The organism is Thalassobacillus sp. C254, from assembly GCF_001310615.1.
The window spans coordinates 1-48,825 of sequence record NZ_BAXQ01000029.1 but is presented as its reverse complement, the minus strand read 5'-3'; the positions used below and the strand labels follow the sequence as shown (position 1 = coordinate 48,825).

General features: G+C 40.9%; 43 protein-coding genes and 9 pseudogenes. 32 read left to right on the top strand and 20 right to left on the bottom strand.

What is annotated here, in order from left to right; genetic code table 11:
• Positions 1-209, bottom strand: a pseudogene (locus JCM19033_RS26630) (IS5/IS1182 family transposase); the annotation flags it as partial.
• A gap of 123 nt (positions 210-332) precedes the next feature.
• On the opposite strand from JCM19033_RS26630, the gene JCM19033_RS26625 reads away from it, so the two are divergent.
• Positions 333-458 carry a hypothetical protein gene (locus JCM19033_RS26625; RefSeq protein WP_269758403.1) on the top strand — a complete coding sequence of 42 codons (126 nt, stop codon included), beginning with the start codon at positions 333-335 and terminating at the stop codon, positions 456-458.
• Positions 459-621: 163 nt separating this feature from the next.
• On the opposite strand, the gene JCM19033_RS19130 is transcribed toward JCM19033_RS26625, so the two are convergent.
• Complete coding sequence (locus JCM19033_RS19130; RefSeq protein WP_054637500.1) at positions 622-1,926, bottom strand: globin-coupled sensor protein; 1,305 nt, start codon at positions 1,924-1,926, stop codon at positions 622-624.
• Positions 1,927-2,195: 269 nt separating this feature from the next.
• On the opposite strand from JCM19033_RS19130, the gene JCM19033_RS27710 reads away from it, so the two are divergent.
• The 3 genes from JCM19033_RS27710 to JCM19033_RS19120 all read left to right on the top strand — a co-directional run bounded on the left by JCM19033_RS27710 (position 2,196) and on the right by JCM19033_RS19120 (position 3,331).
• Positions 2,196-2,390, top strand: coding sequence for a universal stress protein (locus JCM19033_RS27710; RefSeq protein WP_306301404.1), 195 nt, complete (start codon positions 2,196-2,198; stop codon positions 2,388-2,390).
• On the top strand, positions 2,387-2,611 hold the full coding sequence (locus JCM19033_RS27705) for a universal stress protein (protein ID WP_306301403.1): 225 nt from the start codon (positions 2,387-2,389) through the stop codon (positions 2,609-2,611). Before JCM19033_RS27710 ends, JCM19033_RS27705 begins: the two co-directional genes overlap by 4 nt.
• Positions 2,612-2,680: 69 nt before the next feature.
• Entirely contained in the window at positions 2,681-3,331 is a 651-nt protein-coding gene (locus JCM19033_RS19120; protein ID WP_374701271.1) for a cyclase family protein, read from the top strand.
• Positions 3,332-3,353: 22 nt separating this feature from the next.
• Here JCM19033_RS19120 and JCM19033_RS19115 read toward each other — a convergent pair whose 3' ends face one another.
• Positions 3,354-3,944 carry a molybdenum cofactor guanylyltransferase gene (locus JCM19033_RS19115; protein WP_054637499.1) on the bottom strand — a complete coding sequence of 197 codons (591 nt, stop codon included), beginning with the start codon at positions 3,942-3,944 and terminating at the stop codon, positions 3,354-3,356.
• A 527-nt stretch (positions 3,945-4,471) separates the two neighbouring features.
• Here JCM19033_RS19115 and moaA point away from each other — a divergent pair.
• From moaA to moaD, 5 genes and pseudogenes are all read left to right on the top strand, one after another.
• Positions 4,472-5,424: pseudogene (gene moaA, locus JCM19033_RS19110) on the top strand (GTP 3',8-cyclase MoaA).
• A gap of 35 nt (positions 5,425-5,459) precedes the next feature.
• Positions 5,460-6,749 carry a gephyrin-like molybdotransferase Glp gene (glp, locus tag JCM19033_RS19105; protein WP_083465593.1) on the top strand — a complete coding sequence of 430 codons (1,290 nt, stop codon included), beginning with the start codon at positions 5,460-5,462 and terminating at the stop codon, positions 6,747-6,749.
• Positions 6,713-7,072: pseudogene (gene mobB / locus JCM19033_RS26620) on the top strand (molybdopterin-guanine dinucleotide biosynthesis protein B); the annotation flags it as partial. The gene glp and the pseudogene mobB, both read left to right, overlap by 37 nt.
• A 153-nt stretch (positions 7,073-7,225) precedes the next feature.
• Positions 7,226-7,699 carry a molybdenum cofactor biosynthesis protein MoaE gene (locus JCM19033_RS26615; RefSeq protein WP_054637503.1) on the top strand — a complete coding sequence of 158 codons (474 nt, stop codon included), beginning with the start codon at positions 7,226-7,228 and terminating at the stop codon, positions 7,697-7,699.
• Positions 7,692-7,922, top strand: coding sequence for a molybdopterin converting factor subunit 1 (moaD, locus tag JCM19033_RS19095; RefSeq protein WP_054637498.1), 231 nt, complete (start codon positions 7,692-7,694; stop codon positions 7,920-7,922). Before JCM19033_RS26615 ends, moaD begins: the two co-directional genes overlap by 8 nt.
• 45 nt (positions 7,923-7,967) lie before the next feature.
• Here moaD and JCM19033_RS19090 read toward each other — a convergent pair whose 3' ends face one another.
• Positions 7,968-8,198 (bottom strand): hypothetical protein, encoded by a 231-nt coding sequence (locus JCM19033_RS19090; protein ID WP_054637497.1) that lies wholly within the window; start codon positions 8,196-8,198, stop codon positions 7,968-7,970.
• A gap of 31 nt (positions 8,199-8,229) precedes the next feature.
• Complete coding sequence (fdhD, locus tag JCM19033_RS19085) at positions 8,230-9,021, bottom strand: formate dehydrogenase accessory sulfurtransferase FdhD (RefSeq protein WP_054637496.1); 792 nt, start codon at positions 9,019-9,021, stop codon at positions 8,230-8,232.
• Between the two features lie 446 nt (positions 9,022-9,467).
• Here fdhD and JCM19033_RS19080 point away from each other — a divergent pair.
• The 3 genes and pseudogenes from JCM19033_RS19080 to JCM19033_RS19070 all read left to right on the top strand — a co-directional run bounded on the left by JCM19033_RS19080 (position 9,468) and on the right by JCM19033_RS19070 (position 13,630).
• Positions 9,468-10,711 (top strand): annotated as a pseudogene (locus tag JCM19033_RS19080) (OFA family MFS transporter).
• 60 nt (positions 10,712-10,771) lie between these two features.
• Positions 10,772-11,131, top strand: coding sequence for a DUF2294 domain-containing protein (locus JCM19033_RS19075; protein ID WP_054637502.1), 360 nt, complete (start codon positions 10,772-10,774; stop codon positions 11,129-11,131).
• A 141-nt stretch (positions 11,132-11,272) separates the two neighbouring features.
• A complete protein-coding gene (locus JCM19033_RS19070; protein WP_054637495.1) occupies positions 11,273-13,630 on the top strand; it encodes an FdhF/YdeP family oxidoreductase in 2,358 nt (785 codons plus the stop codon).
• Positions 13,631-13,693: 63 nt separating this feature from the next.
• Here the strand turns inward: JCM19033_RS19070 and JCM19033_RS19065 are convergent, their stop codons facing one another.
• The 4 genes and pseudogenes from JCM19033_RS19065 to JCM19033_RS19050 form a co-directional block, all read right to left on the bottom strand.
• Positions 13,694-14,824, bottom strand: a complete 1,131-nt coding sequence (locus tag JCM19033_RS19065) for an endospore germination permease (protein ID WP_054637494.1) — start codon at positions 14,822-14,824, stop codon at positions 13,694-13,696.
• A 39-nt stretch (positions 14,825-14,863) separates the two neighbouring features.
• On the bottom strand, positions 14,864-16,057 hold the full coding sequence (locus JCM19033_RS19060) for a Ger(x)C family spore germination protein (protein ID WP_054637493.1): 1,194 nt from the start codon (positions 16,055-16,057) through the stop codon (positions 14,864-14,866).
• A 22-nt stretch (positions 16,058-16,079) separates the two neighbouring features.
• Positions 16,080-17,659: pseudogene (locus JCM19033_RS19055) on the bottom strand (spore germination protein).
• A gap of 121 nt (positions 17,660-17,780) precedes the next feature.
• The gene (locus JCM19033_RS19050) at positions 17,781-18,230 is read right to left on the bottom strand and encodes an Lrp/AsnC family transcriptional regulator (protein ID WP_054637492.1); all 450 of its coding nucleotides are present in this window, start codon (positions 18,228-18,230) and stop codon (positions 17,781-17,783) included.
• A 308-nt stretch (positions 18,231-18,538) separates the two neighbouring features.
• Between JCM19033_RS19050 and JCM19033_RS19045 the strand changes: the two genes are divergently transcribed.
• A complete protein-coding gene (locus tag JCM19033_RS19045) occupies positions 18,539-19,114 on the top strand; it encodes a chromate transporter (protein WP_054637491.1) in 576 nt (191 codons plus the stop codon).
• Complete coding sequence (locus tag JCM19033_RS19040) at positions 19,111-19,647, top strand: chromate transporter (RefSeq protein ID WP_054637490.1); 537 nt, start codon at positions 19,111-19,113, stop codon at positions 19,645-19,647. Before JCM19033_RS19045 ends, JCM19033_RS19040 begins: the two co-directional genes overlap by 4 nt.
• Positions 19,648-19,825: 178 nt before the next feature.
• Here JCM19033_RS19040 and JCM19033_RS19035 read toward each other — a convergent pair whose 3' ends face one another.
• Positions 19,826-20,398 (bottom strand): phosphatase PAP2 family protein, encoded by a 573-nt coding sequence (locus JCM19033_RS19035; protein WP_157049974.1) that lies wholly within the window; start codon positions 20,396-20,398, stop codon positions 19,826-19,828.
• Positions 20,399-20,565: 167 nt separating this feature from the next.
• Between JCM19033_RS19035 and JCM19033_RS19030 the strand changes: the two genes are divergently transcribed.
• Positions 20,566-22,116: a BCCT family transporter gene (locus JCM19033_RS19030; protein WP_054637488.1), complete on the top strand. Its 1,551-nt coding sequence runs from the start codon at positions 20,566-20,568 to the stop codon at positions 22,114-22,116.
• Between the two features lie 65 nt (positions 22,117-22,181).
• On the opposite strand, the pseudogene JCM19033_RS19025 reads toward JCM19033_RS19030, so the two are convergent.
• A pseudogene (locus tag JCM19033_RS19025) lies at positions 22,182-23,385 on the bottom strand (nitrate/nitrite transporter).
• Positions 23,386-23,424: 39 nt separating this feature from the next.
• Here JCM19033_RS19025 and JCM19033_RS26610 point away from each other — a divergent pair.
• Entirely contained in the window at positions 23,425-23,547 is a 123-nt protein-coding gene (locus JCM19033_RS26610; RefSeq protein ID WP_269758402.1) for a hypothetical protein, read from the top strand.
• 244 nt (positions 23,548-23,791) lie between these two features.
• On the opposite strand, the gene JCM19033_RS19020 is transcribed toward JCM19033_RS26610, so the two are convergent.
• From JCM19033_RS19020 to JCM19033_RS19010, 5 genes are all read right to left on the bottom strand, one after another.
• Entirely contained in the window at positions 23,792-24,967 is a 1,176-nt protein-coding gene (locus JCM19033_RS19020; RefSeq protein WP_054637487.1) for an iron-containing alcohol dehydrogenase, read from the bottom strand.
• Between the two features lie 14 nt (positions 24,968-24,981).
• On the bottom strand, positions 24,982-25,551 hold the full coding sequence (locus JCM19033_RS26605; RefSeq protein WP_269758401.1) for a hypothetical protein: 570 nt from the start codon (positions 25,549-25,551) through the stop codon (positions 24,982-24,984).
• On the bottom strand, positions 25,452-26,489 hold the full coding sequence (locus tag JCM19033_RS19015; RefSeq protein WP_269758400.1) for a sodium:solute symporter: 1,038 nt from the start codon (positions 26,487-26,489) through the stop codon (positions 25,452-25,454). Before JCM19033_RS19015 ends, JCM19033_RS26605 begins: the two co-directional genes overlap by 100 nt.
• 140 nt (positions 26,490-26,629) lie before the next feature.
• Positions 26,630-26,818, bottom strand: a complete 189-nt coding sequence (locus JCM19033_RS23790) for a hypothetical protein (RefSeq protein WP_198153576.1) — start codon at positions 26,816-26,818, stop codon at positions 26,630-26,632.
• A 28-nt stretch (positions 26,819-26,846) separates the two neighbouring features.
• A complete protein-coding gene (locus JCM19033_RS19010; protein ID WP_054637486.1) occupies positions 26,847-27,203 on the bottom strand; it encodes a hypothetical protein in 357 nt (118 codons plus the stop codon).
• Positions 27,204-27,798: 595 nt separating this feature from the next.
• Here JCM19033_RS19010 and JCM19033_RS19005 point away from each other — a divergent pair.
• From JCM19033_RS19005 to JCM19033_RS18995, 3 genes and pseudogenes are all read left to right on the top strand, one after another.
• A pseudogene (locus tag JCM19033_RS19005) lies at positions 27,799-28,626 on the top strand (sulfite exporter TauE/SafE family protein).
• Between the two features lie 23 nt (positions 28,627-28,649).
• Positions 28,650-29,789 carry a Zn-dependent hydrolase gene (locus JCM19033_RS19000; protein WP_269758399.1) on the top strand — a complete coding sequence of 380 codons (1,140 nt, stop codon included), beginning with the start codon at positions 28,650-28,652 and terminating at the stop codon, positions 29,787-29,789.
• A gap of 455 nt (positions 29,790-30,244) precedes the next feature.
• Positions 30,245-31,141, top strand: coding sequence for an AEC family transporter (locus JCM19033_RS18995; protein ID WP_054637485.1), 897 nt, complete (start codon positions 30,245-30,247; stop codon positions 31,139-31,141).
• 147 nt (positions 31,142-31,288) lie between these two features.
• Here the strand turns inward: JCM19033_RS18995 and JCM19033_RS18990 are convergent, their stop codons facing one another.
• Positions 31,289-31,489, bottom strand: a complete 201-nt coding sequence (locus JCM19033_RS18990; RefSeq protein WP_054637484.1) for a cold-shock protein — start codon at positions 31,487-31,489, stop codon at positions 31,289-31,291.
• Positions 31,490-31,741: 252 nt separating this feature from the next.
• Here JCM19033_RS18990 and JCM19033_RS18985 point away from each other — a divergent pair, with 252 nt between their 5' ends.
• From JCM19033_RS18985 to JCM19033_RS18960, 7 genes are all read left to right on the top strand, one after another.
• Positions 31,742-33,196, top strand: a complete 1,455-nt coding sequence (locus JCM19033_RS18985; RefSeq protein WP_269758398.1) for a sensor histidine kinase — start codon at positions 31,742-31,744, stop codon at positions 33,194-33,196.
• Positions 33,196-33,393 (top strand): hypothetical protein, encoded by a 198-nt coding sequence (locus JCM19033_RS26600; protein ID WP_269758397.1) that lies wholly within the window; start codon positions 33,196-33,198, stop codon positions 33,391-33,393. The genes JCM19033_RS18985 and JCM19033_RS26600 overlap by 1 nt, the downstream gene beginning before the upstream one ends.
• A complete protein-coding gene (locus tag JCM19033_RS18980) occupies positions 33,390-34,094 on the top strand; it encodes a response regulator (RefSeq protein WP_054637483.1) in 705 nt (234 codons plus the stop codon). The genes JCM19033_RS26600 and JCM19033_RS18980 overlap by 4 nt, the downstream gene beginning before the upstream one ends.
• Positions 34,095-34,207: 113 nt before the next feature.
• Positions 34,208-35,281, top strand: coding sequence for a tripartite tricarboxylate transporter substrate binding protein (locus JCM19033_RS18975; protein ID WP_054637482.1), 1,074 nt, complete (start codon positions 34,208-34,210; stop codon positions 35,279-35,281).
• 173 nt (positions 35,282-35,454) lie between these two features.
• Positions 35,455-36,024: a tripartite tricarboxylate transporter TctB family protein gene (locus JCM19033_RS18970; RefSeq protein WP_054637481.1), complete on the top strand. Its 570-nt coding sequence runs from the start codon at positions 35,455-35,457 to the stop codon at positions 36,022-36,024.
• A gap of 39 nt (positions 36,025-36,063) precedes the next feature.
• The gene (locus JCM19033_RS18965; protein WP_157049976.1) at positions 36,064-37,548 is read left to right on the top strand and encodes a tripartite tricarboxylate transporter permease; all 1,485 of its coding nucleotides are present in this window, start codon (positions 36,064-36,066) and stop codon (positions 37,546-37,548) included.
• A 55-nt stretch (positions 37,549-37,603) separates the two neighbouring features.
• Positions 37,604-38,629 (top strand): AbrB family transcriptional regulator, encoded by a 1,026-nt coding sequence (locus JCM19033_RS18960; protein WP_054637479.1) that lies wholly within the window; start codon positions 37,604-37,606, stop codon positions 38,627-38,629.
• 39 nt (positions 38,630-38,668) lie between these two features.
• On the opposite strand, the gene JCM19033_RS18955 is transcribed toward JCM19033_RS18960, so the two are convergent.
• The gene (locus tag JCM19033_RS18955; RefSeq protein WP_054637478.1) at positions 38,669-40,108 is read right to left on the bottom strand and encodes a carbon starvation protein A; all 1,440 of its coding nucleotides are present in this window, start codon (positions 40,106-40,108) and stop codon (positions 38,669-38,671) included.
• 201 nt (positions 40,109-40,309) lie between these two features.
• Here JCM19033_RS18955 and JCM19033_RS18950 point away from each other — a divergent pair, with 201 nt between their 5' ends.
• Positions 40,310-40,699 carry a DUF4064 domain-containing protein gene (locus JCM19033_RS18950; RefSeq protein ID WP_054637477.1) on the top strand — a complete coding sequence of 130 codons (390 nt, stop codon included), beginning with the start codon at positions 40,310-40,312 and terminating at the stop codon, positions 40,697-40,699.
• Between the two features lie 460 nt (positions 40,700-41,159).
• On the opposite strand, the gene JCM19033_RS18940 is transcribed toward JCM19033_RS18950, so the two are convergent.
• The gene (locus JCM19033_RS18940; RefSeq protein WP_054637475.1) at positions 41,160-41,852 is read right to left on the bottom strand and encodes an SIMPL domain-containing protein; all 693 of its coding nucleotides are present in this window, start codon (positions 41,850-41,852) and stop codon (positions 41,160-41,162) included.
• A 202-nt stretch (positions 41,853-42,054) separates the two neighbouring features.
• Between JCM19033_RS18940 and JCM19033_RS18935 the strand changes: the two are divergent.
• Together JCM19033_RS18935 and JCM19033_RS18930 are read left to right on the top strand one after the other, a co-directional pair.
• Positions 42,055-44,257: pseudogene (locus tag JCM19033_RS18935) on the top strand (DNA topoisomerase III).
• Between the two features lie 23 nt (positions 44,258-44,280).
• Positions 44,281-45,426 carry a DEAD/DEAH box helicase gene (locus JCM19033_RS18930; RefSeq protein WP_157049972.1) on the top strand — a complete coding sequence of 382 codons (1,146 nt, stop codon included), beginning with the start codon at positions 44,281-44,283 and terminating at the stop codon, positions 45,424-45,426.
• 50 nt (positions 45,427-45,476) lie between these two features.
• Here the strand turns inward: JCM19033_RS18930 and sda are convergent, their stop codons facing one another.
• On the bottom strand, positions 45,477-45,647 hold the full coding sequence (sda, locus tag JCM19033_RS18925) for a sporulation histidine kinase inhibitor Sda (protein ID WP_198153575.1): 171 nt from the start codon (positions 45,645-45,647) through the stop codon (positions 45,477-45,479).
• Between the two features lie 315 nt (positions 45,648-45,962).
• Here sda and JCM19033_RS18920 point away from each other — a divergent pair.
• From JCM19033_RS18920 to JCM19033_RS18915, 3 genes and pseudogenes are all read left to right on the top strand, one after another.
• A pseudogene (locus JCM19033_RS18920) lies at positions 45,963-47,064 on the top strand (fatty acid desaturase).
• Positions 47,065-47,358: 294 nt separating this feature from the next.
• Complete coding sequence (locus JCM19033_RS27700) at positions 47,359-47,628, top strand: DEAD/DEAH box helicase (protein WP_306301402.1); 270 nt, start codon at positions 47,359-47,361, stop codon at positions 47,626-47,628.
• Complete coding sequence (locus JCM19033_RS18915) at positions 47,529-48,809, top strand: DEAD/DEAH box helicase (RefSeq protein ID WP_306301405.1); 1,281 nt, start codon at positions 47,529-47,531, stop codon at positions 48,807-48,809. Before JCM19033_RS27700 ends, JCM19033_RS18915 begins: the two co-directional genes overlap by 100 nt.
• The last annotated feature ends 16 nt before the right edge of the window (positions 48,810-48,825 follow it).

The window sequence follows — 48,825 nt, the reverse complement described above, 5'->3', positions numbered from 1 at the left end:
GATTTTCTGGTCAAAGATCCAGTTACTTACGTTGAATGGGTTGTTCTTATATGCTTTTTCTTCTCTTTGCGATACATGTCGTATGTGATGAGTGGGGTTCGCTGACGATTGTTAAACACGTCTTCATAATTCTGTTCACTTCCATAACCCGCATCAGCCACGATATAAGATGGCAAAGAGAAAAAATCTTCCTCATTTGTGTTCAAAAAAGAGTTTATAAGAAAGGTCCATCGGCAAAACAACTTGATTCATGTAATAATCTTTAAAACATAAGGATACCTCTGATTCTGTTATTTTGTGGTGATTTAACTTTATCAGAAGGTATCCTTTTTGTGTACATATACGTCGGTGGTTCAAACATCACGAGACGCCTGCGGGAAAAGCAAGAGCTGAAGATCCGCCGGGGCGATTTTTCACGGCTAGCTGAAGCCTTGCCCGCGGCAAAGAAGACACCGTGAAGCGAATGAAATGAAGCTTGAACGGATGTCGCACTTGTGCCTTTAGGTGCAAGCGAGTGTATTTTTGAACAATCAACTATTTAAAATACTTCCTATAGCAAAAGCCCTCACCGACGGTGAGGGTCCTTCTATTTAGCGGAGTTTTGTCCCAGACTCTTTGTAATTATTCCTGTTGTTTGCTTGTTAAATAAGACAATTCTTCAGCGGACAAAGACAGATGGTTTATCGCTTTCCCCACTTCATCTATTCCCTGAAGGAAAGAATGAAGTTCTTTGTCAATAAGATGACTCTGTTCTTTACTATGCTTCATTTCGAAAACAAACTCTTCAAAGAGGGTATTAATATCTCTCATTTTGCTTGAACTGTTGGCAATAAGGCTATTTACTTCCGTAACAAACGTAGAAACATTATCAATTTGAGCCTCGGTTTTAACAATTAAGTCGTCAACACTGGAAGCTTTTGTTTTTGTTTCATTAGCCAGCTTTCTCACTTCCTTTGCTACGACAGCAAAGCCTTTTCCGTGTTCACCTGCTCTCGCAGACTCTATAGAGGCATTTAATGCTAAGACATTTGTATGATCTGCTATTTGAGTAACCATGCTTACTATACTTCCAATTTGTTTGGATACAGCTTTCAGTTGGTTGATCTTCTCAATGATCCTAGTCATACTGTCATCAATTTTAATCATAGATTCTTGGTGAACTGTTAAATCATCTTTCCCGGATACTGATTTTTCTTCCACGATCGCTGCCGCTTTCGCCCCGCTCATTGATAGCTTGGAAATATACTGTGATTTTGAAAGAATTTCTTCAAGAGAGGCCGTCGTTTCTTCTGAAACAGCAGCCAGTGACTCCGTCATTTTCCTAATTTCCTCATGAAGACGGTTTTTCTCTTTTTCTTGTTCGTCTCTTAATTCATCATGCTGTTTCTGATAAGCATCCAAAACGAGCTGCTGTTCAATATTGAGTATTTTTGTCGTGGCTTTGATTGCTTTATTATAATCTTCTCTGTTCTCTATGGTTTCATCAAACAGGGAAATCAATGATAATAATAAGTCTTGAAAAGCACACATGTACCACTTTGGCTGAAGGCCAATATGCAAATGAACTTGAGCAATTTTACTTCTCTTGTCAAAGAAAGCTTGATCAATCACACCGGTAAACATCTCCTCTATATGAATCGTAAGGGTTTGGCTTAACCGGTCTATCGAACTGTTGTCATTGATAATTTTAGTAAGAGAGCTTTCCTTCTCTAAGTTTTTGTAGAACTGAGCCACAATTTTTTCAATATTTTCCTTCACAAGAGGACGCAGCTTCTGCAGAACCAGGAGATCTTCCACTTGTAAATCAATCATGGATAGTTGCCTGCTAACCTCTCTGTTTTCACTCCAAAGAACAATTTCCCCCTCATTTTCTTCCAAACGAAACAAAGCTGTATCTTCTTTACTCTTTCTCTTTTTAAGCAACAACCTTTTCACCCCTCTGCAGACCAAAAAAAGCCTGCTTATCTCACAAGAATTAGATTTATGTACCTATTTATATGATAATTTTACCAGTTAATAAGACCATATGCACCTGTTTATTGTCAGAACTTTGTACCTAACTGTGCCGAAGTACTATAAACATAAAAAGGTGGTTATTCTTATAGTGTTTTATAAATGAAGATCTTGAGATGTTTAACCTCTTTCCAGACATAAGCTAATAGTAAGTTATAAATTTAAGGAAGGTGAAAGCATTAGTGTACAACCATATTTTATTAGCGGCAGACGGGTCAGACCATGCTTTCCGGGCAGGAAAGCAGGCAGCGCAGCTAGCAAAAGCAAGTGGAGGGAAAGTTGATGTAGTTTATGTAGTGGACGGGGAAACGTCGAAAGCAGACAACCTGAATCATTCTTACCAATATGTCCTCGAAAAAAAAGAAGAGAAAAGTTGAAGAGAGTAGAGCTTGTGCTGAAAGAAGAAAAGACATCCTATAATATTGTCTTTTTACACGGAGAACCGGGGCCCGCCATTATAAAACATGCAAACAACAAATCCTATGACTGCCTGGTAATAGGAAGCCGTGGGCTGAATAATCTGCAAAGCCTGGTTCTTGGAAGTGTAAGCCATAAGGTTGCCAAAAGAGTTTCTTGCCCGGTTATGATTGTAAAGTGAGAATCTTGAATTTTACAGTTGAGGAAACGGTGGAAGCCTTATAAGCTTGGAAGAAAGGGGGAAATAAATTTGAAGTATACAACCATTATTGATCTTTCCATGCCTGTAACGACACAAACGCCTATTTACCCTGGCGATCCCAAACCGGAAGTAACTCCATCAGCAACCATTGAAGGAGAAGGCTATAACGTCAGTCACCTGCATATGGGAAGTCATACTGGAACCCACATTGATGCGCCTTACCATTTTCGCAAGGAAGGAAAGAAGCTTGATGAAATTCCCCTTTCTACTTTTGCAGGGGAAGGAGTGGTACTGGATGTTACAGGTAAAGGGGAAGGAGAGTCTATTACATTAAACGACATTCTCCCTTATTCAGCCAGGCTGGCTCCTGACAAGATTGCCTTGATCTATACTGGATGGGATAAATACAGAGAAGATGAGAAGTACTACAGACATCCGTATATAAGTGAAGAAGCAGTGGTGTTTATGCTTGAAAAAGGTGTGCGGGTATTTTTCATTGATGCGCTTAACATTGATGTCCCGGATGGATCTTCGTTTAAGGGCCATGAGTTAATTACTGAGGTTAATGGAATTATCGGGGAAAACTTTGCGAACTTTCACTTGATAGATTTTGAAAATCCATTTGTCATGGCTTTGCCGCTATCCTTTCCAGGCTTGGATGGGTCACCAGTACGAGCAGTAGCCTTAAAGGCAGATTAGCAAAGGAGGGAAAGGACAAATGTCACTTCCCCTCTTTGTTATTTTCCCATTCCTCTGGCCGGTTGATGTTTATAAAAGCTTTTTCTTCAGGTTCAAAAGTGACATAGTGAACATTGATTTCCTGAAAAAGCTCTTTCATGCTTAAGCTTTTGTTTCTATTAATAATTTCTTTTAATGCCGGCAAACAGCTGCGGTGATAGATCCCGTGCAGCGGCTGGAATTTCTCTCCTGATATAGGGATGTAGGCCTGGATAGGAGAGGGTTCCACGATGTGAGTTTTCATCCTTCTGACAAAAGCTGGCGAAACAAAAGGTACATCCGCTGCCAAGAGAAAAACCCAGTCACATTCAGGAAGCTGTTCCCCTAGGACATGATAAAGGGCATAGAGAGGGCCTTTATGCATTTCTTTTTCAATCAGTATTCCGGCCTTTTCCGTCTGAAAAGCTGGGGCAAGGCTTTCATTACTTAAAATAAACACATCGCAAATGCCCGCTTCTGAAAAAGCTTCCACACTATGCTCATAGAATGCCTTTCCATTATAAATTTCAAACATCTTGGGTCTTCCGTAACGGGAAGACTTTCCACCTGCAAGTACTACACCTGCTATATTCATTCTTTCACCAGCTCCTCGGCAAAATGAGGAGGAAGTATTACCTTTTCCATTCCCCATGTAATTTCCGGTTAAGATCGATCAAAAAGGCCACATGTTCTTGTTAATCTTCAGGCGGCATCGTGAAGGAGGATTGCTTGGCCTGCAGATTCTGATTTATTATTTGATACTCAATAAAATGATGATTTGTCATATGGATCACAAGGTGAACAGCTTGACCGCTATTGTCTGATTTGCTATTCATATTGTAAGTTGTAAGTAATGTTCAGTACACAAGCTGAAGAATGATTTCATTGATTACACCATTAGAATGGTGCATATTGTGAAATCACCTTTCTTTTTGTGTTAGAATAAGTCAATAATGCTAGTAACGATTGCCAATCTTAATGTGATTTTAACAGAATTCATAAAGCAGCAAACATTTATTGCAGGATTTTCATCCTTTTAATTAAGCAGGAGGGATAAGCGTGGCAGCCAGAGAAGTCAGTGATCAGTACTATCGTCCGCTGCAAGATTTGCGGATTTCTATAATGGATAAATGTAACTTTCGCTGTTCCTATTGTATGCCTGCAGAAATATTCGGAGAAGACTATGCTTTCCTGCCTGAGGAAGAGCTTCTTTCCTTTGATGAAATTGTCAGACTAACAACGGAATTTACGAAGCTTGGTGTGAAAAAGCTCCGTCTGACAGGAGGAGAACCTTTGCTGCGCAAAAACGTTCCAGCCTGATTGAAAAGTTGTCAGCCATTTCAGGAATAGAAGATATAGCATTAACAACAAACGGCGTTCATTTAGTAAAGCAGGCTCCTGCACTGAAAGAAGCCGGCCTCATGCGTGTGAATGTAAGTCTTGATGCTTTGGACACTGAAATATTTCAGCATATGAATGGAAGAAAAGTAAAGCCATCAGCAGTTTTAAAAGGCATTGATGCAGCTTTGGCTGCGGGGCTGCATGTAAAAGTAAACATGGTGGTAAAAAAGGGAGTTAACGATGGCGAAGTAGTAAAGCTAGCTTCCTATTGTAAAGATAAGGGTATAACCCTTAGGTTTATAGAATTCATGGACGTCGGCACAACAAATGGCTGGGACTTTTCACAAGTGGTTACAAAAAAAGAGCTGATGGAGAAGGTTTCTGCGATCGCGCCTTTAGAAATCTTAGAAAGGGATTATTTAGGCGAGGTTGCTTCAAGGTATAGATATAAAGGATCGAAAGCAGAAGTAGGATTTATCTCTTCTGTTTCAGATACTTTTTGTGGAAATTGTACAAGAGCCAGAATCTCAGCAGATGGAAAACTCTTTACTTGTCTTTTTGCTGAAGAAGGCCATGATCTTAAAGAATATATTCGCTCCGGAGCCAGTAATCGGGAAATCAGTAATTATTTAACTGACATCTGGAAGAAGAGAACTGATAAGTATTCTGAAGAGCGGACGGCAGAGACGGTAAATAACCGAAAGAAAATAGAAATGTCTTATATCGGGGGGTAGCCACTGCCCCTTTTTAGTTAGAGGAGGGAAAGACCGTGGTAGAAAAAAGGAAACCCATACCAGTAGAAGATGCTGTAAACAAAGTAATGGACTTAGCCAAGAAAGGGAAAAAAGAGATGGTTCCGATCGAGGAAGCCCATGGCCGCTATCTGGCAGAGGATTTAATTGCTGACCATGATGTGCCTTCTTTTGACCGCTCTCCTTACGATGGTTTTGCCATTAGTGCAGAAGATACTAAAAATGCAAGCAGTGATCATCCTGTCACTTTTGAAGTTGTCGGTGAGATCGGTGCAGGTTCTTTATTTGAAGATAAGGTGAAGCCTTTTCAAGCTGTACGCATTATGACGGGGGCTCAGCTTCCGAAAGACTGTGATGCCGTTGTTATGCTGGAGCTTGTGAAGGAACATGGAGAGAAGGACAACCCTCTAATCGATATTAAACGTACTTTTCAAAAGGGTGACAATATCTCTTTTCAAGGAGAAGATACGAAAAAAGGAACAGTGTTAGCTGAAAAAGGCTCCTATATTAATCCCGGAGTATCAGCTTTGCTTGCCACTTTTGGCTATAAAGAAGTCCCTGTTGCCGCAAAACCTGTTGTGGGAGTGATTGCCACAGGAAGTGAGCTTCTGGAAGTGGAGGAAGAGCTGGTTCCAGGGAAGATCCGTAACAGCAACGCTTATATGGTTCTCGCCCAAATTGAAAAAGCGGGAGGAGAAGCTGAATATTTTGGGAAGTTTGAAGATGATTTTGAGGCATGTTTGCAGGTAACGAAAGAAGCATTATCCAAAGTGGATATGTTAATTACCACCGGAGGAGTTTCGGTCGGCGATTATGATTACGTGCCTGAAATTTTTAAAGCTCTGGGGGCTGAAGTGCTGTTTAATAAAATAGCGATGCGTCCTGGAAGTGTAACCACTGTAGCCCACACAGATGGTAAATTTATTTATGGTCTCTCTGGAAACCCTTCAGCCTGTTACGTAGGGTTTGAATTATTTGTGCGGCCAGTTCTTCATACCGCTTTTTACCGCAGAGCGCCTCATTTACGAAAAACTAAAGCAGCACTGGGGGCTGACTTTCCAAAGCCTAACCCATTTACTCGCTTCATTAGAGCTAAGATAGAGTACGAGGAAAATAAGCTCCTTGTTTTTCCTTCGGGGCTTGATAAATCGGGTGTTGTTACTTCGCTTGCTGCAGCAGATGCACTAATTGTTCTCCCTGGTGGTACAAGAGGTTATGAGCAGGGAATGATCGTTGACGTTCTGCTTCTAGAAGATTTTCAGGGAAGTGAATGGCCGTGGACCAACATTGTCCAGTCTTACAGATAGTCGGTTACCAAAATAGTGGAAAAACAACCCTGGTCGAAAAGCTGATAGAAGCTGCTTCGGCTGACGGGATGGAGATAGCTACAATAAAGCACCACGGTCATGGAGGAAAGCCTGACACTGAAATAACATCAAAAGACAGCCGTCGGCACCGTCTGGCCGGCGCTTCTTTTACAGTAGTAGAAGGTCAGGGAGTTCTTCAGATGGAGGGTGTCCGTTCGAAGTGGTCCCTTGAAAATCTTATTGAGTTGTACCAGTATTTTCAGCCCGATGTTATTCTGGTTGAAGGGTATAAAGCCGAAGATTATCCAAAAGTTGTCCTAATAAGAGACAGTGAAGATTTATCATTACTTGAAAACGTAACGAACGTTCTATGTGCTGTGGTATGGACACCGGTTGATATTGAGAACGTAAAGACTTTCCCGATTGAAGCACAAGAGCAATATATCAAATATATTCTAGATACAATGAGGATTAACATGGCAGACAAGCTTTTTGAAGTGACGGACAAATCATTTTCCATAGAAGGAGTCATCGATAAGGTAGTCCGGAGAGACTGCGGAGCAATTGCTACTTTTATTGGAACAGTGCGCGAGCTTACCCATGGAAAACGAACCCTTCGGCTTAAATATCAAGCGTACGAATCGATGGCAGTTAAGACGCTTGAAGATATTGGGAAAGAGGTTCAGGAAAAATGGCCCGGTTCAACCATTGCTATTACTCATAGAGTTGGGATGCTCGAAATCACAGATGTGGCAGTGGTGATTGCCGTTTCCACTCCCCATCGGAAAGCGGCTTATGAAGCAAATGAGTACGCTATGGAGAGAATCAAGCAAATAGTACCTATCTGGAAAAAGGAGTATTGGGAGGACGGTACAGAGTGGGTAGGGGATCAGCTTGAGCAGACCCCATATCCGAAAGGCGCACCTGAGAAAGGAGAAAATCATGATTAAGATCCTCTTATTTGCAAGACTGCAGGAGGTTATCGGCAAGGACCAGGTAGAGGTGGAAAAAGCAGGATCAACAGTCAGTCATTTAAAAGAGTGGCTTCAAGAAGAATACGCAGTGGGGCTGGAAAATACAATGACAGCAATTAACGAGCAATATGCCTATGACGATGAAGTTGTCCAAGAAGGAGATACCATCGCATTTATACCTCCAGTAAGCGGAGGATAATAAAACCCCAAGCCTTACCTTAAAGGAGGCTTGGGGTTTTGCATGTTATGCTCTTAGCAAGGAACGAAGCTTGCCATCTCGTTCCTGTCTTTCTTCTTCTGAAGCCAAATCGTATTTTTTCAATAAATGAAAGAGCTCGTTGAGGGAAGGCTGATCAGGATGACTGTTAAGGAAATCCTTGCTCCCTTTGTACAACTCACCTGGAAGAAACTCCTTTTGATCTGAAAGCTTTTTAAAAACATCCTCAACAGAATGATCGATATTACAAGAACCCATAAATATCACCTTTCTTTTTACTATTTACATGCTATTTTAAAACAATCCGGGATGGATGAGAATACACATTAAACGAGCTGCCGCGGATAAATCCAACTGCAGTGATATTTAAGTCTTCCGCCAGTTTTATAGCCAGGTCAGTAGGAGCAGACTTGGATAAAACAATACCAACGCCTATTTTTGCTGCTTTTGTTAATACCTCTGACGAAATTCGGCCGCTGAAAACAAGAATTTTATCGCGAACTGGTATCTTATTTAGCAGGCAGTGGCCGTATAATTTATCAAGAGCATTGTGCCTGCCGATATCAGTACGGCTTACAATCATTTCTTCTTGAGTACAGATAGCTGCATTATGCACTCCGCCTGTCCCCTTGAATACATGGCTGCTCTCCTGCATTTCCCTCATAAGGCTGATGCATTGCTCCGCTGTGATCGTTGTCTCCACTGTAGACGTTTTCGCTGTTTTTACATCATTATGAAAATAAAATTGACGGCTTTTTCCACAACAGGAGCCAATAAAGCGTTTGGAATACATTTGCTGGTTCATGATATTTTGATGATGAAGCTCTACATACGCGAATCCTTTTTCTTCATCAATGGAAAGCTTGTTTATATCATCCCTCAACCTGATAACTCCTTCAGAAGCTAAGAAACCTGCCACCATTTCTTCCAGATTAACTGGTGTGCATACCATGGTAGCAAACTCTTCATTATTGACGTGGATGGTTAAGGGAAACTCCGTGACAATGTCATCCTCAAGATTATGAAAATCCTGGTCCCGGTATTTCACGATAGACCTCTTTAAGCTCATTTCCTGGGGCATAATATTTCACCTCTTTATATAGACCATATGTGGCACCTGACAAGGAACCATATCTCCTGGCTACACTATAAACAGATTCTTCAGGAAGACACAACCCTTATCCTTTTTCTCCTTTATATTACAAAAATGTTACAAACTTGTCAGGTGCCAGGCACCCTTTTTAATAATGTGTATAAAAATTGAACTTTTCTTCGGAAAAACTATTGAAACTGCTTTCAAAAGGCGGTATTATTTATATGAATTCAAGAAATTGTAACAATTAAGATACGAGATAGCGGCCCTGTCATCGATTTTAGTTGCTGCAATTACGGATATAAAAAGCGATTACTGTTGGTATTTCAGAGCAGCGAACCTGCGTGAAACTAACCGTTGCGTTTCTTTTTGGGATTTTTTAATCCTGGGAAGTAATAGCAGCGGTTTTTTATTTGGAGAAGGAGTGGGGAACAATGGGGAAAACAAAAAATCGCTGGCTCATAGCGCTGGCAGCTGTTGGAATTCATATTTCAATTGGTTCAGTGTATGCATGGAGCGTATTTACCAATCCCTTAGCGGAAGAGTACGGATGGAGCTTAAGTGCGATTTCTTTAACCTTTAGTATAGCGATTGCATTTTTAGGACTGTCTGCAGCTTTTATGGGTCACTTCGTTGAGAAGTATGGTCCAAGGGCTTCAGGACTTGTTTCAGCGACATTCTTTGGAATTGGAATTGTTGGTTCAGGATTTGCAGTAACTGTAGAATCTATTGGGCTATTGTATCTTACATACGGAGTATTAGGAGGAATCGGTCTTGGAGTGGGCTATATTACTCCAGTTTCCACACTGGTGAAATGGTTCCCTGACCGCAGGGGATTGGCAACGGGCTTAGCAATTATGGGCTTTGGCTTTGCTGCATGATTGCAAGTCCGATCATGGCCACGTTAATTGACTCAGTCGGTGTAGCCAGCACATTTTATATTCTGGGTGTTTCTTATTTTGTCATAATGCTTGCCTCAGCTTTGTACCTTGAAAGACCACCAAAAGGTTACATGGAGGGTGTGGGGAATGCTAATAAGAAAGCAGCTCCAGACCTTGCTCAGCTCACTGCAAATGAAGCAGTAAAAACAAGACGTTTCTGGTATTTATGGGTCATGCTTTTCATCAATGTAACATGCGGGATTGCCATCCTTGCTATTGCCTCCCCTATGGCACAGGAAATTGCGGGACTATCTGCCGCAGCAGCTGCAACGATGGTTGGTATCATGGGCTTCTTTAACGGAGCAGGCCGATTAGGATGGGCCTCTATTTCAGATTATCTTGGACGCCCGAATGTCTATACTGCTTTCTTTGCCATTCAGATTGTAACATTTATGATGCTTCCATCAGTGACCCATGCTTTGGCTTTCCAGCTTATCTTATTTTTAATTATGACTTGCTACGGCGGCGGTTTCGCTTCAATTCCTGCTTATATTGGCGACATCTTTGGAACAAAGCAGCTTGGAGCGATTCATGGTTACATTTTAACAGCCTGGGCTTGTGCAGGACTGGTTGGTCCCCTTCTTGCTTCCTACGTGCGTGAGGCAACTGAAAGTTACGCAGCTACACTGTATATCTTTGGCGGAATGTTTATTCTAGCTTTAATCGTTTCTCTTGCGATTCGAGTTGATATTAAACAGCTGAGACAGCAAAACGAGGAGCAAAAGCTCGCAAGTTGACAATTGACAGTCAGACATCTACCCTTTTACTATAATAAACTGTAAAAAGGTTGGAGAATGATGGGTAAATATGAGGCTGAATTTAGTAACTTAGTCAGGTCGTTTCGGAAAAAGCATATGGGTAAAGGGCCCAGTAAAATTAGTACAACCTTTTGCAAGAACTGGGCAATATGTGAAATGGAAGGGAATTTATCCCCAATTGAGAGGTTTATTGCGAGTGCTGATGAAGGAAAACAAATGCTTCGGGCTGCACGAACAGAGATGGTAAAGGATATGTATCGCAAAAACCCTCCACGTGAGATGGAGGAATTCCTGGGATGCAGGTTTGTTGAACTGTTTGTTGACATCGATATAGAACAGGACAAAGGAATGTCAATCTTTGTGTTTGATGAAAATCTTGAAGAGAAATTTTCGAATTAAATATTGAGGTTTGGCACTTGGCAGCGTCCCTGTTAAAGACTTAACCACCGTAGCATTTTAGTTTTCTAAAGTGTACGGTGGTTTTTTATAAGAAAACATATAGTGACATTAAAGATCCGAAAGATAAAAGGAGTGTTATCAATGGGGAATACGAAGCATAACGGCCCTATGAAGAAATCAAAAAAGCCAGCACCGGAGCACTGGGTAAGTCCTGTGCCCTTTGGACTTGGAAAAGTAAAACCAAAACATATCCGTGATTCATTTAAAACAATGTGGGAGAACAAAGATAACCTGGGGTATGCAGCAAACATCATCACAAAGGGCGTCTGCGACGGCTGTGCCTTAGGAGTATCAGGTCTGTATGACCAAACGTTAACAGGCCCGCATATGTGTACCACAAGATTTAACGTTCTCCGTTTAAATACGATGCCTGCCATCAAAGAAGAAATCCTTCATTCTGACATAGATGAATTAAGAAAGTATTCAAGCACTGAGCTGCGGAAGCTTGGACGTATCCCTTATCCTCTTATCCGCCGGCCAGGAGAAAGAACATTCTCCCGAATTGAGTGGGATGAAGCAATGGATATGGTTGCTTCGAAGATGAAAAAGCTGGATCCAAAGCAATACGCGTTTTATTTAACATCTAGAGGGATCACCAATGAATCTTATTATGTAGGAGCAAAGGTTTCTCGCTTTTTAGGAACCAATAACATAGACAATGCATCTCGTATCTGTCATTCACCAAGTAAAACGGCATTAAAACGCTCTGTAGGGGTAGGAGCTTCGACAGCAAATTATCAAGACTGGATCGGCACAGATGTTCTTTTGTTCTGGGGAAGCGTGGCTTCAAATGCTTCACCGGTTTCTACTAAATACATGCTTGAAGCTAAGAAAAAAGGTACGAAAATTATCGTCGTGAACCCGTACCGAGAGCCTTCTATGGATGAGTACTGGGTCCCTTCAGTAACAGAGTCAGCTCTGTTTGGCACGAAAGTAGCAGACGACTTTTACCAAGTGAATATAGGCGGAGATATCGCCTTCATGCATGGCATTATGAAGCATTGGTTTGAGATGGAAAAAGCCGAGCACGGTTCCGCGGTTAACCATGAGTTTGTAAATGAGCACGTAAATGGGTATGAAGAGCTTAAAACTAAAGTAGAAGAGCAGTCCTGGGAAGAAATCATAACGTCCTCAGGTGTGAGTAAAGAAAGAATTATTGAACTGGCCGAGCTCCTTGCCAACAGCAAAAATGCAGTGTTCGCATGGGCACTAGGTTTAACGATGCATTCTTTTGCTACAGATAACATCTCTCAAGTGGCAAACCTTGCCTTGTTACGTGGATACCTGGGTCGTAAGTACAATGGCTTAATGCCATTTAGAGGACACTCCTCTGTTCAAGGAAGCGGTGAAATGGGAGCAGACCCATTCGTTCTTCCGGGAGGCGATTTTAAAGGAGATAACATTGAGAGAATTGAAAAGCTGTGGGGCTTTGACCTTCCAAAATGGCAGGGAGATATTGTTGGTGTTACCCTTGAGAATATTGTTCTTCCAGAAGATCACGAAAGAAAAATAAAGCTTTACTATTTATCTGGTGGTAACTTCCTTGAGACAATGCCTGAGCCTGATTTTGTAGAAAAGGCATTATCTGAACTGGACATCAGGGTTCACCAGGATATTATATTAAATACCTCCACGCTTGTAGACGCGAAGGAAGCTGTCATCGTTCTTCCTGCAAAGACACGTTACGAGCAGGAGGGGGGAGGAACCTCTACCTCAACAGAAAGAATGGTTTATTTCTCGCCTGAAATCGAAGGGAATAAAAATAGAATTGAAGAAGCTCGTGCGGAGTGGAAAATTTACGTTGATTTAGCCAAACGCGTGAAACCGGAAACAGCTCATTTGGTTGATTTTAAAGACGGTCAGCAAATACGTGATGAGATTGCGAAGGCAAACCCAAGCTATGATGGAGTTCAGCACCTGAAAAAACAAGGGGACGTGTTCCAATGGGGAGGCGCATGGTTATGTGAGGATGGAATCTGTCCAACACCTGATGGAAAGGGTAACTTAATTACTGTGGACATTCCAAACTTAAATAAAAAACCAGGAGACTTTTATATCACCACGAGACGAGGAAAGCAGTTTAACTCTATGGTGTATAAAGAAACAGATCCATTTAACCAGGCAGAAAGATATGACGTACTCATAAACAAAGAAGATGCCAAAGAGCTTAGTGTAGAAGAGGGCGAGGGTATTGTCGCATACAATCAGTTTGGTGTATTCCAGGGGCGTGCAAGGTTTGCAGATATTGCGCGAGGAAACCTGGGTGTTCATTTCCCAGAAGGTAACTTCCTCCTTCCGAAAGGCCGCTATGAGAAGTTTGCCGGCATGCCAGATTATAATATTGCCGTGAAAGTGGAAAAGGCAGATCGATTTAATGCGCGCAAGGATACAAAATACCTTGAAAAGCCTGTGGAAGATTTAGAAACAACCGTAAGCTAATATATACTATTTAAGCCCGAAAAGCCCATCTTTTCGGGTTTTTTTCTTTGTTAAATGAAAGGGCTAGGAGCTGGCTGATTGATTACTTTTTTTTCTGCTGAAGAAGTTCTTCATTACAACAATGACAGCTAACAAAAGGGGGATTATTATTTGAAAAGGAATATGCAGGTAGTAAGGGACCCATTCAAGCCCTACTTGAAAGTGTTCGATCGTATTATCGGCAATGATTAATGATGGTATATAAATCATGCCCGCTACTGTATAGGTGACCCATCCTTTTTTCTCTTCGGTGTTAAAGACTGTAGATAAGCTGACAATAGCTGCGTAAGCAAAAATTACAATTTTAAAAAAACCACCGACATGTAAAATTACGACAGCAACAGGGTCGATGCGCTGAATGAAGTCCCTGATGTTTATTTTTTCTACCACATCAAGTAACGGAAAAGCTGAGTATTGAGTAATTTCAGGGGTCATAACGGCAATGATTAAACTCATAAGCAGGGAGAGAAATAAACCAGTGAACAGGATGGCTCCTAAGCCAACCTTGATAACAATGTTGTTCTTGTACTGACTAACATAAGGGAGAAGCGCAGTAAAAGCGATTAACTCCCCAAAAGGAAATGCGATAAGCAAGGGGAAGACTACAGAAAAAACATTTGTCCACCCATCTTCCAGGACAGGCTGGAGGTGCTTTACGTTTGGTAAGTCACCTACTAAAACGAAGATGGCAAAAGCTAACGCTATCACAAAAACGATTGGAAAGAATATTTCAGAGGTCCGGGCTATTACTTCAAAGCCGGCATAGCATCCATAGATAACAACGAGGATCATCAGTAAAGAGATAACAAACATTGGTGTTTCCGGGATCAGTTCAATGATGACTAAGTCAGCAAAGTCCCGTAGGACTCGCGCCCCTATATAACAAAAGTAAAGAGCATACAAAAAACCTACAGATTTCCCTAAAAAGGTTCCAAGGATTTTTTCTGCATATTTGGAAAGGGGGAGCTCCGGATATTGAGTGAACAAGTAGGCATACATTAAAAATAAAAGCATGCCTGCAGCCATTCCTAAAAGAATTGCAATCCAGGCATCCTGTTTAGCATCAATGCCTACTCCAACGATGACAGCACTTCCGGACTGAAAAAGGGCCATTAAAAAAAACAGCTGTATTAATCCAATTCGAGCTTTCTGCATCCTTCCTCTCCTTCCCTCTTGGATAAAACCACAGGATTATTATTTTTTCTTTTCATAAATAAAGGATTCAGTCAATGTGCCTGTATGGTGAATGGAGAAATCGACGTTAACATTTACATGTAGATCTTCAAATTGAGTATTCCAATCATTTTTTACACTTTTCCAGTAGGCAGGATCATCTCTGCGGATGTGTTCTCCAAACCCAAAAATGTCGCTTCTAAAATCAGTTTGTGCCCGGGCAATCGAATCCATGGATATTGTCTTAATATCATCAGCTATCTCTTTTTCAAGTTTTTCAATAGTGTGAGGGTCAGATAAATCAATGGCACAAGTGACTTCAGCGATGTTGCCCTCTGTGGAAATGATAACGTCTATCTGAGGTTTGCCGTTAATCACCTTTGCCTCAATGTTGCTTTCTGAACGGATCACTTCAAAGGTAAGTACGCCATCCTTACAGGGAATCACACCTAAGGTGCTTTGCACATTGCCGCGGATATAGTTATAGCCTTTGCTTTGATCTTCCGTCATCCAGCCGACCAGTTTTCCCTCCCGAAATGCAGCCAGGTTTTGAAGCTTCAGCACTGCCTGGGTTTCAATGCTTTCCACATGTTCTCTGCTACCGCCTATCTCCTTATCGCCAACAACCCTTATACCAGTTACTACAGGGTTATCCCCATCAAGTACCAGCTGTTCCACAATGTCATCGATTTGCATTCCTTTGGTGGGAGCCCAATTTTCTTCAGAAAAAGTGATAGAGGAAAATACCTTTTCTGCAGGAATTTCTTCCACTCTAGTTAACACCTTTAATATTTCCTTTGCTTGTTGGTCTCTGCTGATAACGACAAAAAAATCAGTCCTTACTTGATGATCACGGAAAAAGAAGTCCAATACTTCAGCAAAGTCCTCCTTGGCGATCTTCTCACTAATGACGATGACTCTGATATGCGCCAAATAAAGCTTTCGAGGAATATCAGTGGTTAACCCACGCAACCCTTCAAAGACAGAGGCACCTGTTACTCTATGCGTGGCTACCGGTGCCCGATCTGTCCGCTCTTCCTCCACGTTTTGGGCGGGGTTAATAATTTGTGCTGTGATTTCATAAGTGTCGTCCGTTTTATCAATGGCGATCATTGAAGCGATAGATAACTCATCAAGCTCTTTGGCATTCCAGCAGCCAGCCAGAGGTAAGAGCAAGAAACAACAAAGCAAAAGCGTGAAGCATTTTCTCCCCATTTCCAACGCCTCCTCATTGCTTCTAATTACTAGGTGATTCAGGCTGGGGTTTTGGTGTTTCATTTCTTAACACATTCTTCTTCGACATAAAGCCAGGACGTGTCTTTAATGTCCACCATGGCAGGCGGAGGATTGTATCTTTCTGCTCTTCTCCCTGTAAAGGAGTTAAAGGTGCCATATAAGGAACACCAAAGGATCGAAGCTTACATAAGTGAATGGTTAACGCAATTAACCCAAAGAGAATGCCTATGAGCCTAGCACGGAAGCAATGATCATAAAAGCGAACCGTAATAGCCGTACCGGAATCGACATGTTGTAATTTGGCATGATAAAGTTAGCTATTGCTGTGATTGCTACGACAATCACCATAGCTGAAGACACGAATCCTGCTTCAACAGCTGCTTGCCCAATGACGAGAGCCCCTACAATGGAAATGGCTGATCCTACGGCTCTCGGCATTCTTACTCCGGCTTCCCTTAATATTTCAAAGGTTAATTCCATTAAGAAAGCTTCCACCACAGCGGGGAAGGGAACACCCTCCCGTTGGGCCGTAAGTGTGATTAACAACGGGGTAGGGAGCATTTCCTGATGAACGGTAGTTAAGGCTATGTAAACAGACGGAACTAATAAGGATAGAAAAAAGGATACATAGCGCAAGATTCGTAAAAATGAAGAAATATCGAATTGAAAATAGTAATCCTGTGGTGATTGAAAAAATTGAGTGAATAGGGCAGGCACTAATAGAACAAATGGAGTCCCGTCTACAACAATAGCAACCCTGCCTTCTAATAAGCCTGCAACGGCAGTATCGGGCCTTTCAGTGTTGTAGATCGTAGGGAAAGGTGTGTAATAGCCATCATGTATTAATTCCTCCAACTGTCCGCTTTCTATGACAGCATCAATGTTAATTCCATCTATTCTCGTTTTTACTTCATGTACAACGTTTTCACTGACCACATTATTGAGATACACTATAGCTACATCTGTTTGAGATTTTTTTCCGATTATTTTTTTTTCTATCCAAAGATTAGGATCTTTAATACGACGCCGAATCAACGCCAGGTTTGTTTCTAACGTTTCGTTAAAACCTTCTTTTGGCCCTCTGACAACTGTTTCAGTAGTCGGTTCTTCAAGCCCGCGTTCCTGCCAGCCTCTAGTATCAATAGCAAAACATTTAGCATAATGGTCTAAGAGAATAAGTGTGTTTCCTGAAAGAACGTTATTATAAAGGTCGTCAAAATTTTCAACAATATCTAGCTCGCCGCTTCTTAGGAAAGAATGGTGCAAGTATTCAAACAGGTCCACATGAGGCGGAATGGAAGAAGTTTTCTTAGTTTCTACCATTAAATTATCCAAAATGTTGTTTTGGACGGTGTTATCATTGATCAACCCGTCCGTATAAATTACCGTAACCTTCATATGATAGCCTTTTTTAAAGGTGAAGTGCCTAAAAATGATATCAGCGCTTGATCCTAAAGCTTCAGTTATAGTTTGAACATTTTTATCAAGAGAGGTAGATAAATTGTTAGTATCATCAGAGGACTGTTGACTGCTTTCTGGTTTTTTCAGCTTTTTTCTTACTGAAGTAATTTTCACTGTCATCCTCTCCTGCCAGCCAGAATTATCAGTTGTAGTTTTAAGCAATATCAACAATATTATCCAAAGGATTACGATGAATAAAAAACAAGGGATGTAGGTATTTTTTCCTCTACATCCCTTGTTTTTATAATTTAAGTCCTGTCCTGCTTTTAAACCTTCGTAATAATATATGGCTCTCGACCCTTGTAATTCCGTTTAATTCATATAATTCTTCATTAATAAATTGTTCAAGCCGGGTGAAGTTTTCGACTAACACATGCATATGAAGGGTGCTCGGACCTGTCATTTGATAGCAGCTGGCTACGCTGGGGTTTTCAACAAGAGCTTCTGCGACCGATACAAGGTGGGAAGGCTCACAGTCTACTTCAAAAAAAGCGGAAACAGCTTTGCCGGCAAGCTCAGAATTAATGACGACACTGAACTTCTCAATCACTCCTTTTTCCTGTAAAACCTGCACACGGTCACGCACGGAAACCCTTGATATATTTAAGCGCTTGCCAATATCGACATAAGACATACGTCCATTTTCAATCAGGCATTCTAATATTTTTTTATCAATCGAATCTAATTCCATGATTTTCACCTACATTTCTGCAAGGTAATAGGGTTTTGACAAAGCTGACGGCACTTGGAAAACAAGTGAAGTGAGTTGCTCTTTAGGGTAAAAGAGCAGTACAAAGCTAAGCTGGGGTTACTGCAGCATAACAACAATTTCCAATAACAAATAGTATAAACAGTATAACAAGAGAATTATCAAAAAGAAATTAAAATATAAATTTAATTACCATAATGTTTGGATTGGTAAATATAAATATACATAAGTTAGGTTAAATGTGCTACTATGAGTACAAAAGAACATCAAGAAAAAGGGGAGTGAGAAAGTTGCTACAAATGAAGATATTCCTCGCTTTTTTCCGGGTGGGAATCCTTGGCTATGGGGGCGGACCTGCTTCTATCCCACTCGTTTATAAAGAAGTTGTGGATCATTACAAATGGCTGTCTGAAGATGAATTTGGAGATATATTAGCGTTGGGAAATACACTGCCAGGTCCGATAGTAACGAAGCTTGCTGGATACATAGGTTTTTCTGTCGGTGGTGTTATTGGAGCAATAAATGGAGTGATTGCCATTGTTATGCCTACTGCATTAATGATGATTGCTTTTTTTGCGGCTCTTGCAAATTTTCAGGATGCTCCCTGGGTAACAGGCTTAACAAATGGTGTTCTCCCTGTAGTGACAGTGATGATGGCTGTACTGACTAAAAACTTTGTCACTAAGTCCCACTCAGATTTAGGGTGGAAGTTCGCAGGACTACTGTTGCTTATTGGGATAGTTATCATTGGCGTGTTTGATTTCCATCCAGCTATTCTTATTGTCATTTTAATTATTGCTGCTCTGATTAAACGAGACCCTTTAGAGAAGAAGATTAAGGGCAGGGAAGGAGGAAAAGAAGAATGATATATGTAGAAATTTTTATAGCCTTCTTCCTTCCGGGAATATTAGGTTACGGCGGCGGTCCGGCCTCCATTCCGCTCATACAATATGAGGTAGTGGAACGGTATGAGTGGATGACCGTTCAGGAGTTTAGTGAGGTTCTTGCCATCGGTAACGCCCTCCCAGGTCCTATTGCTACAAAAATGGCAGCATTCATTGGGTATGAGGTAGGAGGCTGGCTAGGTGCCGGAGTTGGTTTATTTGCAACCATTGCCCCTTCTCTTGTCATGATGATTGCCTTGGTTGGATTGCTATATAAACATAAGGATTCACCAAAAGTAAAAAGACTGACGCAATATGTGCGGCCGGTCATTGCCGTTTTACTGGGAATATTAACTATTCAATTTTTAGCTGGTTCTGTAGAAGGCGGCGGTATCCTTCATACTATTATTTTGCTTGTCGGAAGTTATTTTTTATTGGAGAAATGGAAGGTTCACCCTGCTATCGTTATTGTTATTTCAATTGCGTACGGGGTTTTGTTTCTTTCAGGCGGGTAAGTAAAAAGGATTGGCCATGAGTGAATAAACCACGGCCCATCCTTTTTATTAAAAAATTATCCTGGTGGGATGACTGATCTCTCTGCTGAATGTCTCGAACTCTCTCTTCTGCGCAAAAGGACTTCTAAAGCAATGATAGAAGCACCAAGCCATGCACCGCCGACAGCATATCCGGCAATTACATCACTGGGTAATGAACCCCTAAATAGATACGGCTTAGACCAATGAGGAATATTAAGATAGTGAAAGCAATGACTGTTATTGACTTGGCTGCTTTACTTTGAAGAAACAAAACAAAATAGTATCCCAGCATTCCGTATGCAATGATAGCCATCATCGCATGTCCGCTCGGAAAACTGTATCCAGACTCCACTACAAGGGGGTTGATGTCCGGACGTTCTCTGTGAATAATCCATTTTAGCAGCCAGTTGAGTCCTCCACCCGCTGCGACGGTAAAGATGTAAAGAATACCTTCCCAGGTCTTCTTAAAAATAAACAACATAAGTGACGTAATTATCACCAAAATGATCAAAGCTTGAACAGATCCCAAATAAGTAATCGCGTTAAATGAGTCTGTTAAAAGTGGTGTAATCCATGATTGAACCCAGGTAATGATTGCAAAGTCAAATTGCTGAAGTAGATTAGGGTTTAGTTCACTTGCCAAAAGCTGTGTTAACACCATAAATAAAAGAATCAAAATACCGATTGTCACAAGGTACTTGCCGTACTGTTTTAAAAATTCCTGTCTCAAAACCACTCACCCCAATAATATGGACTGCTTTTTTTCTATTCCTCTTCTTTTCAGCTTCAACACATAAAATTATCATATTTTTGTTACATGGAAAAAAATATATATGCATGTATAAGCTCTTCTTAATAATCAAACGCTAGGGAAGAGGATGAAAGGAGAGCTTTGTAATGTCTAAAGTAACAAGCGTTTTTTGGATATCAATGGTTATTGCGCTTGGTTTTGTGTTGTGGGGTGTTATTTTGCCAGGTCAGCTAGAAGCCGCCATGGATACAGCCCTTGCATTTTTCCTGGAGAACTTTGGCTGGTTTTATCAAATAGCAGCAACATTCTTTTTACTATTTGCTCTTTATTTAATCATCAGCAAGTACGGGAAGATCAAGCTTGGAAAAGATGAAGACAAACCAGAGTTCAGCCGCCCAACATGGATCGCCATGCTATTTAGTGCAGGAATGGGAATAGGACTGTTATTTTTTGGGGTATCTGAACCGATTTCACACTTTGTCAGTCCGCCTATGATAGCGGGAGGAACAGATGACGCAGCAATCATGAGTCTTCAGTATACATATTTGCATTGGGGATTTCATGCATGGGCCATATACGCCACGATAGCCCTTGGACTTGCTTATTTTAAATTTAGAAAAGGATACCCTGGGTTAATTAGCTCTACACTATATCCACTACTTGGGGACCGAGTAAAAGGACCAATTGGCGTCATTATTGATATTGTAGCAGTATTTGCCACCATATTTGGAGTATGTGCTTCCTTGGGGTTAGGGGCTGCTCAAATAAACGGTGGATTGAGCTACCTTACAGGTATCCCTAATAACTTTACGATACAACTGATTATTATTGCGGTTGTTACTTTATTATTTATTTTTAGCGCAGGCACTGGAATCAAAAAAGGAATTAAATATTTAAGCAACACGAATATGGTTCTGGCAGTAATATTGTTCTTTGCCCTGTTATTTCTCGGTCCAACGGTATTTCTTCTGGAACTGTTTACAACCACGTTTGGGAGCTATATCCAAAACCTTCCCGCCATGGGACTTAGGCTTGCTCCTTTTAATGAAGGGGATGCCGAGTGGTTTCAAGGGTGGACCATTTTTTACTGGGCTTGGTGGATCGCCTGGGCACCGTTTGTAGGAACGTTTATTGCAAGGGTATCAAAAGGAAGAACGGTTAGAGAATTCGTGGTGGCGGTGCTGATCATTCCTGCTGTTGTTTGTACTCTTTGGTTTGCTGTATTTGGGGGTACAGGGATATTCTATGAATACACAATGGGCCTTCCTGTTTCTGAGCAGGCTCTGGAGACCGCTTTGTTTTTTGTATATGAACAAATTCCATTGGGAGCCATTCTGGCCATAATTACTGTATTTTTAATTAGTACATTCTTTATAACCTCCGCTGATTCAGCTACTTTTGTGCTTGGAATGCAAACAACAAATGGAGGGATTAACCCTCCAAACGTTGTAAAGTTCAGTTGGGGTTTTGTGTTAGCTGCATCGGCAGCAGTGCTTATGGCTTCGGGAGGGCTTGAAGGATTGCAGACTGCGATTATAGTCAGCGCTTTTCCTTTAACTATCATATTATTTTTCATGACGTTTTCCATGTTGAAAGCCTTTAAAGGAGAAGTAAAACCAGAACCTACCGGCGGCAAACTGCCAAAGATTAAGTTAAGAAGAAGAAAGGGAATTAAAGAAGAAATAAAACCAACATAATAATAGCAAAAAAGGCTGAATGAAGGAGAACCAACATTCAGCCTTTCTTTATTAAGAAGAGAGGATTATATTTGTACAGATTTTCCTTCAAGTTTCCATTCTCTTCTCCAGCCAGCCTGTGCAATTAAAAGAAGTCCAAGGGCACACAGACCTGTGAGTGATAGAACAATGAAGCCGCTGGCGTACGTCCCAGTAAGGTCTCTCAAAGTACCAAGAACATTTGGAAGGAAGAAGCCGCCAACACCGCCTGCAGCCCCAACAATGCCTGTTACCATGCCAATTTCTTTTTGAAAGCGCTGAGGAACAAGCTGGAAAATTGCTCCGTTGCCCATTCCTAAACATCCCATACCAACAAAGAGCAACAATGTTACTAATGCTAAAGGAGGCAGGAAGCTGACACCGAGCATACAGATTGCTACCCCTACAAACAGGAAGGTTAATAACTTTACACCGCCGATTTTATCAGCAATCAATCCGCCAACTGGACGCAGGAAGCTTCCCGCAGCAACGACCAGCGTTACAAATTCGCCGGCACGAACAGCTGCTAAGTCGTATTGGGAAACAAAGAAGTAGCTTAAAAAACTGGACAACCCGACAAACCCGCCAAACGTTACACTGTAAAGGATACAAAAATACCAGGCGTCTTTTTCCTTAAGTACTTTAAAATAATCTAAGACAGGCTTTGGCTTTGGCTGATTAGGAGGTTCTTTAGCGATAAACATATATGAAATCAAAACCAGAGTTAAAGGGATAAGTGCTAAACCAAATACAGCATTCCAGCCGTACAGCTCTGCAAGACGTGGACCAAACAATGTAGCAAGAAGGGTACCACTGTTTCCTGCTCCTGCTATCCCCATTGCCAAACCTTGCAGTTGAGGAGGATACCAGCGACTTGCCATTGGAAGAGAAGCAGAGAAGCTTGCTCCAGCAACACCAAGCAGGATACCAATCATGTACAATTCAGCAATTGTAAAGCCAAACAGCCATCCCCAGAATAAGGTATCATTGTTACAATCATTCCACCGATGGCTGTTTTTTAGGACCGAAGCGGTCTGTGAGAATACCCATAATAATTCGGAACACCGATCCTGCTAGAATAGGGATCGCAACAATAAGCCCGACTTGTCCTGCTGTTAAGTTAAAATCTGCTGTCAGGTAGGCTCCTAAAGCACCTAATAAAACCCAGATCATAAAGCTAATGTCAAAGTACAAAAAGGCCGAAAACAACGAAGGGGCGTGTCCACTCTTTTTCAAGTCCGACAGTTTCATGTTTCGATAATTCCTCCTTATTTGGTGTGTGAGTTCATTATGACAAAAATAAGTAAGTGGCAGTCAGATTATGTTAGCTTTACTCACATGGTTTTTATCGGAAAGAAAACGATAGAGTGGGAGGAACGTGCAGACAATGTGAAAGAGGAGTATAAGAGATAAGAAAAACCCCTGCCAGTTTGTCGGCAGGGGTTTTTACTTTGTCGTCGAACAAAGATTCCTAAATGGGGTATGTAAAATCCTATACTATTATAGTTTAATAGGTTTAGAAAATATGTCAATATCTTCTTGGGAAAATATACATAATATTTTGTTCCGTCAATTGTAGAATGGAAAGCGATGTTCTTCACTGATAGAAACGTAATCGAGAAAGCAGGAAACCCCGCTTTCTCGTAAATTTTTGCTTTTACTTCCCAAGGGAAAGTTCACCAAAGTAGGCTGCCTGGTAGACTTGAAAAATATCATTCTGGCTGTAGGGTCTTGGGCTTCTTTGAAGCAGCCGCTTTTGCTTGATTCCTTCTTCAGCGAGTAAAGGTATGTCTTCTTCTTTTACTCCAAACCTATCAAGTGTTTGAGGAATACCTGTATCTCTTACGATCTCCTGCAGAGCCTGAACGGCTGACACAGCGGCCTCTCGGGTACTTAATAGTGAAGCGTCTACGCCTAATGCATCTGCAAGGTCAGTCATTTTTTCCATACATGATGGCCAAACAAAATCAAATACATAAGGAAGCATGACAGCATTTGATTCCCCGTGGGGGATCTTATACAGTCCGCCTAATGGATAAGCCAACGCGTGGACTCCCGATACACCAGCATTATAAAAGCTTAATCCAGCGAGAAGGCTTCCCCACGCCATCTTATTTCTGGACTCTTCGTGACTGCCATGCCACACGGCGGTCCGAATATTTCTGGAAATCAGCCTAACCGCCTCAAGAGCCAGCGAATCTGTTAAGGGGGTGGCATTAACTGAAATATAGGCTTCTACAGCATGAGTTAACGCATCAACACCTGTAGAGGCTGTTATTCTTGGCGGAACTGTATACGTGAGTTCAGGATCTAATACGGCCACGTCGGCTAACAATAGTGGGTCAGTAATAACGTCTTTTGTTTTTTCTAAGGAAAAAACAGAGATATCGGTCACTTCTGCCCCGGTTCCTGAGGTAGTAGGGATAAGCATTTTAGGAAGCCCTTTGTTTTCAAGCTCGCGGCTGCCGGTAAGGTTGAGGAAGTCCCCCGGCTCTCCTTCATTGCCGTAGAGGACAGCGGCGGCTTTGGCAACATCCAGGGAACTTCCCCCTCCAATGCCGATCACAAAATCGGCATTGCTTTCTTTTAATGCTTGTACCGCTTCTCTTCCTGTTTCAAGTGGCGGTTCTGGTACTAGGTCGCTGAAAATAGAGTAGGAGACTTTCGCATCTTTCAGCACGTCTTCCAGTTTGCTTAAAATGCCTGCCTGTATGATTCCAGGATCAGCAAAAATCATTACGTTACCTGCGTTAAAGTTTTGAAGCTCTTGAGGAATATTCTTTAAAACTCCTTCTCCAGATAATATTTTAATAGGAGAGACAAACTGATGCATAATCAAATTCCTCTCTATAAAGATTCTGTTTTGCCCGGGTTAAAGACACGATCAATCTCGTGCTGTGCCGGTTTTGGAGTGACAAGAGACAGAACAAACATAAGAGTCAAGCTGACAAGCACTCCGATACCAGCTGCGGCAAATGGGTTGTCGAGTCCTACACCAAGGTAGACGATCCAGTAGGTAGAAGTACCAACCAGCATAGAAATAATGGCAGCTGATTTTGTTGCTCTTTTCCATAGAGTACCGATAACAAGCGGCCCTGCAGTAGCAGAAACAATCGCCCCGATCCCGATCCATAGATATACTGCCAGGTATTGCGGCGGTGTCCATGCCATCCAGATCGCAGCACCAATGACTACGAAGGTTCCGTAACGGCTGATCATCAGTTCTACCTTTTCAGCTTTTTCAGTTGTAATATTGCTTCTTGGTACAATTGTTTTTCTGTAAATATCGTTGGCAAGTAATTGTGTTAATGAAACGATTAAACCGTCAGATGTTGACATAATGGCTGAAAGAACTGCAATAGCGAAAAAGGCTGCAATAATTGGCGGAAATAATTCACTAAACAGGACTGGAACCACCTGGTCAGGATTAATATTAGCTCCCGGTCGATCACAGCGATTCCAAGCATTCCACCTAATGCCATTAATGGAAGAGTAGTGGCGATAACTGTACAGTACATAATCAGTTTCTTTAAATCTTTTCCTGATTTAACAGCCATGAATTTGTTTCCTAGATGAGGAAGAATACTAAAAGGTATATGGGCAATGAATAAAAGAATGACAAGCCATGCAGCGCCATATGTATCATGCCCAGGGATAAATAAAGTATCAAAGCCGCCTTCAGGCTTTCTCTCATTTATTGTATCTATCATACCAGAAAAACCGCCATCAACACCGTATCCCATTACAAAAACGACAACGACTACTACGGCAATAATAAGCATTAAAAAGCCTTGAATGGCATCAGTTAAAATATCAGAATGAGAGCCGCCTAAGAACACGTAAACAGAAAGAACGATCCCTGTTAATATCAAGCCAACACCATAATCAATTCCCATCATAGTTTGGAACATGGTTGCTGCGGCAACAAATTGGGATACAACATAAAAGATTAATAAAATTGAAATAACAGTTAAAATAATTCGTAAGAAATCACTGTTAAATCGTTCACCCATAAATTCAGGGATTGTCCTTGTACCAAACTGGTCTCCAAAACGTTTAATAGTTTTAGCCACAAACACCATACCTATAATAGTGGCGATAGGGTACAAGAGGGGATACCATAAGCTTGGTGCCCCGATATCGTATGCAAGGCCCGGCATTCCCATAAAGGTAGAACCACTGGAAATACCTGCGCTTATAACTAATGCAATGGTGAGTGGGCCATAAGTTGAACGGGCTGTTGCGAAATCATCGGCGTTATCAGTCCTTTTCATGCCGACCCACCCAAAATATAACATGACTCCTATAAAGAAAACCATAAAAATCCAGGAGTACATAACGATCGTACTGTCCATGGTGCATAACCTCCTTTAGATGTGCTGTGTTTTATTTTTTTTCGTCTTCATCGAGCAGGTTTGTTTTCCATAATAAAACAAACATAAAGATCCAGGTAGATAGAGTGAGAGTGACAATCCAATAGAGCATAGTCATGATCTTAATCCTCCCTTATCGTAGTAAAGAATGAATGAATTTCTGGATATTTATCCAAATTCTCTGCATGTCCGGAAACAGGCTCATACAGCATTGTTCTTGTTTGATTCTTTCCTGTATGCTTTTGCAGATATACTTCATAAGGCAGATAGGCTGTTTTTTCTTCTATCAACTCCACCTCGGCACATTCCAAACTCTCGCATAGTGGACGTAGAAACGCCTTACCATTCCCGGGAACTAGCCAGATATGTGCTTTTTTCTACTTTGCTTGGGATAATTTGATTCTCTTTGACTTCACCCAGTGAGAAGGAAGGCCATTCATCCGCAAATGAAGAATCTCCTTTAATTAAATTAGAAGCAACAACTCTTTTTTCAAGCTTTGGCTTTTTAAAAAAAGATTTATAATGAACCTCCCACTTTTGAAAGTTGTATGGATAGTAAAGGGGAATAATTCTTTCAGTTATCCATTTCTTGTTTTCAAGTTTTTCAGCATGTAAGTGATGGGCCTTATAAACAGGTATAATGATCGATGACTTGCTCATTGTGGTTTTTGACAGGCTCCCTTCACATGTGGTCATTGTTTTCACCCCTAATATTTAATGATTATCATTTTAGTTCACTCATTTCCCCACTGTGTATTTCACGCCTTAGCGTCCGTATCCATAATCGTTGACCTCCGTATGGTATATGATTAAATTGAATTATCTAGATGTCATTGGTTAACACTTGTCCAACCTCTATGCATCTAGGTCATTTGCAATGCTTGTAACAAGCTTTTTTGCAAAAAGTACCCCCCTGAGATATGCATACGCATTCAAAAAAGGCAAATGGAAGATATGAGTTTTAAACTTTCAGTTTTGCTTTGTTTATGCAACGGTAGGAGATATTAAAACACAGTCACACTTTTGAATACGCATTCAAAAACACAGATTAATTGTAACCGCTTCAATTTTTGGTGTCAACTAAATATTCTGAAAAAATTATAAAACAGTCAAGGTACATTTAATTCAAAAAATTGAAGTGATTAGAATTACATGATTGAGAATCAATAGGTCAAACAAAACGAAATCTAAATCTTTAAATCATTTGCAAAAAAGTTAAAATGCATCCAATATAGAAAGAAACGAAAAAAATGGTGACTTTCCCATTATAAAGACAGGAAGTGTATGATTGATGGCAATGATAATTATCTTATTACTTATCGGACTGCTGGCAGGAGTGTTGGCAAGTCTTGTAGGTATTGGGGGAGGGCTGATTATTGTACCAGCACTCCTTTTTTAGGTACATATACATTGATTATTCCCGAAATAAGTCCTCAGCTGGCTGTAGGAACGTCAATGGTCGTTGTATTAGCAACAGGACTTTCTTCTACCCTGGCTTACATGAAGCAAAAAAAAGTTGATTACAAAAGCGGCCTTTATTTTTTATGGGCAGCGGCCCTGGGGCAATTCTTGGGGCGTATGTGAATAGTTTTTTTGATTTTGAAGGCTTTTCTATTATTTTTGGATTTTTTATTTTAGGAATATCCATTCTCCTGATGCTTCGTCATCGCTTAAAGCCTTTCCCACTCAAACAGTCCATCCAAAGGGAATGGGAAAGTGATACAGGAGAAAAAACTATATATGGATACAGCTTAAAAGTAGCGATACCTATTGCTTTTTTGTTGGGGGAGTATCAGGGTTGTTTGGTATTGGCGGCGGAACAATTATGGTTCCGGTAATGATTATGATTTTTCTTTTCCCTCCTCACGTTGCTGTGGCTACATCCATGTTTATGATCTTTCTTTCCGCGATTACTGGTTCAATTACCCATGTGGCAATGGGTAATGTTGAATGGCTTTACGTCTTTCTTTTAACCGCGGGAGCATGGGTTGGAGCAAAAATAGGAGCAAACCTTAATCAAAGACTTAACAGTGAGTCCATTGTTTTTCTTCTCAGACTGGTCCTCATTCTTGTTGCCCTAAGACTGATATGGGAAGGATCGGCTCCTTTTTTTACATAATATTTATCTAGGGAGAGAGTAAAATGACTTCTTTAAAAGAAAGGCTTCTAACAGATCTTTACAATTGTGGTAGTTATCCTGGTGTGAATGCAGAAGTACTTGCTTCCAGGCTTTCTGAAATGGCTCAGATTGGAGGCCTTCCTAATAGGGGAGTTTCCAGATATGTCTACACGGAAGAAGAAAAAGAAGCAAAGGAATTGTTTAAGAGCTGGCTTGAAGATATAGGGGGACTCGTTTGGGAAGATTCAGTCGGAAATATGATCGCCAGGTTTGAAGGGGAGAATCCAGAAATGCCTGTTGTTATGACGGGGTCTCATCTGGATACCGTTCCTGAAGGTGGAGCATTTGATGGGGCTTTGGGGTGCATAAGCTCGCTAATGGCTGTAGAAGCACTTAGAAATTCTGATAAGAAACATATCCGTCCTATAGAAATTGTCGTTTTTGCAGATGAGGAAGGAACTCGTTTCGGAAGTGGCCTTCTTGGCAGCCGAGCGATGATTGGAGAAGTTTCGAAGGAGGAGCTTCATCAAGTAAAAGACAACAAAGGAATTACAATTTATGAGGCGATGGAGGATATGGGCTTTATGCCTGCCAAAGTTGAAGAAAGCAAGTACCCGGAAAACAGTATTCACGCTTTCATCGAACTCCACATTGAACAAGGAAAACAGCTGGAGTATAACCAGGAAAAAATCGGTATCGTAAACGGTATCGCTGGTCCTTCCTGGCAAACTGTAACCTTTTATGGAGAAACAGACCACGCTGGAAATACACCAATGAATTTAAGAAAAGATACTGTAGCAGCCGCAGGGGAATTGATTACTGAAATAGAAAAAGTGCCTGCAGCAGTGAGCGACTCTGCTGTAGCGACTGTGGGTAAGGTTCATGTACTTCCTAACGGTTCGAATGTAATTTCCGGCCAGACAGAATTGACTATAGATATTAGAGATATAAAGGAAGAGGCTCGTAATGAGGTAATTGCAAGAGTGAAAAATATAGCTGAAGCCATTGCTGAAAATAGAGAATTAGAGATGGAATGGAAGACGCTCCTTACACTCCCTCCTGTCCCTCTTTCAAAGAATATTCAAAGGATTACAGAGGAAGCGGCCCAAAGACATGGTCTTGCTTACCGTCTGCTTCCAAGCGGAGCAGGGCATGATGCATGAATATTGGGAAAAAGGTTTCCGCAGGTATGATCTTTGTTCCAAGCAAAGCAGGGAAAAGTCATAGTCCAGAAGAGTTTACCAACCTAAGTGACTGCTGGATGGAATAGCAGTACTAAAAGATACGATAGAATACCTGGCAAATGAGTAATTTGTCACTCATACATATGAGGTCTTTCGTAGGTGCAAATGAATATGATGAAAAAAGAGTAACCCATTAAGTCAAGTCAGCTCCATTGTTGATTAACTTCAGTTAACATACCTGTAAAAACAGCAGCAAAAGGACCATAGTGAGCAGTTTTTGCTTACGAGGAAGGTAAAGCTCAGGCCACGGTATACGGTGGGCCGAATGAAGTCTAGATTGAATGGTTGTTGTAATTGTTCCTTTAATGAATGATTGCAGCTGAAAAAGCCTTTAGGGCAGCCCCTTTACACTACAGACAAGGAGTGAGGGAGTTTTGGAGATATTTATAGAAGTGCTGCTCCCAATTGCTCTTATATTTATGGGAGGGTATTTACTACAGAAAAAGCAGGTTCTGGAAATTAGGTCTATTTCTGCGGTGGCATTATACATATTAACACCAGCATTAGTATTCAGGACGTTTTACACAACAGTGCCTGACCGCAATTACTTAATTATTGTGGTTTTCTCCATTGTCTTTTTGGTGATTATGCTTCTTTGTAATTTCATTGTCGCCAAAATATATAAATGGGACAGTAAAACGGTAAGTGGGATGAACCTTGCGACAATATTTACAAACGCAGGAAATTACGGAGCTCCCCTTATTCTTTTTGCCTTTGGGGAAGAAGCCTTTGCCTTTGCTGTTATTTATATGGTTGTTCAGTCTTTGCTTATGAATACATTTGGTGTTTATGTAGCTAATAGGAGTAATATGGATGCAAGGGGAGCTATACGGATTTCTTTAAAAATGCCAGTTATGTATGCCTTGTTCCTTGGGTTAGCTCTGCAATACTTAAATATTCAAATGGGAGATTCCTATTTAGGTGCAATTGATTTATTAGCTGATTCAGCAATCCCGGTGGTAATGGTTATCCTGGGGATGCAGTTGGCGACAATATCGGTGAAAAGCTTTCAGTGGGCCCTAGTGGGGTATGGCACCATACTGCGTTTAGTGCTATCTCCAATAATTGCTTACGTACTTACGTTGATGATGCCAGCCAGTCCAACGCTTGCTGCTGTGCTGATCGTTTCTGCATCTATGCCTTCAGCTGCAACGACAGCTATGCTGGCAGTGCAATTTGATGCAAACCCGAAACTTGTTTCATCCATTACATTGGTTACCACCGTTTTAAGTGTACCATCTTTGTGGATCCTTCTATCCTTGCTCCAATGAATACTTCTTAAGGGCTCCAGAAAAAGCCACCGCTCTAGAAGCGGTGGCTTTTTCAGTCATTTTATTAATCTGGTCTGTTTATTCTGAAAAGAAAACTGTATACGCAATAAAAAAAGGACTCTGACGAGTCCCTTTTAATATATGCTATTACGCTTTTTGAACGTTAGCAGCTTGTGGTCCACGGTTACCTTCAACGATTTCGAAGCTAACTTGTTGGCCTTCTTCCAAAGTTTTGAAGCCTTCCTCTTGAATAGCAGAGAAGTGTACGAATACGTCGTCTGCACCTTCACGCTCGATAAAACCAAAACCTTTTTCTGCATTAAACCATTTAACTGTACCTTGTTCCATGTGAATAAATCCTCCTATATGTGCGGATTGCCGCACGCATTATTACTATCTTGCATTACTTTCAAGAGAAAAAACTTCATCTTTACATCGCAACGAGTCAAGATAATTAATTACATCTTATCATGGTATTTTCCAGAATGCAAACTAATTTAGAAAAAAATAAAATTTATGTTTGGTAGGAAATATGTCATAATAGTGACAAAAGATTGAAAAAAGACTGAAAAAAGATAACTGATACAGGGAGGAAGCACCATGAAAAATTTCAACTTAACTCCTCTCTGGAAACCCCAGTTGAGTCTCCTGCAAAAAATGATTTTATTAACAAGTTCATTAATTTTAATTACGATATTACTTATGGGGTACTATTATCATCAGCAATATTCCCAATATGTCGAACAACATATGGGCAACAGGGCGTTAAGTGTTGCTCAAAGTGTGGCGATGATTCCGGAATTACGTTCAGCTTTTAATGAACATTCTCCTGAAGAAATAATTCAGCCAATTGCTGAGGATATTAGAGAGGAAGTCGGCGCTCAATTTATAGTCGTTGGGAACACGGACAGTATAAGGTATTCTCATCCTATTGAGGAACGGATTGGCCAAAAAATGGTCGGCGGCGATAACGATCCAGCTTTATTACACGGGGAATCGTATGTGTCTCAGGCTGAAGGATCACTAGGCCTTTCCATAAGAGGGAAGGTTCCTGTACTTTCAGATGAAGGCGCTGTCATTGGAGTTGTTTCGGTTGGTTTTTTAGAGGACGAGGTGCAGGTGACTGCTCAAGAGTATATCTCGGACACATGGATTTTGTTAGCGATGATCACTTTTGGAGGGTTAGCTGGTTCTGTTCTAATTTCTTACCATGTCAAACGATCGATTCATGGATTGGAGCCGGCGGAGATTGGCCGCATGTTTGAGGAAAAAGAAGCTATTCTCCAGTCGATCCATGAGGGCATTATAGCAGTTAATGAGCAAGGGACAGTTACAATGATAAATCAAACAGCGATGGAGTATTTATCCGATAAAAAAAACCAAAAAGACGTGATAGGGGCACCCATTCAAGAAATTATAAAAAATACAGGCTTAATAGAAGTTCTGGCTACAGGAAGAGCCCATTTTAACAAAGAGCTGTGGCTACAGGATCATCATCTGGTTGTAAATAGAGTTCCTATCAAAAGCCAGAATAAAGTACTAGGAGCTGTCTCTACTTTCCGTAATAAAACTGAGATAATGGAGCTTTCAAGAGAGTTATCAAAGGTAAGAGAGTATGCAGAAGGCCTTAGAGCGCAAACCCATGAGTTTTCTAACAAGCTTTATACAATTTCTGGCCTTCTCCAGCTTGGAAAGGTCCCTGAAGCTATTGAATTAATTGATCAAGAAAGTAAAACTCAACAGGGATGGCTTCACTTCTTCATCGAGAATGTAACCGATTCAATGGTAAGCGCTGTTTTATTAGGGAAAATGAACAGGGCTCATGAATTAGGAATCACTTTTTCTGTTGATAAATACAGCCAGCTGTCCTCTGTCTTAACAGATAAACAACGAGAAGCCTTGATTACTATTCTTGGAAATTTGATAGAAAACGCTTGTGAATCCTTGCTTGAAAATGATAAGAAAAATCGTTTAATTCATGTATCATTTACTGATTTGGGAGAAGAAATTGTATTTGAAATAGAAGACAGCGGCCCAGGGTTTCCCCTCTTATAATGGAAAAGATTTTCATGGAAGGGTACTCTACGAAAAGTGATAAACATAGAGGGATTGGCTTAGCCCTAACCATGAAGGCCATTAATAATTTAGGGGGAATGGTTACATTAGAAAAAAGTGAGTTGGGGGGAGCTTGTTTTATTGTATCTATTCCAAAGGCTGAACCTGGAAGAATAGAAAGAGAGGGGTATAGATGACAGCAGATAGTTACACGGTATTGATAGTAGAAGATGATTTCAGGATAGCAGAGATAAATAAAGCTTTTGTAGAACGGGTCCCGGGATTTAAGGTAGCCGGCATGACGAGGAGTGGAGTAGAAACTAGTGAGTTTTTAAAAGAAATTGACTATGAAATAGATGTCATATTATTAGATGTGTTTATTCCTGATGTAGAAGGTTTGGAATTAATGTGGATGCTAAGGGAAAAGTACCGTCAAACGGAAATTATAATGATGACTGCCGCCAAAGAAGCCAATACAATTCAGGAAGCATTAAAAGGAGGAATCTTCGATTATATTATAAAACCGGTGAATGCAGAAAGACTGGAGAAGACCCTGGTTCGTCTTAAAAACAAGAGAAAGTTTTTCACAAAAAAAGAAGAATTGGACCAGGAAATTGTAGATGGTTTGATAGGAGGAGGAACTGCATCTGCTGTAGCGTCAGTACAGCAGACCACCCTACCGAAAGGAATAGACCGACTGACTTTGGAAAAAGTTTACGCATCTTTAGAGAAAATGGGTGCTGAAGGAGCCACTGCAGTGACAGTTGCAAAGGATATTGGAGCCAGCAGGTCTACTGCCAGAAGATACTTAGAGTATATGATTTCAACAGAAAAAGCTCACGTCCAGGTCACTTATGGAGAAGTGGGTAGGCCAGAACGAAGGTATGTCTTCTCGTAAACAAAATGAACAAAAAGAGAATAAAGAACTAATTGAAGATTATTTGGATAATCTTCAATTTTTTTATTTTCAGATATCATTGGTGAAGAAATATATAAAAGGGGTGAAACAAGGTGAGTAAAATTTGTAAGCGCTTTAACTTAATTGCTATTTTAGCTATCTTAACAGTCCTGTTATTAGCCGCCTGTGGTGACGGCGATGAACAAGCAGGAGGAGACGAAGCAGATAATGGAAATGGTGAGTCTGCTGCCAATGACACTGAAGAAGAGGTAGATGAAGATTGGGAGCCAACCAGTAATGTTGAGTATATTGCACCCGCAGATGCCGGAGGAGGCTGGGACACCTTAATACGTACCACGGCCCAGGTGATTGATGAGGAAGATTTAGCGCCAGTGAATTTTGCGCCAGTAAACGTACCTGGAAGCGGGGGCGCGGTCGCATGGGCTGAAATAGCAGCTCAGGCGGAGAGTGATGACCTACTGTTTGCAGCAAGTCCGCCGATTATCTTAGTGCCATTGAGCGGGACTTCACAATACGATCATAATGACTTTACGCCAGTTTCTCGTTTAATCACGGATTATTCAATTGTCCTTGTCAGAAATGATTCTGAATTTGAGTCTATTCAAGATGTTTTCGATGCAATTGAAGAAGATCCAGGATCTGTAAGTGTAGGAGGAGGCTCTTCAGCTGGAAGTATGGACCATATCTCCTTTGCCGGTGCTGCCTCTGAAGCAGGGTTGAATGCAGGTGATGTTAACTACGTGCCGTTTGATGGCGGTGGGGAGGCTATGACTAACCTTTTAGGAGGACACGTTGATGTGGTGTCTACTGGTGTAGGGGAAGCGATGGGACAAGTGGAAGCAGGCGAGCTTCGTCCGATTGCCGTATCCTCAGAAGAGCCTCTTGATAGTATGCCTGACGCTGAAACCTATATCGACCAGGGTATCGATTATACGTTTGATATTTGGAGAGGAATCATGGGGCCGCCAGAAATGCCGGCTAGCGCCGTAGCATACTACGAAAATATGTATGCAGAAATGCTGGAAACGGAGTCCTGGGAGGAAACAAGAGAAAGTCATGGGTGGATTGACGCCTATCAGGACAGCAATGAGTTTGGTGAATTCTTAGATGAGCAATATGAGCAATTTGAGGATGTCCTTACCGATATTGGCATCGTAGAAGAGTAATTATTAAAAACTACTAAATAAAAAGAGGGTGGGTGGCAGGACCTTAGTCTTTCAATTCACCCTCTTTTTTAATCAACCAATAGACGATTTGAGTCAACTGCATAGAGTGTAAACCGAAATGACAGAAAGTGAATAAAAAGTAACGCACCTAGGAGCAGAGAGGTGGTGGAAAGATGTTTAAGACTTTAAGGGCAAACCAGGTAATAGCAATTATTCTTTTTATTTTATCAATCGGCTATACTTTTTACGCTTTTCAAATACCAATTTATCCCATACCTCGACCAGTAGATGCAGATTTGTTTCCAAAAGTACTAGGTTTCACTATGCTGTTTCTTTCCGTCTTATTATTTTTTGAAAAGGACAAAGGAGATATACCTCAGGAAGAAACAGAAGATGAAACCCAGGAAACAAAAGACCTGGGAAAGGATGGGGAGGATTCGGTAAGCGATAAAACAGAGGAAAATGTTACAACACCAACCCAAGATCAGTCTGAATCCTGGTGGATGCATCCAAAAGTACAAGTGGTTGTGACGATAACCGGTGTCCTTTTGTACATTTTTCTTTTAGAATTAGCGGGATTTGTTCTGACCACAATGCTATTTATTTTTCTTATGACACTATATTACGGATATAGAAAACACCTAATTAACTTTATTGTTGCTATAAGTGTCAGCATTGGATTTTATTTTATATTAACAAGAGCACTGGGTGTATTTTTGCCGCCTGGTTTTCTGCCGTTTTAGAAAGGAGGTGCTTGATCAGTGGAAGCTTTTGATTTACTTATGTATGGTTTTAGTGTAGCACTTCAGCCGGAAAATTTAATGTTTGTGTTTATCGGGGTAATAGCGGGGACGGTAATAGGAATGCTCCCAGGGCTTGGACCTATTAGTGCTCTAGCACTGATGATTCCTATCACTTACGGGTTAGATCCAGCCTCAGGATTAATTCTGATGGCAGGTGTGTATTATGGAGCTATTTTTGGTGGTTCTACCTCCTCTATATTATTAAATGCTCCAGGTGTTGCAGGGACGGTTGCAACGTCCTTTGATGGCTACCCTTTATCAAAGCAGGGGAAAGCAGGAAAGGCTCTCGCCCTTGCTGCCTATGCATCCTTTATTGGGGGAACGATCAGTGTGGTAGGCTTAATGTTTATTGCTCCCCTATTATCCACCGTGGCTGTTGCTTTCGGGCCTACAGAGTATTTTGCTTTAATGGTCCTTGGTTTGACTGCAGTGGTTAGCCTATCCGATAAGTCGGTTGTTAAAGGCCTAATTGCAGCAGTTTTTGGAGTCATGGTAGCAATCATAGGTATTGATCGCCAGACAGGAACTCCAAGATATACTTTTGATAATGTAAGATTGTTAGAGGGAATTGACTTTTTAATTGTTGCTTTAGGTGTATTTGCTTTAGCAGAAGTTTTTGTTATGCTTCTTCGAGGAGGAAAAGCAAAAAAGCAAAATCATTTAGGTTCTCTAAAACTCTCTAAAAAAGAGGTAAAGGAAATTTCCGGACCAATCGGAAGAAGTTCCATTTTAGGTTTCTTTACAGGAGTTTTGCCAGGAGCAGGAGCAACAATAGGTTCATTTCTTGGCTATAGTATGGAAAAACGAATTGCAAAAGATGGTCATACGTTTGGAAAAGGAAACATTAAGGGTGTAGCAGCACCAGAGGCTGCAAATAATGCTGCATCAGGTGGTTCCTTTGTCCCGCTTCTTACCTTAGGGGTCCCAGGTTCAGGAACCACAGCTATATTACTCGGAGCCCTTCTTGTCATGGGAGTTACACCAGGACCATTAATGCTCGAAGACAGGCCAGATGTTTTCTGGGGTGTTATCGCCAGTATGTATATAGGAAACATCGTTCTCCTGATTCTAAATTTACCGTTAATACCTTTTATTTCAAAAATACTCAATTTACCAAGAGCTATGCTATTATCACTTATTGTAGTATTTTGTATGATAGGGGTGTATGGACTCAGCTTTAGTACGTTTGACCTTACTCTTGTACTAATTTTCGGTGTGATCGGTTTGTTTATGAGACTTTACGAGTTTCCGGCAGCACCTCTGATTCTAGCACTGATATTAGGATCAATTATGGAAGAAAATATGAGAAGAGCATTACAGATTTCAAACGGGGACTGGGCAATATTTACTGCAAAACCTATTTCTTTAGCTCTTCTAAGTCTGGCTGCTATTTCTTCTTTTTGCACCTATTTGTTATACGTTTTATTAAGTATCTTAAGAACCGGAAGTAAGAGTCACTATTAAAGTGGCTCTTTTTACGCGGAAACACTGTGTTTGGAAGGTAAAGAGGGTGAGCACTATGATATGGCAGCAAATCATATATATAATCCTTGCACTTATTGCAGGAGGGTTTTTTTCATATTTAGGGATTCCCGCTGGATGGCTGCTCGGGTCCCTTCTTTTCGGAATCATAATTGGCCTCATTTTTAAAAAGCTGCCATTTGAAGGCCTTCCTTTTCAAATGGCTCTAGCAATGGTTGGGACAAGTATAGGCTTTATGATGGAAAGAGAACTGTTTTTCACTTTACATATTTATTTATTTCCATTGTTAGTAACGCTTAGCTTGACCTTGGCTGCAGGTCTTTTATTCGGGTGGCTGATGTATAAATGGACAGACTTGGATATATTAACAGCCTTTTTTTGTTGTGTCCCCGGGGGAGCATCAGAAGTGATCAGTGTCAGCAGGGAATACGGAGCAGATGACCGTATCGTTGCAGCTTTTCACACAGCGAGAATAACCTTCTTTGTCCTTGTCATACCATTTGCAGCTGGTATCTTTTACCCTGTAATAGAAACAGAAGCTCAAGTAAATGGGTCTTATACGAATCTTACTTTACTCCTTCCTATTCTATTTGTTGTCATTTCTCTTTCTATTATCCTGAATCGAAAGGTTAAAATCCCCGCGGGAGCTCTTTTGTATTCTATATTTATCGGTTTTCTAGTAAGTGAGTTTCTGATCCCCCTTGAATCGCCCTCTTACATAGCAGGCATTGGCCAAGGTCTGATTGGGGCCATGATTGGGATTAGATTTGATAAGGTTACGCTTCATCGCCTAAAGTTGATTGGCCTTCCAAGTGTGGGGGTCATTCAGTTATTTTTTCTGTTTAGTTTGTGTCTGGCACTCATTTTCTTTCTCCTTACACCGCTTCCTTATATGACTAGTCTTTTGAGCACCGTTCCGGCAGGGGCCGCTGAGATGGCTTCCACGGCTTTTGCACTGCAGCTTGAACCAACACTTGTTTCAAGTCTTCACGTGATCAGAGTGATGGTGTTGTTCTTGGTCCTTCCCTTCCTTTTGAAGATCATACTAAAGATTGCTAAATAAAAAGATCTGTCCCAAATCAATGGGAGCAGATCTTTTTCTCTATGCCGCTGATGTATACGAATCTTGTGAGCGGTTTTTCCTGTTGGATATAATTTTGCGGATGTACCATATGCAGACGAAAACGGTAATGACTGCACCAATTACGAGAGATACATAATAATCCATATTCAAGCCTTCCGGTGCGTAAAACACATAGGTAGAGACCATTCCGGTCATAAATAAGGCAGGGATACCGGTAATCCAGTGCAGCTTGTTATTAGTAAGAAGGTACATGGTGGCTGTCCAAAGCATAATGGTTGCTACTGTCTGATTTGTAAACCCGACATATCTCCATAGAAATGTATAATCAATGGTAGACAGCAGGAAACATGGAATGGTGACAGGGATGGTCGCAAGAACCACTTTCCATTTTCCTGATAAATTTTTAAAGAGAGAACTAAAAAGCTCGGTAAGCATCATACGCGAAGAACGTAAAGCCGTATCCCCGGTCGTGATTGGCAAAATGATAACGCCAAGAATAGCTAATATTCCACCAAGTGTTCCAAGAAGACTGGTTGAAATTTCATTTACAATCCCAGCTGGTCCTCCTGCAGCAAAGGCTTCTTGGAGTCCGCCTGTGTTACCAAAAAAGGTCATGGCAGCTGCAGCCCAAATCATTGCAATAATTCCTTCTGCAATCATTGCTCCGTAGAAAACTTTTCTTCCATCTGATTCTTTTTTTAGAGTCCTTGCAATAATGGGACTCTGGGTGCTGTGGAATCCTGAGATTGCCCCGCAGGAAATAGTAACCATTAACAAAGGCCAAATTGGCAGATCCTGAGGATGCAGATTGCTGACAGTAAGGTTTGGAATCTGATGTTCAGAGAAAAGTAATGCGATGGCAATGGAAACAGCCATAAAGATCAGAATGCCTCCAAACACCGGGTACACCTTACCGATAATGCGGTTAACCGGAAGTACCGCAGCAAGTAGAAAGTATGCAAAAATAATAATAATGGCAGTTAAGAAAGTAAGAGGAGTGAGCTCAGCAATTAATTGGGCCGGCCCGGCTGTAAAGGCAGCGGCTACTAAAATCATAAGGACAATAGAAACAATATTTATTGCTGATTGCATGGTCTTTCCTAAATAACGTCCAACAAGTGTAGGGAATTGAGCCCCTTTGTGCCTTAATGAAAGCATTCCGGAAAAGTAATCATGGACAGCTCCGGCGAATATACATCCAATGACGATCCAAATAAAAGCAACAGGACCATAAAGAGCCCCTGTAACGGCTCCAAAAATGGGTCCAAGACCTGCTATGTTCAATAGCTGAATTAAGCTGCCTTTCCACCAGCTCATAGGCACATAATCCATATTATCGTTTTTTGTATAGGCTGGAGTCTCGTTTTTATCATTTATTCCAAAAACTTTTTCCACGAACTTAGAATAAAATATATATCCAACGACCAGCAAAATGATAGCGAGCAAAAAGGTAAGCATGTTTTGTTCCTCCTGTTGTGTAACGAGCTAAAGATAATTGATATTTTAACGCGGTAAACTAATAAAAACAACATTTTTCAGAAAAAATATTTTATTAAATAAATTTAAAGAAATGGAAAGAATAATAGAAATATTGGTATAGTTGAAACCAATAGGGTTTCTCGGCGTATGTTTTACATGGATAGGCAAAGGAGGATCATTATGAAAAGAACAGGTGAAGTAACATTAGGAATCATTGGAGTGGTTTTAAGCGGATTGGTTTCCATTCTGGGTTTCACATTAACTACCTTTATGGACTCTCAAGAGTTTCAACAGCAGTTGTCTCAAGAAATGGCTCAAGACCCAGCTATGGGAACGGAAGAAGTAAACATGGTTATAGGTATGCTTGGAACATTTGGCTGGGCGATAATTATTTCCAGTATTTTAGGCGCAGTTCTGGGAATCATTGCTGTTATTAATATCAGAGGAGGAAAAAGGAGAATTCTTGCTGGGATATTATTTTTGATAACTGCAGTGATTGTTGGAATTGGAACGCTTGGGTTTGCTTTTGTACCTGCAATATTATTTCTGATAGCAGGAATAATGCTCTAGTGAGAAAACCTAAGCCGCCAGAAAACGAACCAGTGTATTAATAAAAATGAAATTTACGGATATAGATGAAATAGGCTGTTCCCATGGGAACAGCCTATTTGTATTCTTCTGAATGCATGGGGGAAGAACGTATCTTATAAGAAATATTTTTTTCTATTATAATGATATCCTCCCTCGGAATTCCAAAATACCTGGAAGCGGATTCCACAGGAGGAGCAGTAAGGGAGAGGAGTTCCAGGTAGTGCTCATAGCAAAAGCTTCTTTTTTTCAAAGCAAGTTTTGCTTCTTGCATATAGAGATAGACTTCCCTTTCGCGCCATGAAAGCTTAAGCAGTATTTCATTTTTGTGCAAAGTCGCCCCTCCTTTTCATCTATTAAAAATATACTTTAATCAGAAAGAGGAGGGGGAATATTTACTGAAATAAAATAAAGTTTACACAGCTTTAAAGTACCTTCCTTTTTACACGCGAGGGGATTTTCTTTGCAAAATATTTTGCTCCCCCTGGTTAAAGTAAGTGTAAGAAGCTTCAACTGAAGCTGGAATCTGCAGTAATCCAGGCTGCACAGGAGTTGGAACTCCTTCTTGAGCCATAAACATTCCTTGACGAGGGAAAGGTGAAATACCGACAGGCAGCTCTCGAACGTGATTAGGGATTCTTGAAAGAGTAACTTGTATGGTATCAGCAAGTATCGCGGCCTTTTCTGAAGCGTTACTCATCGCAAGAGATAGTGCTTCAAGATAATAGGGTGTTTGATCAGCTAAGGAAAAATTAATACTGGAAATATAATTTGCTCCCTGCGAGACAGCGGCATCAACAAGCAAACCGGCTGCTTCTATATCATCAGAGCTAACCTCCAGCAAATGGGTAACCTGATATCCGCGTAAGACTTGTACGTTGTCTACGAATTCATACATAGGCAAAACTGTTAATTGTATCGTTTGTATATTTTCTTCCGCTATGCCCAGTTCAAGGAAAGATTGCGTTACAGCGGCTATAATGTCTGCATTCTCCCTTTGAGCTTGCTCAAGGCTCACATCTTCGGTGATCGCTCCTGCCTGAATGTTGACCCGGTCTGGAGGAGCGGTAATGACTGCACTTCCGTTTACTGTGATGAGCCGTTTATTTACTGGCTTAGTGAAAGCAGGCTTCATGCCAGCACCTCCTTTTGATTGCATTTACAGTGTATTAAGGAATATAAAAAAAGATGCTGAAAACAATGGACAAAGACATGAAGTTTCATGGCAAGCCCCTTGAATGATAAGGATGCGAGGGGTAAGATACATAGAGCATATCTGATAAACAAAGACCATAAAAGTTTTTATCGTTAATAAGATTGGAAATGAGGAAACAATGATGACGAAAGCGCTCGTATTAGCAGAAAAACCTTCAGTGGGAAGAGATATCGCAAGAGTATTAAATTGTGATAAAAAAGGAAATGGCTATTTTGAGGGAAAGGATCATATTGTTACCTGGGCCTTAGGACACCTGGTGACATTAGCCGACCCTGAAGCTTATGGAGAAAAGTATAGAACCTGGAATCTTGATGACCTGCCAATGCTTCCCCCTTCATTAAAGCTTGTGGTTATAAAAAAGAGCGGAAAGCAATTTCAGACTGTGAAAACGCAAATGAACCGTAAGGATGTAAACAAGATCATTATCGCTACAGATGCAGGAAGAGAAGGAGAGCTCGTAGCAAGGTGGATCATTGAAAAATCCAAAACGAAAAAGCCTTTAAAGCGTTTGTGGATTTCTTCTGTCACCGATAAGGCGATCAAAAATGGGTTTAACAGCTTAAAAGATGGAAAGCAATTTGAAGATCTATATGCTTCCGCTGTTGCCCGGTCTGAGGCCGATTGGTATGTTGGCATGAATGCTACTCGTGCTTTAACTACAAAATTTAACGCACAGCTTTCTTGTGGAAGAGTCCAAACCCCTACATTAGCAATGATTGCTAAAAAGGAAGAGGAGATTCGAGCATTCACTCCTAAAAGCTATTACGGCATTACAGTGTTAACAGACAATCAATTCACTTTATCCTGGTCTGACCCTAATAATGGTGAGACAAGAATCTTCCATAAAGAGAAAGCAGAGAAAGTGATAAAAGAAATCCAGGGAAAGAAAGCTTTGATCACTGATATTCAGGTATCTTCGAAGAAGAGCCATGCTCCACAGCTCTATGACTTAACAGAGCTTCAAAGAGATGCCAACAAAGTGTTCGGGTACTCAGCTAAAGAAACCTTATCCATTATGCAAAGGCTGTATGAACACTACAAAGTGCTTACGTATCCTCGTACGGATTCAAGACATCTTTCTTCAGATATTGTGGAAACCTTAAGGGAGAGGTTGAAGGCATGCAGCGTGAAGCCGTACGCTAAATATGTCAATATCCTTTTACAAAGCCCGATTAAGACGAATAAATCTTTTGTAGATGACTCTAGGGTTTCAGACCACCATGCTATTATTCCAACAGAGGAACCACCCTTTGTGGATGAGTTCACTGCTAAAGAAAGAAACATTTATGATTTAGTTGTAAGAAGGTTTATCTCAGTATTTTTCCCACCTCATGAAAAGGAAATTACAACTGTGAAAGCGGCAATTAATAACGAAAATTTTGTTGGGAAAGAAGCAAAAGTGACAGCTCAGGGGTGGAAGAAAGTGTATGAGGATGTGCCCGGTACCACGAAGGGAGAAACAATCTCCTCTCACAACGTATCTTCTCTGAAAAAAGGGGAGCTTCTTCCTCTGCTTAAGGTCACAAAAACAGAGGGAGAAACAAACCCCCCTTCTCCATTTAATGAAGGAACACTGCTGTCAGCAATGGAAAATCCGGCACATTACATGGCAGGAGAAGACAAACAGCTGCTTAAAACATTAGGGAAAACAGGTGGCATTGGAACCGTAGCTACCAGAGCTGATATTATTGAAAAACTATTAAACAGTTTTTTAATCGAAAAGAAAGGAAAAGACCTAGTGCTTACTTCAAAAGGCAGGCAGCTTCTAGAGTTAGTGCCGGAGGAATTAAGGTCGCCTGCGTTGACTGCGGAATGGGAATTGAAGCTGGAAGATATCACAAAAGGAAAGCTTCCAAAGGAAACCTTTATTAATGAAATGAAAAGTTATGCTGGCAGCGTAGTTAAAGAAATTAAAAAAAGCGATAAGAAATTCAAGCACGACAATATGACGGGCAGCAAATGCCCGGAATGTGGAAAGTTTTTGCTTGAAGTGAAAGGCAAGAAAGGAAAAATGCATGTCTGTCAGGACCGGGACTGCGGGTATAAAAAGAACGTGGCGAAAGTGACAAACGCAAGGTGTCCAAATTGCCGGAAGAAGCTTGAATTGAGAGGAGAAGGTGAAGGGCAGATCTTTGTCTGCAGATGCGGTCACAAGGAAAAATTGTCAGCCTTTAATAAAAAGAAAGCAAAAAGAGAAAAACAGCAAAGCTTCAAAAGGAGACGTTAATAAATATCTGAAGAAGCAGCAGAAGAAAGAAGAGGAATTTACAAATCCAGCTTTGGCAGATGCATTAGCTAAGCTTAATTTAAACAAAGACAAGTAGTATGGAAAAGAAAGGAAACAACTATGGACGACAAACAAAGTATAACATGGCCTTTATTGGAAAAGACTTCCCCTTTTATTCAGAATGCATGGAAGGAAGCGGGATTTAATGCTCCGACCAAAGTTCAGGAACGAGCCGTTCCTTCCCTCTTGGAAGGGCAGAATATGGTTGTTGAAGCACCAACCGGAACAGGAAAGACCATCGCATATCTTATCCCTCTGTTACAAAAAATAGATCCTGAGATGAAAAATACACAGGCAGTGATTATTGCTCCAAGCCGGGAGCTTGTGATGCAAGTTCTTGAAGAGCTAAATCAATGGACAAAAGGGAGCGGTATTGAGGGGGCAGCTTTCATAGGCGGGGCTAATATTAAACGCCAAATTGATAAATTAAAGAAAACTGTGCATGTAGCGGTAGGGACTCCTGGGAGGGTACTGGAACTGATTGAGCTTAAAAAGCTGAAAATGCATAAAGTATCTACTCTGGTATTAGATGAGGGAGATCAATTGATCACTCAGGAACACGAAAAGTCGCTGCAAAAGATCAGGAAAGCCTCCCTAAAAGATACACAAATTCTGTTTACCTCTGCCACCATCTCAACGGGGACAGCCAAAAAGGCTAAGGAGCTGTTAGGAGAAGCAGAAGAGCTAAGAATTAGTAAAGGAAAAGAAGAGGTTGAAAAGGTCAATCATATCTATTTTGTATGTGAACAAAGAGAGAAAATTGATATTCTTCGCCGGTATATAAGGACGGAAAATATTAGAGCATTAACCTTTGTAAACAACGTAGAGCAGTTAACAGAAATGAGCGATAAGCTCGCTTACAGAGGGGTCTCAACAGAAGCTTTGCATGGGGATTCAAACAAGGATGAACGAAAAAATGCGATTACACGCTTTCGTAATGGAGAGACGACCCTGCTGCTGGCTACAGATGTAGCAGCTCGTGGGCTGGATATCAAGGAACTTTCACATGTTATTCAGCTTGACCTGCCTAGAAATGCAGACCAGTATTCACACCGTGCCGGCAGGACAGGGAGAGCGGGGGCAAGTGGTACGGTTGTATCGTTAGTAACGAAAAGAGAAGAACAGGATTTAAAGAAAATAAGCAGCAGGCTCAAAATTAAAGTTGTAAGAAAGAAGCTTTACAAGGGAAACATCGTGGATGAATAAAGAGGTATGAAAAAAGGAAGAGGGCTTTTCGGGTAGATGGAGGGGGAGCTCTACATAAGCTTCCCCTCTTGTTTAAATTTGGGTGCAGAAGATAATTTACAGCTTTGATTAAGCAATATATCCCTGCGATCAGCCTCCTGTTTTAATAAGTGGATAAAGTTTGAATCTAAATTCAAAGCTAAAGCTTTAAAAAGTGCGTCTAACAGGGTTTCATCTTTCATATATGTCATATATTTCTCACCTTATTTTCAGGATTTTTAAATTTCATTTCTATAATTTACCATGATGGACGGATGAGGACAAGTTCTTCCCTTTTCTATTTACAAGGTTAATGAAAGGGGTACTGGCTTTTTGACAGGTACTGCCACGGTTGCTTCTCTTGAGAATGAAAATCTTCTTTCGTCTTTTTCCCTATTGGTACCTGGTAATAACAATTGGTTGTAAATCTTAATTAATGTGGTATACTTTGGAGGTATGAGGGATAATAGTATAAACTACTACAATTTATCAATAGCTTGTTTAGGAAAGGACAATGAATGAATCAATATAAAACGTTTGGGTGGTACGCTGCCCGTGTGACTCCGCATTTACCTAAAAAGGCATTTAAACCAGTTCCCATGAGATTGTTTGGAGGCCTGGCATATCTTTTAATCAGCATTGCCGGCATTATGACCATTAGTCTTTATGATATGAATTTATGGATTTATTTAATGATTTCTGGAGTGTTAGGTGCATGTTTTGCCGCGATGGGTTTCTTGGGACATGAAATCTCCATGGAACGGTTGTAAGAAATAAAAGGCTTAGCAGTTTATTAGGCGCTGTCGCTTTTTGGCCGTTAACTACGGGACCAAGACTCTGGAAAAAATGGCATAACATTGAGCATCACCGTCATACTCAGGATGAACACAAGGACCCGGATGCCTGGTTTACGGTAGAAGCTTACAACAAAAGTAAGCTAATACGCTTAATTTACCGTCTTCCTTTTGTCGTCCGTGCTTTTTTCAGCATGCTTTCATTAGCTGTTACTTTCACAGCACATTCCATCAAAATGTTTTTTTCTTATATAAAGGATTTCAAACCTGGCAAACAACCAGCAGTATGGCTTCAGTTTGTTTTACCATGGGCGAGCTGGATCGGGTTATTGTTATGGATAGGACCTTTGAAGTGGCTGTTTGCATTTGTCATACCTGTTCTTATTGCAAATGCTATTGTGATGGCATATATTTCTACAAATCACAGGCTGAACCTTTAGTGCCTGTGAATGATCCACTGGCGAACAGCTTAACGGTGACCGTTCCAAAATGGGTGGATGTTCTTCACTTTAATTTTTCTTATCATACAGAACATCACTTATTCCCAGGTGTTAACCCTAAATATTACCCGCTGGTAAAAGCAAAAATTAAGGAAATGTGGCCAGAACGTTATCACGAAATGCCTATGCAAAAAGCATTGGCCCTTCTATGGAAAACACCACGTGTTTATTTTGAAAAAGATGAACTGATCGACCCGAAAAAGGCGGTGGTGTACGGGTCTTTAGGAAATGGGTTAAACGGGTTGGCTCTTCCAAGCAAACAGGATAAGAATTCATCACCCGGATCCTTGAAGGCTCAGAAGAATAAAGAAAAGAAAGCCCAGTGATAAACAGGAGTTTCTTCCTGTTTATTTTTTCTTTTAGATAGTAAGTAACGTTATATGCTTATATCGATTGTTTTTGGGCACTCTAATGATAAGTGCAGAAAGCATCTTATAAGGAAAGAAGTAGCATTGCAATACAATATGTGGTAAAGTTGATTGGTTCGTTAAAAAATAGAAATTCACACATATACCTTTTGGTAGGTTGAGGATATGAATACACGAAGAAGTATTTTTAAGGTTCATCATAACGGGGATATCCTATAGTGAAATATAAATGATTAAAGGAGATAGATGTTATTGACATTATTTAAAGAGTTAAATTTAGATCAACAAATTCTTCGAGCAGTTGAACAAATGGGGTTTACTGAAGCTACACCGATTCAGGAAAAAGTTATCCCTTTTGTTAAAGAAGGAAAAGATCTTATAGGTCAGGCCCAAACGGTACAGGGAAAACAGCAGCGTTTGGGATTCCGCTTCTTGAAAACATTGATACAGAAGAAAAGGTTACACAGGGCCTGGTGCTGGCTCCTACCCGGGAACTTGCCAATCAGGTTGCTGAAGAGTTAAATAAGCTCGGTCGTTTTAAAGGAATAGAAGCTTTACCTATTTACGGAGGACAAGAAATTGGCCGACAGATTAAAGCTTTAAAGCGCAGACCGCAAATTATTGTGGCAACACCAGGACGTTTTATGGATCACATGAGAAGAAAAACTATCCGTCCACAGACCTTGAAAATGATTGTATTGGACGAAGCTGATGAAATGCTGAGCATGGGCTTTATTGAAGATATTGAAACCATTTTGGCTGAAGTTCCAAAAGAAAGGCAGACCCTTCTTTTTTCAGCAACCATGCCAAAGAGATTACAATCCGTTACGAAAAATTTCATGAAAGACCCTGAAGTGGTCGCTATTAAAAGCAAGGGCCTCACTGTATCCAGTATCGAACAGCGTTATATTGAAGTTCCTGAAAAACAAAAGCTTGATACGCTCAGGTATTTGCTTGATATTGATCCTCCTGAACTCTCCATTATCTTTGGCCGGACAAAGAGAAGAGTTGATGAGTTATCAGAAGCTCTCAGCCAGGTTGGCTACGCTGTAGAAGGCATTCATGGTGACTTAAGGCAAGAAAGACGTGATAAAGTACTTCGTAAATTTAAAAAAGGCACTATAAATATTCTGGTGGCAACTGACGTGGCGGCAAGAGGGCTAGACGTAACTGGCGTCACCCATGTTTATAATTTTGACCTGCCACAGGACTCTGAAAGCTATGTCCACCGTATTGGCAGAACAGGCCGTGCAGGGGAAAAAGGAGTGGCATTTACTTTTGTTACCCCTCGTGAAATGGAACATTTAAAAGACATTGAGGCGACTACAAAAAGTAAAATGAAGCGTCAAAGTCTTCCAACCTACGCGGAAGCAATGGCAGGCCGTTACCAGCAGGCAATTGACCAACTAAGAGAAACTGTCCGAAAAGGCGGGTATGAGGACCTGGATGAAGCAGCAAAAGGACTGCTTGATGAATACGGTGCTGAAACACTCGTAGCTGCTGCGTTAAAAATGGCAACGAAGGAACCGGACGACAAAAACATCAAGCTGACAGAAGAAGCCTCCTTGCGGCCGAAGAAAAGCTCTTTCAGAGGTAAAAGTGGAAATAACAAAGGTAACAAAGGCGGCAGAGGGAGAAATAATAAATTTTCGTTTGATAAGCAAGGACGTAAAGGCGGCCGAGACCGCAAAGCAAGACGATAATAAAGCATAAGTAAAA

Bases quoted from the DNA above. Each gene is read 5' to 3' on its own strand.
- JCM19033_RS18980 (WP_054637483.1), top strand. From the start codon at position 33,390: ATGACAGCAGATAGTTACACGGTATTGATAGTAGAAGATGATTTCAGG.
- JCM19033_RS18930 (WP_157049972.1), top strand. From the start codon at position 44,281: ATGGACGACAAACAAAGTATAACATGGCCTTTATTGGAAAAGACTTCC.
- JCM19033_RS19060 (WP_054637493.1), bottom strand. From the start codon at position 16,057: ATGGGGAGAAAATGCTTCACGCTTTTGCTTTGTTGTTTCTTGCTCTTA.
- sda (WP_198153575.1), bottom strand. From the start codon at position 45,647: ATGAAAGATGAAACCCTGTTAGACGCACTTTTTAAAGCTTTAGCTTTG.
- JCM19033_RS19115 (WP_054637499.1), bottom strand. From the start codon at position 3,944: ATGAATATAGCAGGTGTAGTACTTGCAGGTGGAAAGTCTTCCCGTTAC.
- JCM19033_RS19090 (WP_054637497.1), bottom strand. From the start codon at position 8,198: ATGGGTTCTTGTAATATCGATCATTCTGTTGAGGATGTTTTTAAAAAG.
- JCM19033_RS26600 (WP_269758397.1), top strand. From the start codon at position 33,196: ATGGAAAAGATTTTCATGGAAGGGTACTCTACGAAAAGTGATAAACAT.
- JCM19033_RS19065 (WP_054637494.1), bottom strand. From the start codon at position 14,824: ATGCAGAAAGCTCGAATTGGATTAATACAGCTGTTTTTTTTAATGGCC.
- JCM19033_RS19070 (WP_054637495.1), top strand. From the start codon at position 11,273: ATGGGGAATACGAAGCATAACGGCCCTATGAAGAAATCAAAAAAGCCA.
- JCM19033_RS26615 (WP_054637503.1), top strand. From the start codon at position 7,226: ATGGCAGACAAGCTTTTTGAAGTGACGGACAAATCATTTTCCATAGAA.
- JCM19033_RS26610 (WP_269758402.1), top strand. From the start codon at position 23,425: ATGACAAAAATAAGTAAGTGGCAGTCAGATTATGTTAGCTTTACTCAC.
- JCM19033_RS18985 (WP_269758398.1), top strand. From the start codon at position 31,742: ATGAAAAATTTCAACTTAACTCCTCTCTGGAAACCCCAGTTGAGTCTC.
- JCM19033_RS18960 (WP_054637479.1), top strand. From the start codon at position 37,604: ATGATATGGCAGCAAATCATATATATAATCCTTGCACTTATTGCAGGA.
- JCM19033_RS19010 (WP_054637486.1), bottom strand. From the start codon at position 27,203: ATGACCACATGTGAAGGGAGCCTGTCAAAAACCACAATGAGCAAGTCA.
- JCM19033_RS19050 (WP_054637492.1), bottom strand. From the start codon at position 18,230: ATGGAATTAGATTCGATTGATAAAAAAATATTAGAATGCCTGATTGAA.
- JCM19033_RS18970 (WP_054637481.1), top strand. From the start codon at position 35,455: ATGTTTAAGACTTTAAGGGCAAACCAGGTAATAGCAATTATTCTTTTT.
- moaD (WP_054637498.1), top strand. From the start codon at position 7,692: ATGATTAAGATCCTCTTATTTGCAAGACTGCAGGAGGTTATCGGCAAG.
- JCM19033_RS19030 (WP_054637488.1), top strand. From the start codon at position 20,566: ATGTCTAAAGTAACAAGCGTTTTTTGGATATCAATGGTTATTGCGCTT.
- JCM19033_RS19015 (WP_269758400.1), bottom strand. From the start codon at position 26,489: ATGGACAGTACGATCGTTATGTACTCCTGGATTTTTATGGTTTTCTTT.
- JCM19033_RS18940 (WP_054637475.1), bottom strand. From the start codon at position 41,852: ATGAAGCCTGCTTTCACTAAGCCAGTAAATAAACGGCTCATCACAGTA.
- JCM19033_RS19020 (WP_054637487.1), bottom strand. From the start codon at position 24,967: ATGCATCAGTTTGTCTCTCCTATTAAAATATTATCTGGAGAAGGAGTT.
- JCM19033_RS19040 (WP_054637490.1), top strand. From the start codon at position 19,111: ATGATATATGTAGAAATTTTTATAGCCTTCTTCCTTCCGGGAATATTA.
- JCM19033_RS18965 (WP_157049976.1), top strand. From the start codon at position 36,064: ATGTATGGTTTTAGTGTAGCACTTCAGCCGGAAAATTTAATGTTTGTG.
- JCM19033_RS19075 (WP_054637502.1), top strand. From the start codon at position 10,772: ATGGGTAAATATGAGGCTGAATTTAGTAACTTAGTCAGGTCGTTTCGG.
- JCM19033_RS18990 (WP_054637484.1), bottom strand. From the start codon at position 31,489: ATGGAACAAGGTACAGTTAAATGGTTTAATGCAGAAAAAGGTTTTGGT.
- JCM19033_RS18950 (WP_054637477.1), top strand. From the start codon at position 40,310: ATGAAAAGAACAGGTGAAGTAACATTAGGAATCATTGGAGTGGTTTTA.
- JCM19033_RS18955 (WP_054637478.1), bottom strand. From the start codon at position 40,108: ATGCTTACCTTTTTGCTCGCTATCATTTTGCTGGTCGTTGGATATATA.
- fdhD (WP_054637496.1), bottom strand. From the start codon at position 9,021: ATGCCCCAGGAAATGAGCTTAAAGAGGTCTATCGTGAAATACCGGGAC.
- JCM19033_RS19000 (WP_269758399.1), top strand. From the start codon at position 28,650: ATGACTTCTTTAAAAGAAAGGCTTCTAACAGATCTTTACAATTGTGGT.